This is a genomic window from Paenibacillus sp. B46(2026), assembly GCF_056786355.1.
In genome coordinates, this window is the sequence record NZ_CM165907.1 from 4,037,005 (window position 1) to 4,094,675 (window position 57,671).

Genomic DNA, 57,671 nt, shown 5'->3' on the forward strand with positions numbered 1-57,671 from the left:
AAGCTCCGGCTCAGTCGCCTGTATGATTATTGAACCCATTCTCGGGAATGGCGGCAATATCATCCCTCCTGCCGGATATTTCAAACGCCTGCGAAAACTGTGTGATGAATACAATATTATTCTTATTGCCGATGAAGTACAGACAGGAATCGGTCGTACCGGAACCATGTTCGCCAGCGAACTGTTTGATATCCAGCCTGACATGATTACCCTTGCCAAAGGTCTCGGCGGAATCGGCGTACCTGTTGCTGCGGTATTAATGCAATCCCGGCTGAATGTGCTCGAAAAGCACGAACACTCCTTCACCTCAGGAAGCAATCTGATCTCCGTAACCGCTGCCAAATCCACCTTGGAAGTGGTATCCGAACCAGGATTTCTGGATGCCGTGAAACGCAAAGGTGAAATTCTGGGTGAATTGCTGCAAGAACTGGTTATCAAGTACCCAAGCATCGGTGAAGCTCGTGGTGTCGGCTTAATGTGGGGTTTGGAAATCGTTGGTGACGGTAATGAACCGGATACGCTAAAAACCAATGCCATTATTGATCGCGCTTTTACAGATGAGCATCTGATCTTGAGAAGTTCAAGATATGGCTTCGGCAACGTTGTTAAGGTCCGGCCTTCCCTTACTACAACCGAAGACGAATTGGTTGAGATTGTGGAGCGGTTGGATTCAGTGCTTGCCACCGTTCATTAAAACATTTCAATGCAACTGTTCGAAGTGGTCGTTCCGGTTACGAATCGTTCTTATGATCGCTGTTATCCACGGATTTTCTTGAATTCCCTTTCACGAGGGAAAAATCCGTGGATAGCGTATGCTTCCGAAGCAGCTTTCTTTCAGAAAGCTTTGAGGCGAACGCTTCGCTTCTCCAGAATCGATTTCGTCCCCTTCACTACTTTCGTATCTTGCAAAAACTGTTTTAAGATGAATCGCTATATTTATATTTTATATAATTATAAGGAGGTTATATCATGCTTGCATTGGTATACAAATCGGCTTGGGATGTCGCATTAGAGGAACGGCCTGTCCCGGAAATTACAAGGGATAATCAAGTGTTGGTTCGTATTCGGGCGACAGGTGTATGCGGTACCGATCTCGGTATTGTCAGCGGCAAATATCATGCGGTTCCTTCTGTCATTCTCGGTCATGAGTCTGCCGGGGAAGTCATTGACGTTGGTTCTGCGGTAACGACATTGCAACCGGGCGACCGGGTTGTCATCGATCCTACCTACTACTGCGGAAAATGTGACATGTGCAGAACAGGCAGGCAAAATCATTGCACACATAAGTCTGTTACCGAGACAGGTGTGAGTGCTGACGGAACATTTACGGATTATTATGTGACCGAGGATCGCTTTTTGTACAAATTGAAGGACCATGTGAGCTATGAGGAAGCGACTTTGACAGAACCGCTCAGCTGTATGCTGACGGGGATTAATCAGATTCATCTGCTGCCTAATTTCAGAACGATCATCCTCGGCGCAGGCCCGATTGGCATTCTGTACAGCTACGCGCTGGCTTCCAAAGGGGTTACCGGCTGTCTGGTCGACATCTCTGAAGAACGCTTAGCCATTGCAGGCTCCATAGCACCCGATCGTTGGGAAGTTCATTCATCCTTCGAAAATGCAATAGAATCACTGTCACCTGCAACCCATCAGGTTGATATGATTGTGGATACGACAGGTGTTGTGGGCACACAAGTTCTTTCCCAGCTCGCCAGCGGAGGTTACCTGATGCTGGTTGGTCTGAGAGATGGAAACACATCCTTCAATCCCAAGGAAGTCGTGGACCGCAGTCTGAAAATTATTGGTTCCATCGATTCTCTGGGGACATTTGCTACCGCACATTATATGATTGAACAAGGGATTATTCCTGCAAAAAAAATTATCACCCACTCCTTCCCGTTGGAGGATTACGAAGAGGCATTCCGCACACTTGGCTGCGATATTCAGGGACGCACACTTCAAGCCTCTTCACATGCCATTAAAGTTGTGCTGCAATCCAGCGGTTCCAGTTTCTAAAGTGGAAGGTTAACCATGAATGGATTACATTAGAAATATATGTTTACACAATCCTGGAGGAGGAATACAACATGGCTGCAAACAAAGAATCTGACGGACTGGGAGCGCCCAATGATGACATCATTCAAGCGGTCATTTTTGACATGGATGGCGTACTGATTGACAGCGAACCGATTTATTTCGAAATTGAGCGCAGCTCTTTTGCCCATTTTGGAGCAAGGGTGACTGATGAAGAACATCATACCTATGTTGGAGTTACGCTGGAATCCATGTGGCAGCAAGTATTGGACAAACATCAGCTGACAGCTACGCTGGAAGAAATATTTACTTATCATCAGCATAATGTGATGCAAACGATGCTCGCCCATCCGAATCTGACGGCAATGCCTTCCGTGGAACGCTGGTTAAGCTGGCTGCATGAGCAACACATTCCAATAGCCGTAGCTTCTTCCTCTCCACGTGCACTGATTGATTTGATCATGGACAAAACTGGACTTGGGCAATACTTTGAGGTGCGAATGACAGGTGAGGAAGTTACGAACGGCAAGCCGGCACCAGATATTTTCCTGACCACAGCTGAAATGATTGGTGCATCCCCTTCGAATTGTCTGGTGATTGAGGACTCGCGCAATGGTGTTCAGGCCGCCAAAAGTGCAGGCATGCGCTGCATCGGATATCGCAATCCGGGATCAGGCAACCAGGACTTGTCCAAAGCCGATCTTCAGATTTCAAGTTACGATGAGTTATGGACATTGAAGGATACTCTGCCCTTTGAAGGCAGATTGCCAAGCTTGTCAAAACTGCGCTGAGAAGATCGTAAGTTCGGAATGAATATTTAGAAAAAAACAACCCAAACGGCTTCAATTCATTCGAATTGGAGCTGTTCGGGTTTTGCTTGCTGCAATGGGTGTTACATAAGGACACATGCTGTAATTTCAACTAAACCGAAAGATCGAGACTTCCACCCAGATTGGGATGAGGAGCAGGCACTGACTTCAACATTTCCGCCATCTGCTGGCCTTGCTGCTGTGCCATGTCTTTCGTAATCGACATCACTTGCAAGCTTGCCGACTGCACTACTGAAGCTTGACTCATCGCCATTGATAATGCTGCAATATCCATGTTCTGCACTCCTTTCACTTTCTGATTACATAGATGTACTTATTATATATCGGTCAGTGAGGAGCAAATGTTAAAAGGTCGATCAAAATGTATACGGAAATCCATTCCATTCAAAAGGAGAGTCATCTATATCCTATGAACGGAAAAAAATTCGTGATTCTTTTTGGGCTCCTTGTTGGCCTCTGTGTTGTAACATTTAGTGCTGTTCTTTACTGGATCTTGTCTGTAGTCTAAGTACTAATGCAAATAGACACCTCCATTGAGGAGATGCCTGTTCCATTCTGATCTGATCATTCAAGACTCACGATTTTCCTTATCCTCAGAGAAACGGATTCCTCTTTATTTCATATCTGATTTTTTCGCTCACTTCGTTCTCTGTATCACTCAACATTTGATCTGAAGATGGTACAGTTGAATAATCATCCTGTAATACAATTACATACATCCCCTTACCTGGAACCCTGACTTGGCATACAGAATTCTCTTTGTTCATGGTGATCAGCTGCTCCATTAAGGCTGATGCCGTTATAACTTCTTTCATCCGAATCCCCTCACCTTTCTACGGATTTACACCTACTGCGAACGGACGGGCCCCCACCGGAATGGTAGCAATCACCGTATTCGTTTCGCCATCAATCACAGAAATGGTATTGTCATCTTGATTGCTTATATAAACTCGATTGGTTAACGGATTGGCGCCGGCGCCGTTCGGATTAATCCCGACCGGAACAGTAGCAATCACGGTATTCGTTAATCCACTAATTACTGAAACATTATCCGTATCACGATTTGGAACGTAAATGGCGTTTGTAGAGGTATTAACCGCTACTTCAGCAGGGGTAACGCCGACCGGAATGGTATCAATTACGGTATTCGTCACACCATCAATAACGGAAACCGTATTACTGGTAAAATTCGATACATAAATACGGTTGGTGGCTGGATTGACACCTACACGGAATGGATTGACCTGAACGGGTATCGTAGCAATCACCGTATTGGTTACTCCATCGATCACAGACACCGTATCAAAATTAAAATTAGCTGCATAGATCCGATTGGTTAAGGAATTGACGCCTATACCAGTTAAAAAATTGAGTCCAGGAATAGTGATAGCATCAATCACCGTGTTGGTCAATCCATCAATAACGGTTACATCTTCAGTTGTATCCAATGAATTAAAATTTGCCGTATAAATAGCATTGGTCGCTATATTGACCCCTACGTCACCTGGCTCACTCCCAACCGGAACAGAAGCAATCACTGTGTTGGATACACTATTAATGACGGAAATGGTATTGCTGCCTCTGTTTGCGACATAAATACGACTCGTTAATGGATTGACATCAATCCCTGCAGGATTTGTCCCCACAGGAATGGTAGCAATCACCGTATTCGTTTCGCCATTAATGACGGAAACATCGTTACTGTTGAAATTGGCTACATATATGCGGTTGACTGATGTGTTATCTCCCTCCATTTCAAGTTCAGAAGAGACTAATCGATGTGCGGCGACAAGCTGGCCGGATGCATTTTTGCCCCACACGGAAATCTCCGTTTGCTCTATAGCTACACCTTCAACTGTAAAGACAAATTCAAACGCATCCAGATTAGCAAAATAAGTTCTTGTCACTACCTGATCCGGAGCAATTGAAATCTGCTCGCTGACATATAAAGTCCTTGTAGAGGTCAAATTATACCCTTGTATTAAAACAACGGATCCATCCAGAGAATTCCTGTTATCAATTTTAACTGTAACTTGTTGTGTTGGCCGTACATCACTGACGGCATTATTCTCAATAGGTCCGGTTGACAAAATGGCCATTTCGATTCTCTCCTCCACTTAGATGTTATGGTTTGATTACAACCCTTTGTGAGAAAATAAATTGATCTGTTTAAACCAAAATAAAGACCCTGCAATAATATATGCAGGGTCTAAAATAAGGTTTGGGACAAAGGGTGTACGTATTAACCATTTTTATCTCTCAACTTCGTTATATAGTCAACATCATGTCCTTCCGCCACAAGATTGCCTCAGTTCTATATTAAGTGATCAATCCATACTTCACAAAACTATGGTACAATCCATCTTCCTCTACTGTTCCAGTAATATCATCTGCAATGGCTTTCAGACCTGGCTTGGCATTGCCCATCGCAATCCCTACGGAACAGAATTCCAGCATTTCGGCATCATTCATGCCGTCCCCGATGGCGAATGTGTCTTCCTGGGACATGCCCAGATGCTCCAGCAGATCGGCGATTGCAACGGCTTTGTGAATACCAGGGATCATCAGTTCACCGCTTCCTTCACCAAAGATCGGCACCGTGCACTGAATGACTTCGAATTTTCCTTCAAACTCCTGCTTGATTCGCTCAAACGGGATAACTGAGCTCTCCAAGAAACATACTTTGTTCACGTCATCCTTGTACAGATCGGCCTCTCCATAAGTCAATCCGGCAATAAATGGGTGCGGTTTCAGTTCCTTCTTGTCTCTAGCTACAGGGTCGTTCTCCACATCGCCATAGATACGGCGTTCCAGGTGAGGTTGAAGATTGCTACTTGCATACAGAGCCGAATTGGATTCAAGGTAGAAGTCAATGCCGTGTTCATTGAAGAAATCGACCATATGCCGAACATCTTCCGCGGTCACCCTTTTGTGATAAAGCACGTCCTTGCCAAATTCCACATAGCCCCCACCTGCACCAATCAGACCGTCGAATCCGACATCCCAGATGGAATCATAGATCTCCGCCTTGGAGCGACCTGTACACAAATATAGCAAATGTCCGTTCTCCCTCGCCTGTTTGCAAGCCTTTTGTGCTGACAACGGAATGTTTCCGTCATCGTCAACCAATGTGCCATCAATATCAATAAAAACAATTTTCCGCTTCGTTTCTTGCATCTGCTTATGCCCCCATCTTGTATGTTGTCTATGTTATTGTATAAAAAAGAGCTTTGGCACCCACGCGAATCTCATTCGTTATATTACCATCAGCTCCCTATCCTTCAGTAATGTCAGTGGTCACTTACATGCCAACTTGTCCATATGCACCGTCTGCCAGTCATCTTCCTGCTCAGTAATAATCGTGTAGCCCTGACGTTTCCAGAAATCCACGGCTCCTGGCAAAAAGCGATGTGTATGCAAGTACAACGTTGTATAGTGCATCTTTCTTACCACGTTTTCCAGTTCCTTTACCAGCATCGAACCAATGCCATATCTGCGATATGCAGGATCTACATAACATTTCACAATTTCAGCTGCAGACTGGGCTACATATCGACCTTCCACGGCTTCAATACGTCCATCATATGGTAATATCCCAATAGACCCGACGATGCCCGCATCCCCCATCATTGCAACAAGAAAGATCGAACCATCGGAGTCCAGATAATGTTCTCTAAACTGCTCGAAGTCCACAGGCAATTTCGTATGATCCAGCATCGGAAAGACTTCTCTACGTACACGCATGGCAAAATCAATGGCACCATGAATCTGGTGTGCCTGAACTGGTGTTACTGTCGGTATACTCTGAAGTTGTGTCAATAAATCCACATTCCTTATCCACTGTATTAGGAGCTACCTCTTGGCCCTTCCTTGAATCTTGTTCATTCCAGATCGGCTCTCTTCATCTCATCTTACCGAATTTATCACGTCCTATCAATCTATCTACACTACTAACCAAATTGAAAGAGTGCCCGCGCAATCTGATAGAGTTCGCATACGATAAGGCGTGTCACAATCCATATTGGAGGGAGAAACGCTCATGTTGTTATGGTTAGGTGTTTTTGCTTTCATTTTGCTAGCAATCAGGTTCGTGTATCGTTATCTGGACCAACTTGTCGAGAGCAAGTTTCACCCTCACGCGCCCAAGCAGCTCTTAGTCAAATTCAAGGAAGGTACAACCGAGAATGAGATGCACACCCTTCACAAAAAAGGGAGATGTAGAGTCGCTGAGACCTATGAAGATTTAGGATGGTACCGTGTGGAATCCCGCAAAAAAATGCACCGGATGCTGAAACATTACAAAGATCATGAGCTGATTGAACATGCAGAGCCAAATTACCTCGTTGAGGCATCTTTCACCAATGACCCTTTCTTTCCTTATCAGTATAACCTGTCAAAAATCAATGCACCCGCTGCATGGGACATTAATCAGAGCAACAACTCTGTCAAAATCGCCATTATCGATACCGGTGTACAGCTGAACCACCCAGAACTGGCCTCCAAGCTCCTCCCCGGTTATGATTATGTTGATTATGATAACATCCCTGAGGACAGGAGCGGCCATGGCACCCATGTAGCTGGGATCGCTGCCTCCGTTACCAACAATGGTGTGGGCATCGCAGGCGTTGCACCACTCGCATCCATCATTCCGCTCCGGGTACTGGATAACAACGGGCAGGGAACGATAGGCAATGTTGGTAACGGGCTTGTCTTTGCTGCCAATAACGGTGTACAGGTTGTTAACCTGAGCCTCGGTGGACCGATGGGAAATGCTTTCCTTCAAACTGCCGTACAGTATGCTTGGGATCGTGGAGCTGTGATTATTGCTGCAGCCGGTAACGACAACACTTCATTCCCGATCGTACCCGCATCGTATCCCAACGTAATTGCCGTCGCTTCAACCAATCCTTCCGATCTCAAATCCAATTTCTCCAACCATGGCTCTTGGGTGGATATGGCTGCACCGGGTGATACCATTCTATCCACATACCTGGGTGGTTCCTATGCCTACCTTAGCGGGACGTCCATGGCTGCCCCTCATGTGGCTGGAGTGGCTGCACTTCTCGCTGCACAAGGGAAAACAAATGCTCAGATTCGGGATGCGCTGTGCTTCGCTTCTGATCCGGTATCCGGCTCCGGGATCTATTGGACGTATGGACGACTCAATGCCTATCGGAGCTTGCAGGTGCCATAATACACCTACTCTTGCTCATGATTTCATAGAGCGAGCATACCCTTCTATTTTCCACAAATTAAAAAACCAAGGAACATCTATACGTTAGATGTCCTTGGTTTGGATGAAATGTATTCGATGTTAAACTTTTGCTGCCCAAAGCTCTATTTCAATTTTTATCTCCGGCAGACCCAACTCCGTAATATATCCAATCGTCATTGCAGGATAATCATTACCGAATAATTGTCCCCACTCGGCATAAAAGAAATCCCAATCGATCTTCTCCGTTGCCCATACGTTCACTTTGATAATATGTTCAGCATCAAATTGCTCAGATTCGAGCACTGTTTTAATATTATTGAATGTATTAGTGACTTGCTCATTCAGACTCTCCGGAAAGCGTCCGCTAGGGTCTGCTCCAATCTGACCCGAAGATACAAATAGCTCTGCGTTCCTTGGGATTCTTGTAATATGCGTGTACAGTCCTACAGGAGCTGGCATATTTGCTGGATTTGTTCTAGTGATTTTGTCGTTTTTCATTTTGATTACCTCGTCATTCCTAAGATTTTTCTGCGTTATTTCCTAATTTTCTTCCGATTTTAGGCAGACCTCACCCTTGGAATAAATTCTAGAAAAAGACAGCAGTGGAGTATCCATATCCCGAAGATATAAACGCAAGTGATTTTTTCTTCATGAGTGGATGCTCCTCCCTTCTTAAGTGACAAGATTCTCTTGATTTTGTTATTATATCTAAAAGCCACATCCTGGGTCAAATTCATCCCCTCATAAACAAAGAGCAATCCCGTAATAACGAGACTGCTCTTTGTCTATTCTATAACGTCGAACACCTTGTATCAGAAATATCGTGCGCCATTACTCGCAATGACATCTTTGTACCAGTGAAAACTCTTCTTTTTCACTCTGCGAAGTGTGCCCGTGCCATCATTGTTTTTGTCTACATAGATATAGCCATACCGTTTCTTCATCTCTCCGGTACCCGCACTGACCAAATCGATCGGTCCCCAGCTTGTGTAACCCAGGAGCTCTACCCCGTCTTGAATCGCTTCGGCCATCTCGGCAAAATGACTATTCAAATATTCGATGCGATAGTCATCCTCAACGGAGTCATTGTCCAGCAGTACATCTGTTGCGCCAAGTCCATTTTCTACGATAAACAAAGGTTTGCCATAGCGGTCATGAAGCTGATTACATGTAATCCGAAGACCCTTCGGATCAATGGTCCATCCCCACTCGGATGCTTGAAGATATGGATTCTTCACCGAGCCAAATACATTGCCTTCTGTCGAATCTTTCAAAATCTCAGGGTCTGTACTTGTGCACCGGCTTGCGTAATAGCTAAAACCGATATAATCGACCGTGTTTTGCATCAAGATATCTGCATCTTCCGGTTGCATTTCAATCCGAATGTCATTTTCCCTGAAAAATCGTTTCGTATATCCCGGATATGCTCCCTTCGACTGCACGTCGATGAAGAAAAATGACTCGCGGTCTTTCTCCATGGCCTTCCATACGTCATCCGGGTTAGAGCTGTATGGATAGACCATTCCAGCGGCTAACATACAACCAATCTGTGCACCAGGAATAATCTCATGACAAGCCTTAACAGCAAGTGCACTCGCTACCAATTCATGGTGCGCTGCCTGATACAGGACCTGCTCTTTGTCTTCACCATCCTGAAGAACAATGCCTGCGCCAATGTAAGGAAGATGCAGCAACATATTGATCTCATTAAACGTCATCCAGTATTTCACTTTATCCTTGTAACGATCGAATAACGTCGTCGCATATTTCTCAAAGAAACCGATCATCTTACGATTTTTCCACCCGCCGTAAGTCTCGACCAGATGTACAGGAACATCGAAATGACAGATCGTCACGACAGGTTCAATGTTGTATTTCAATAACTCATCGAAGACATCATCATAAAATTGTAAACCAGCTTCGTTTGGCTCCACTTCATCGCCATTAGGGAAAATCCGTGCCCAGGCTATGGAAAGCCTGAGACACTTGAATCCCATTTCTGCAAATAACGCAATATCTTCCTTATATCGATGATAGAAGTCAATCGCTTCATGTGAAGGATAGAACTCCCCTTCTTTTGGTTCATACGAATCCAGGTTACCCAGAGCAATATTCCATCGATTGGCACCAATCGGAATCAGATCTACGGTTGTTAACCCTTTGCCACCTTCAAGATAAGCGCCTTCCAATTGATTCGCTGCGGTTGCTCCTCCCCAGAGAAAATTCTCCGGGAAGGCTGTCCACTTTTCATTCATTGATGAGTTCCTCCTAACCATCTGTAATTTCGATTAGCTTAATACGGTAATCAATTTATCTTTCTCATGAACAGAAGCATCTTTAGTTCCTACTACGTCCAGATATTTCGAAGTATTGGTCACAATGATCGGTGTAACCGTCTCATACCCTGCGTCTTTAATCGCTTGCAGATCAAACTCAACAATCAGGTCACCTGCGTTAACACGGTCTCCGTCTTTCACATGTGTTGTAAAATGTTGGCCTTTCAGCTTGACCGTATCCTGCCCAATATGGATCAGCATCTCTACACCATCATCACTTACAAGACCGATTGCGTGTTTGGTACGATATACAGTTTGAACGACACCTGTGATTGGAGACACCACTCTACCACTGGTTGGACGAATCGCAATCCCTTTACCCATATGCTCTCCTGCAAACGTTACGTCATTAATTTCGTTCAGTGCAACAACTTCACCAGCCATTGGACTTACAATTTCGTATCTGCTGTTCGGATTTGGATCAAGTACAGGTACTGGTGTAGACGCTTTGTCGACCGGATCTTTGAAACCAACAACATATGTCAAGATGAAACCAAGGATGAATGCAATAATGGTTGCTGCAACCGTCCAGAAGAACACGGAATTCATTCCCTCTGTAGGACTTACATAGCTCGGATAACCGAAGATTCCAAGACCACCAATTATATAACCTTTAGTTCCGACAAAACCAAGGATACCACCACCAATACCACCAGCAATACAGCTCATAATAAATGGTTTTTTCAATGGCAATGTTACACCGTAAATCGCTGGCTCAGTGACACCGAAAATACCGGATATAAACGCAGGTGCACCGAGTGTTTTTATTTTTTGACTTTTCGTTTTCAGAGTAACCGCAAGCACTGCACCAATTTGAGCAAAGGAAGCTGCAAAAGACAATGCCAGAATCGAATCGTAGCCAAGCGTTGCAAGGTTAACGAATACCAATGGAACGAGTCCCCAGTGGAGTCCGAACAATACGAATACTTGCCACAAACCGCCGATTACAAGTCCTGTAAGTAAAGGGCTCAGTCCGTAAATCGAAGATGTGAATGCACCTAACAGTTGACCCGCCCATGTCGCAACCGGCCCAATTACCAGGAACGTAACTGGTACAATAACTAGCAAAGTACAAAATGGAACTAGGAAATTGCTGACTACTTTAGGCATAACCTTTTTGAAGAAACGTTCGATTTTGACCGCGAAGAACGTTGCTACGATAATCGGAATAACGGATGAAGCATAATCCATTAAAATTACCGGTATACCTAGAAACTCGATCCGAATCGGTGATTCGAACAAAGTGCCTGCAAACAAAGTGTATAACGGTTCTCCAGCACGAATTCCCGCAAGTGTTGGGTAGACTAACGATGCACCGATAGCCATACCTAGGAATGGACTTCCACCGAATTTTTTTATAGCTGTGTAGCCAAGGAAGATAGGGAAGAAGTAGAATAAGCAATCCCCTATGGCATTCAATAAGGCGTACGTACCAGCAGTATTGTCGATCCAACCCAGGGACACGAACATAGCTGTGAAACCTTTAATCATCCCCGTCGCTGCAAGCAATCCGAGCACTGGAGTAAAAACACCCGAAATCATATCTACAAAACGGTTAAACAAATTGCCTTTGGGACCTGAATCTGCATCGTTCTCATCTACTTGACCTTCAGCAGACAAATTCCCTGCTTTAACAACTGCTTTATATACATCCGGCACTTCGTTGCCGATAACAACTTGATATTGTCCACCACTTTGCATAACAGTAATAACACCTGGCAGATTTTTAAGTTCTTCCGTTTTGGCTACGCTTTCATTTTTCAGTTTAAACCGCAGTCTTGTTACACAATGGAATACGCTATTCACGTTCTCGCGACCACCCACACGTGACAGAATATCCTTAGCCAATTGATCATAGTTGCTCATTGTCATTCTCCCTCTCTAAGTAGACTCCCCATGCTGTGAAACAAAGAAAACCTGAACTACTGAACATACATAACGTACCCGGATCATCCGGAAATAAGTCATGTTATTCAGCAATTCAGGTTTTGCCCTTAACGGTTGCAACCCTGTAAGGCTGTACACATTGGTATTCAATTATTTCAATAATTAAAGTAAGTTGCAATCAATCTCGAGACCACTAGGGTCGGAGTTGCCTGATTTAACAGTTACAACCCAATCGATGTATGCGCTTACTTCTTGAACTCATCATAGTACATCTGAACTACATTTGCAACACTTATTTTGGCGAAAAATAAAAGAAATGATCGAATACATTCTCAATCCAGAATTAAAAACCTGAACATGCGAATATACGGAACACTATTATCAGTCATGTCCTGTCATTCATTGGTTCAGGTCTCGCCCTTGTGGTTGCAACCTTGCAAACAGATCTATGGAATTATTCAGAAGTTGCATTCACAACCCTTTCAATATGAATTGTTAAGTACATCATTTCTTCGTTAGTAAGTTGATACGTGTAGTTGCTTTCAATAAATTTTTTAATTTTCTCTGAGCACTTATGTGCTACGGGATACTTTTTCTGGATCATCAGGAACAGTTCGTCGTCGTTATTACTCTTGTAATGTTTCCCCTTCACCAATCGTTGAGCAAAAAACTTCAAATGTGTGACAAAACGATAATAGTTCAGTCCGTTCTCATCAAAGTCCATTTTAAAATGATACTTGATAATCGTCAGAATCTCCTGCATTACTTGCGTCATACTTCGAATGTTGGGCATCTCTTCATTCAGTGCCGCATTAACAAAGTGCAAAGCCATAAAACCAGCCTCATCTTCCGGCAAAAGCACCCCAAATTGATCGCAAATCATATTTAACGCTTCAAGTCCTACTTCATATTCATCCTTGTAGAGCTGTTTGGTCTCCCAGTGGAGGCCATTACGAATCGGGAGATTGTTACGGTAACGTTCAATAGCAAAATGGATATGGTCCGTCAGATGAAGATAGATACTTTCGTTCAACTTTTTTCCAAGCTTTAATCTGGCGTACGCAATAATCTCTTCGGACACTTTCATATATTCAAGGGGTATACTTGCGATCAAGGCCTTAAAGTTTTCCTGAATATCTTCATTCTGTAAAGTAAATATCTTGTCAATATGCTGGTCAGAAACCATGTCACCCGCCCGCTTTTGGAAAGCAATGCCCCGACCAATAACGATGACTTCACGTTCATCCTTGATGGCAACTACAGCATTATTGTTTAGCACCTTCTCGATTTTCACTTTATCACTCCAATATACAGAAAAAGGCAAACCGCACCTGCACTTGAGGTTACTGGACATGCCCTTATCTCTTCAATGTTAAGTATATGTGCGTTCATGGTATTACATTTTACTACATTATGCAACAAAAAACTCCTTGTGTCCCATTCACATTTCACTAAACTTACTGGAACAATCGCTGGGGACATCCGTCATCCATCATCTCCAATGATCATTTTAATTGACTCTACGTTTTGTTTTTTCTACTGTCTTTCTCCAGTTCCGCTTCAATTCGCCGGTTAATGACCGCCATTTGATCTGAATCCATACGATCAACTTGAGTATACTCTTGATCCATCTCAAACTCCTGCGCTTCCCCTTTGTTCATGAGTCCCAGATGATTTTTGATCGCTCGAATATCCTCATGCATATTCATCGTTTGCCGATAATTGTCCACAACGCATGCAAATATTATGCCACCAACCAAAATTATGCCAAACGGAAATAAAATACATAAGATTACGCCTACGATCAATAGTAAAAAAAAGTACAACAATCATAGCCTCCTTTTGAAATCAGATTGAATACAACCTTTTTCACAATCTATCAAAACCTCTATACGGTCCTCCAGACCCTTGGCTATAAACCAAATCTTTCCTGGATTAACTGTGCCACTTCATCCGGGCTCTTGTGCGTGTTATCAATTCGGATGTAGTGCTCATGCATAATTTCCCCCGGTTCCGAATTCAGTCGATAATGCTTCATCGTATCAAGCAAATCTTGCTCGGACCAAGCGATGTTACGCTTCGTTGGCTTATGTAACAGGCGATGCGGACTCTTATTACGCTCCAGCCTTTCCGATGGATCAGCCTCCAGTTCCACATAACAGACCTGACCTCCATGAGATGCAAACAACTCGCTGATCTTACGGATGTATTCACCATCTGCCTCCAGGTCGAAAGCCCACACAAATGTGAAAATCAGACCCGGCAGGTCACTCTTCGCCACTTCTTCAAAAATCTCCTGACGGAACAGACTGACCAGTCTTTTGCCTTGCGGTGTACCATAACTGAAATAAGGAGATACCAGTTCAATGGTCATATGGTTATGAAACAATTTCAGATTAGTTATCTTCTCCAGTTCTTGCCCAACCGTCATTTTGCCCACAGCCTGCGGACCAAAAATAATCACAAATTTCATTCGATCACTCCTGACCAAGTTAACATTCATTCCATTAATTGAATTTTATGGACATTAGAATCTATAATACCTTGTTAAGGGCAAATAAAAAAGAGGTTTCAAGGTAATCCTCTCAACGGTAGAGGGCTTGAAATCTCTTTGCTTAACTTGTATAAGTTTATTCTAACTTAACGTCCGATCAGTACCCATCCCCACTTTATCCGGCGCAATCCAATTGCGAACACCCATGAGATCAGGAGCGCCACAACATAAGATAGAATGATACCCAGGCTGAAATGCCGAGCCAGTTCATCTGTGAATTCACGTCTCCAGAAGAGCAACACAAGTGGGTGCATTAAAAATACACCGAACGCAACTGTACCCAGGGAGCCCAGAACACGCGTAGTCTTACGAAGCTCGATATGTTTTCCTGTACCGATTCGTTCACTGAAGATCAGCAGGAGCAGACAGGCTGACAGAGTAAACAGATTTCGGAACAGGAACAGCACCGTATAGACCACAACTGGGTAAGCAGCGAAAGCGGTTTTGATATAAGCATTACCATATATATAAATGGCACCTCCGCTCAACAATGCAGCTATAAGCACATAACGATGGGTGTACAACTTCTGCAATGCCCACTCAAAGTTCAACCCAATCCATGCGCCAAATCCGATCACGATCAGGTAACTGGGTAACAAACTACCTGTTCGTTCAAAGTGAAACTGCAAGTGCAATGCATAGAATATCGCCTGAGCTGCAATAAAGAATAATGGCAAGTACCAATTAAACAAACGATGACGTGTAAGTGACAGAAGCAATGGAAAAACGATGTAGAACTGAAGGATTATCAGAAAAAAGTACAAGTGCGTATGGGCAGTCCCCATCACTAATTGTTTGGCAAACTGAACACCATGTGTCAGAGGTTCTTTGCCAGCAAGCAGCTGTTTGATGGCAAAATAGATAAGAGACCATACGACATAGGGGACAAATACATAGAATAATCGCTTCTTATAAAATGCTTGCATCCAGCCCTTCTCATACTTCTTGGAACTGTAGTTGTAGAACAAGACCAGGGATGACAGGAACAGAAACGCTGGAACGGCAAATTGCAGGAACGTGTTCCAAAAGTAATACACATCATGATCTAACGTGTGTTTGGGGTAATGCGCAACGGCCGTTGAAGTAGCATGAATAGCTACCACTGCCATGATGGCAAAAGCACGATAGAGATCCAGATACTCAATGCGCCGGGGCCGATTAACCGGTTGCTTCATACAGATAACCTCACTTGTGCCTGATATGGGATGATAGTTTCCGGCCGCAATCCAGATTCTATGCTTCATTCTAATCAGCACGCGAGGGTAATACAATCATAATCCATATTATTTTCGTTATATTACATCATTATTCTGCATTATTCGACATTATCTATCCAGAATCGTTCCACAACGTTACCATTGGATTCTACATAGTCTACATCCTGGATGCCACCATTACGAAGAATAACCCTTCTGGAAGGCTCATTCATCGCGTCACATACGACCAATACTTTGGTGATTCCGAGCTCTTTTGTTTTCTCCAAAGAAAGCCTAAGAATTTCCGAACCATAGCCATTGTGCCGCTCCCCCGGACGAATACCATAACCAATATGTCCTCCACTATTGAACAATTTGTCGTTAAGCTCATGCCTTATATTCACGGCACCCACGATTCGATGACTCTCCGTTACCAGCCAGTATGTACTGTCTTTGACCCAGCCTTCCGGGATGTCGATCCCTTGTTCATTGCGCTGCAAAAACGCCAACATCTCATCAAACGCGTAAGGTGCTTTGGAAATGACCCAAGGTACCATCAACTCTCCGCTTTTGACCCAGTCTTCATAAAATGCCAAATAGGCTTCCTTATACGCTAGTGATGGTTTTATTAATCTAACGTGTTCTTTTCCCATGGTCCTTACTTCCTCCCAACAGATATTGATATTGCCACGTTCTCTCCTCCAGGACACGCTGTTCTTGATCTTCTAGTAGACAAGTTCGAAAAAGGATCTGCGTGTGAGCAGACCCTCTTCAAATGTAGATCTTTCTGCTTATTCTATTTATTATACGGACTCTGTCAATCTGGCTTCTTGCGCATCCTCTTCCCCCGCATTAAAGTATTTATACGTGAATTGGTAACTACCAGATCCGAGTGTGACTTCAACAGCGTCTCCAATACTCCGAATATCCTGAACTTCACTCACTTGCTCCAAAGGTTTCCCTTGCTCCAGAATCGATTGAGCGCCAGCTCCAGGCAAACGAACCGTGCCTCTCGTATTAGCGGGAATATTCACCCGTATCTCCATTTCACCCTCCGCCAATCGGTGCCAGCTTGAAGCAACTTGACCATACATCGTCTCCAGACGCGCTTCCACCCAATTCAGTCCTGGTCCAGGTTGCGGCTCGATATGCACCATTCGAAATCCTGGCTGATGTTCATTAGACCGGATTCCCGCAACATAACGATACAACCATTCCCCAATTGCACCGTACGCATAGTGGTTAAATGAGTTCATGTCAGCACTCCAGAGACTGCCATCCTCTTTGATCCCATCCCAATGTTCCCAGACCGTCGTTGCACCTTGAGTCACCTGATACAGCCAGGATGGATAATCCTCTTGAAAAAGTAATGTATAAGCCAGGTCATTAAGACCTGCATCACTCAGTACCGGATTCAGATAAGGTGTGCCCACGAATCCTGTAGTAAGATGATTACCCGCCTCTTTCACGAGTTTTTCCAATTGTTCAACAGCACGAGTTCGAGCAGTGGCGTCCAGCAGATCAAATTGCAGCGCAAGAACATGCGCTGTTTGCGTTGGAACAGCAATTTTTCCGGCTGGAGTCACAAATTCATTTCGAAACGCATGAACAATGTTTGTATGCAACTGCTTGTAATATTCAGCATCGTCTGTCTTTCCAAGTACCTCAGCCGCTTTTTGAGTTAACGAAACTGAATAGGCATAGAATGCAGTTGCCACATAATTCGTGTCCGTTGCGCCGACATAACTATCAGGCTTGGAGTCCAGTCCCAGCCAATCGCCAAAGTGGAATCCCGTGTTCCACAGATACGGGTTGTCACCCTGCATGTGGATGTATTCAATCCACCCTTTCATACTTTCATATTGTTCAGCCAGCAATCTGGCATCCCCATACATCTCATAGATGGTCCATGGACAGATGACTGCTGCATCCCCCCAAGCGGCGGAGGAATGACTCGTGTCTCCCCATCCTTCTGACGTGGAACTTCTCAGATCCGGAACGAAGAATGGAATACCGCCATCTTCTCCCTGGTCCGCTTCCAGATCCCGTAGCCATTTGGTGAAGAAGGGAGCCGTGTTCATCAGGTAGGAAGACGTGCGGACAAACATCTGCGCATCCCCGGTCCACCCGAGCCTTTCATCCCTCTGCGGACAGTCTGTCGGCACATCAAGGAAATTGCCCTTTTGCCCCCACAATATATTGTGATGCAGTTGGTTCACCAGTGGACTGGAACATGAGAACTGACCTGTTTGCTCCATATTCGAGTGCAGCACTATTCCGGTGAATTCATCCAGACGAACGTGTTCCGGGAAGCCAATTAGCTTCACATAGCGAAACCCTTGGAACGTAAAATGCGGTTCAAATGTTTCCACTCCATCCCCCTTGCACGTGTAGCGAATACACTGCTTGGCGGCGCGAAGATTATCGGTGTAGAAGTTCCCCTCATGATCCAACATCTCAGCATGGTGCAGCTCAACCGTCTGACCCGCTTCACCTTGAATGCTGAATCTCACCCATCCCACCATATTCTGCCCCATGTCTATTACACGATCTCCCTGTGGGGTTGTTAGCAACGCGATTGGATGTAGCTGTTCTACTTGGGTGACGGGTACGTTCTCCTGCGCAACGATGATATCTTTTGGATGCTCCAGTACATTTACGGGTGACCAATTCACTTCAGATGAATCCGACCAATCGGACTCCATTCGTGCATCATATGTCTCCCCCATATAAATGTCCGACATGAGAATGGCACTCGGAGTAGCCGTCCAATCCTCATTGGATAAAATCCATTCCTCCGAACCATCTGCGTATTTCATATGCAGTTCCAGCAGCAATGCGGATGTCGATCCAAATATCTCCCGTTCTTTGTTCCAGCCAAGATACCCTCGGTACCAACCATCACCCAGATAAGCGCCCAATATGTTCTGCCCATCCTGAAGTAGGTGTGTTACATCATAGGTTTGATATTGTAATCGCTTACGATAAGAAGTCCAGCCTGGTGTAAAATAATCTTCTCCTACTCTTGTGTTGTTCATATGCAACTCGTATAATCCAAGTGCTGTCACATATATTCTGGCAGACGTAACCGGTTTTTTCACATTAAATTGCTTACGCATACGCGGGCATGACGTATCTCCATCATCTGTTGGTTGAGCTGTAATCCATTCTCCTTTCCATTTGTTATGACTATCCATAAGTCCCTTCTCGAAATAAGCCGTTTTGGACCAGCCCGAATCACTTCCTGCGTCATCCCATGCCCGAATCCGATAGTAGTATCGCGTTCGCGGAGAAGGCTGAAAATGGTTTAATTCCACATGTATGGATTGATCCGTGTTTTGCTCTCCTGAATCCCATGTAATCGCTTTAAAATCTTCTGTCAACGACAGCTGAATCTGGTAAGCAGATTGCATGCAGTTCCGACGATCGGATTGCAGCTGCCAGCTTAAACGCGGTGATTTTACATCGAGGCCAATCGGATTAATTCTATACTCACAGCGAAGGTGACTAACGTTGAACATTAGCAGATCGTCCTTTCCATCTTGGCTTCCCATTCCGGGTTACGATATAATTATATCGATCCTGTTGCCCTAAATACCCGGTAATCAGGACTATTTCATCCGGTGATTCAGCCATCTGTGCGAGGAGGTTGCTTGTGAATTCATCTGTACAACTTATGAAAAGCGAATACTTTCTGCATAATCATCTGCAACTTTTCGTCAATCGTTGCTCTGAAGATTTTGTGCTTCCTTTTCACGCACATGATTTTATTGAGTATAGCTATGTTGCCGAAGGAAAGGGCTTTCATCATATCGGTGAAGATGTCATTCCGGTGACAAAGGGGATGCTGTTTGTTATTCCTGTCGGCGTTCCTCATGTCTTTCGTCCTGTGAGCACAAACGTAACCGAGCATCCGTTAATTCTATATAATTGCCTATTTAATGCTGAATTGATCCACACGCTGACAGCTATCATTCAGGAAAAAGAAATCATTCAACATCTGATGGATCTGGCACAAAACCAGGTTCCTTATATATCCGTTGTGGATCACAACGACCGGATTGAAGAACTAATGGTGAAGCTGTACCGTGAATCCTCCGTTCCGGGAATCGGTTCGTCTACTATGTTATACACCCTGGTAAGCCAGCTAGTATTGATGACCTACAGGCAACTTTATCAAGAGGTTCATGATGAAGCGATTCATTCCACCGATTTTGAGTACATTCTTCACTATCTCAAGCAACACGTGAGCGACCGAATCCGAATATCTGATCTGGTCCGTGTATCGGGCTTTAGCGAAAAACAGATTGGCCGAATGTTTCTGCGACATACCGGACAGACCTTTAGCAGCTACCTGCAACACCTGCGTATACAAAAAAGCTGCGAACTTCTAAAGAGTTCACAGCACAAAGTCAGCCTGATTGCAGAGCTGGTTGGATATCGGGATATCGATTCATTCTATGCTGCATTCAAAAAAATAACAGGCGAAACACCTCTCGCCTATCGCAAAAAATCCAGAGCACAGCACTCTGGACAATAAGATTTACTCTCAGACACCAACAACCTGTAACACTTCATCTATGTATGCCTTGGCCTCTTTCCATGAAGACATCAACGGAAAGTTGTATCGCTCACGCTCCTGTATATTCCACGGATGTGGAATACAGATGACCTTTTTGCCGTCCTTATGCGCTGGAATCAGGTTATGTGCTCCATCATCAATGAGCAAATCAAAAGCGAGCAGATTTTTTCTTTTGCATGTAATAAACTGTTCTGCGGTTATAAATGGCATGTGCTGCTGAAGCCAGTTCCACTTCTCAACGACTGTTCTTGGTTCTGCTGCCGTAACAACAATGACATCATAAGCATCGTTCAGCTTTCGCATCTCATCTACAACATACTCGTCGAATAATTCCAATTCCTCAAACAGACCCGGCCGACCATAAAATACATCATGCGTGCTCTCCGGATGACGCAAATGGGAGGTATCCCAATGAATCATATCCTCATAGCGCAACGGATGGGTCGGGAAGTTGAGGTTGTTGTGATAAATAGCCCGCTTGACCAGATGACATATCGTGTCATCCATATCTACAGCAATAATAGGCTTCTTCATGGTTATCCCTCCCTCAATACGAAGACAGTATATCATCAAGAATGTTATGAAGTCATCTTTTTTACGTTACAGCTCATTACCGTTGACGAAAAATCGATGAGACTATTACTGCTCTAACCGGAATGCCGAGAAACGCAACCGATTCATCGCCAGACAGTAACAAGCCCATAGGGTTCTCTACATCATTGTTGGAACGTCACATTAATCTGTACAATCTCTGAACGACTACTAGTACGAATTGGAGGTCCCCAGAAGCCAAATCCTGAGGTCACGATGGAGTGCATGGAGCCCTTTTGCAGATAACCCCAATCATTCTCATAAATAGCCTGTGTAATAAACTGAGCCGGTGCAATCTGACCACGGTGAGTGTGACCGGATACCACCAGATCTACATTGTTCTGCTCCGCAATATCCAGATCATACGGCTGGTGATCCATCATAAGTACCGGTTGGCTTAAGTCCGTATCTTGCATTAATGCAGCTAATTCTGCCCGATCCTTCTCTGTCCGGTCTTTCCGACCAATGAGGGTGATCTTGTCATCCAGAACGATTTTGTCATCGTACAAAACTTGCATGTTGCTCTTCTCCAGCGCAGCAATCAGATCTTCAATCGGACCATCGAACTTGTCGTGATTCCCGAGAGAAGCATAGACGCCGTACGGAGCCTGAATGTCACTGATAATATCCGCGATTCCGCTATTGAGGTACATATCCAGATTGTCATCAATAATATCTCCAGGGTACAGCACCAGATCCGGCTTCAGAGCATTAATCTCCTCCACCATGCGTTTGGCATGTGCAGGACCAGACAGAAGTCCGAAGTGCATATCGGCAGCCATGACAATGTTGAGTTTGTCTACACCTTCTACTTTCTTATCAATCTGAATGTTATATGCTCTCACTACTGGGCTGTAGGCATTGAAGATTCCATAACCCATTGTGGACACTAACAGCACCAGCGTAACGACTCCCGCCCATTTCTGTGTGTGATGTCTCGGAATACGGGTTAATCTCAGCAGCCACATCGTCAGGTGAATGACTGGCAGGATCAGCAATAATAACGAGAAGATTGCCAACCAGTAGGAACCGATGATACCGAGGAACGAAATGCTTCCAAATACTCGTGCCAAAATGAAGGAAGTGGCCAGGAATACAAGCCCTATAATATACAACCACCGAAATCTGGCGGACACGACAGGTTTCATCCAACTCCAACCGCTCCAGCCTATGTAGAACACTAATAAACCGTATACTACCAAAAACAATATACCAGCTAATACGAACATGCCCGGTCTAACCTCCACGTCAATAAGTTGTATTCTGAATTTTTATCACGGATGCAGGTCCGTCTGAACAAGTATAACGTAATTGAAGGGTCAGATCATCTGTTTGCCAAACCCAGATTCGTACATTTTATTACAATTTGATGATATTCAAATTCGAAACTTTAACGAGAAAAAGCACTCCCGCAGCCACCATGAATTGTTGAAATCATGGACGACTGCAAGAATGCTATATCTTCTGAATTAATATTACTCGTTCGTGTCCATCCATTGGAAGTGGAATGAGCCTTCTTTATCCACACGTTTGAATGTGTGAGCACCGAAGTAGTCACGTTGTGCTTGCAGCAAGTTTGCTGGCAAACGCTCCGTACGGTAGCTGTCATAGTAAGACAGAGCGCTGGAGAATCCAGGTACCGGAATACCTTGTTTTACAGCCGCCGATATAACTTCACGCCATGCGCCTTGATAAGACTCAACGATGTTTTGGAAGTAAGGATCAAGCAGCAGGTTTTTGAGTTCTGCGTCTTTGTCATATGCTTCTTTGATGTTTTGCAAGAACTGAGAACGAATAATGCAACCACCACGGAAAATCATGGCAATGTTGCCGTATTTCAGATCCCAGCCGTACTCATCGGAAGCTGCACGCATTTGTGCAAATCCTTGTGCGTAGGATACGATTTTACTTGCAAACAGTGCTTTACGTACATTTTCGATGAACGCTTTTTTATCTCCAGAGAATGCTTCAGTTGCTGGTCCATTCAGGATTTTGCTAGCTGCTACACGCTCGTCCTTCATCGCAGACAGGAAACGGGAGAATACGGATTCCGTAATCATGGACAACGGTACGCCGAGGTCCAGCGCACTTTGGCTTGTCCATTTGCCTGTTCCTTTTTGTCCAGCAGCGTCCAAAATCACGTCAACCATTGGTTTACCGGTTTCTGGATCGTATTTGGAGAAGATATCTGCTGTGATTTCGATCAGGTAACTGTCCAGCTCCCCTTGATTCCACTCGGTAAAGATCTCATGCAACTCTTCAACGGAAACGTTCAATACAGATTTGAGCAGGTGGTAAGCTTCACCAATCAACTGCATGTCTCCGTACTCGATACCGTTATGCACCATTTTCACATAGTGTCCAGCACCGTCTGGTCCGATATATGTGCTGCAAGCGTCATCGCCAACTTTAGCGGAGATCGCTGTCAGGATCGGTTCTACCAGTTGATAAGCACTTTCCTGACCGCCTGGCATGATTGCCGGGCCTTTCAGTGCGCCTTCTTCACCACCAGATACACCTGCTCCGATGAATCGGAAACCTTTTTCTTCCAGTTCTTTACTGCGACGTTGCGTGTCAGGGAAGTAAGCATTACCTCCATCGATAATAATGTCGCCTTGATCCAGATGAGGAAGCAGCTGCTCGATCGTTGCATCTGTTGCTTTACCTGCTTGCACCATGATCAGAATTTTACGCGGAGACTCCAGGGATTCCACGAATTCTTCAATGGTGAACGCACCTGTCAGGTTTTTACCTTCTGCTTCTTTCAGAAGATCGTTCGTTTTCTCCGGGGAACGGTTAAATACCGATACCGAGAATCCTTTGCTTTCAATATTCAAGGCCAGGTTTTTACCCATTACTGCCAATCCAATAACACCAATCTGTTGTTTACTCATTATGTCCTCCCAATACTCCATTATTTATATAGTAAGTTGAAACGGATAAATGGTTAGAGATTATTGTACTGTTTTTTTCCAGTCCGCTGCAAATTTGTCCATACCTTGATCTGTCAGCGGGTGTTTGGAGATCTGTTCAATGACAGAGAATGGAACCGTAGCAATATGTGCCCCAGCCATCGCTACACGTGTAACGTGATCCGGATGTCTTACGGAAGCCGCAATAATCTGAGCATCCAGGTTATGTGTACGGAACAATTCAGCCACTTTGGCAACCAATTGTACGCCATCTTCAGAGATATCATCGAGACGTCCCAGGAATGGGGATACATATGTTGCACCAGCACGAGCAGCCAGAAGCGCCTGGTTCACCGTGAAGATCAACGTTACGTTGGTTTTTACGCCTTTTTTGGTCAAGTAACGGCAAGCTTCGAGTCCAGCAAGTGTCATTGGCAATTTGATCGTAATATTTTTGTCGCTGTTGTTGATTTTGATCAATTCGTCTGCTTGCGCAATCATTTCTTCAGCAGTGAGGGCATCTGGTGTCACTTCCGCTGAAACGGACTCAACTTCAGGTACCAAACGCAAGATTTCTTCGATACGATCTTCGAATTTCACGCCTTCTTTGGCTACCAAAGACGGGTTTGTTGTTACACCAGACAATACGCCGATTTTGTATGCTTTTTGGATATCTTCCACGTTAGCTGTATCGATAAAAAATTTCATGATTGAATTACCTCCAGATATTTTTTTATTATGGTTTAGAGATTCGCATTAACCGCCAGGGGTATGCTATTTGTAACTACAGACTGCTGATCCGCCGGCTCATCAAACCACCAGTGGTGACCTTCTTCTTCAAGCATAGCATCTGATTCAGCCGGTCCATAGCTACCCGCAGGATACAAGTGAAGTGGTAACAGATTTTCCTGGAATGCATCCAGAATGGGTTGCACCCACGCCCATGACAATTCGACTTCATCCCAGTGGGCAAAGAAAGTTGGATCACCCAGCAAAGCATCACGAATCAGGTTCTCGTAAGCTTCCGCGAGGTCACCTTTATCCGGAGAAAGATCGATATGAACCGGTTTGAATTCACCTTTATTCTCAGGATCACTGGCATTCAGTTGCAATGTCATGCTCTGATCGGGACTCATCTCAATGACGAGCAGGTTTGGCTTGGAACCCTTGTTCTTCAGCACATTCGTCTGTCCTGAAGGTTCTTTGAATTCAATCACGATACGTGTTGATTTCTCCTTCATTCTTTTACCCGTGCGAATGTAAAACGGAACACCGCGCCAGAAGAAATCATCGATTTGCAATTTGGCAGCAATGAATGTGTCATTCATTGTATTCTCTGCTACACCCGGTTCAGCAGCATAAGCATTTACCGGTTGGCCTTGAATGCTGCCTTCTGCATACTGTCCACGGATGATGCTTGCGCCCACAGTTTGCTTCTGTAATGGCTGGATCGATTCCATGATGTGTTTTTTCTTCAATCCAACTTTTTCGGAAGTACTGTTGTATGGAAGCTGAATCGCCATCATCATGAGCAATTGCAACATATGATTCTGGAACATGTCTCGCACTGCACCTACATGATCATAATAGGATGCACGTTCTTCGACACCTACAGTCTCATTCGCCGTAATTTGCACATTGGAGATGTAACGGTTGTTCCATAACGCCTTCATGATTGGGTTACTTTGATGCAACGTCTCCAGACGCTGTACCATCGGTTTGCCCAAGTAGTGGTCAATCCGATAAATCTCTTCCTCCGTGAACGATTCGCTTAATTTGCGATTAAGGTCTCGGGCAGATTGCAGATCGTGACCAAATGGCTTCTCGATCACAAAACGCTTCCAGCCCTCTGTGGAACCCAGTCCACTTTGTTGAATGTTCTCGGCAATCGGTTCGAAGAATTCCGGACCAACCGAGAGGTAGAACAAGCGATTGGACGGAATGCCAAGCTCAGCTTCCCTTTGTTCAACTAATCCCAACAGCTTTATATAATCTTCCTTATGGCTTATATTCAATACACTGTAGCGAAAAGCCTTCACAAATGACTTCACAACTTCAGGATCAGCCTGGCGTCTGGAAAATTCATTTAGTGATTTTTCCACTTGTGCCTGAAAGAATTCATCAGACCACTCTCTACGCCCCAGACCAATCAATGAGAAGGTTTCCGGAAGCTTCTGCTCAAGATATAAGTTATATAAGGCAGGATATATTTTTCTTTTGGCTAAATCGCCAGTAGCACCAAATAAAACAATGGTAGTTGGTTCCATCTCACCGTTCTCCTTCCAAGTAACTCTGGTTTCTTTGTTGTAGTTACACTATAATACGTTTTATAGCCATACAAGTAATTAATATATTTCACAGGAGCTATAGACCATATCTATGACAACAAATTACGAACTATATAAAGTCTTTTATTGGGCCGCCAAAACAGGCAGTTTGACACAAGCTGCCAAAGCACTGTATATCACTCAACCGAGCGTCAGTCATGCCATCAAGCAGTTGGAAGAGAGCTTTGGTCTTACCTTGTTTTATCGAAATTCCAAGGGTGTAGCATTGACACAGGAAGGTGTCAGTCTGTACTCCTATATTGAACAATCCCAGATTTTGATCTCGCTTGCGGAAGAAAAGATGGCGGCACTGAAGAATCTCGACAATGGTGAACTCCGGATCGGTGGCAGTGACTCCCTGTTCAAACATTACATGCTGGCGTATCTGGAGGAATTCCACACCTTGTATCCTAACATCAAGCTACATCTGAGTCATGGAACCACGCCGGAAGTCATTACCTTTCTGAAAGAAGGCAAGATCGATCTTGGTGTTGTTCGGATGCCCATTGTTGATCCACAGCTCGAAGTCAGGGAAAGCATTCAGTTGAAAGACTGTTTTGTAGCGGGGGAACGTTATGCTCAGTTGAAGGGTAAAGTCATGACACTTGAGATGCTTCTTGAGCATCAACTGATTCTCTTTTCTCGGAACAGCCGGGTTCGGATGGCTATAACCGAGTTGTTTAACAGCTATAATTACACGTTGAAACCTGAGATTGAGGTCGGTAGTGTTGATCTGTTGATTGAGTTTGCCCGTCGAGGACTGGGTATTTCCTATGTAACACGAGAATTTATCTCCAAAGAGCTGGAGGAAGGTTCTCTCTTCGAAATTCAGCTTGATGTCCCACTTCCCCCTTCCCATGTAGGAATTATGACCAAACGCAATATGCCGATTTCTCTGGCGGCCAACCGGTTTATGGATCTCATTTTCAAATCCTGAGTGGTCACAATGTCAAAAGGTACAACAAAGAGCCCCGCCATCCAGTTATGGATGATGAGGCTCTTTGGCCTGCATAATGCTTACTTAACGATTAATGACTGACCAGATAGGACGCGTCCAAGATAAGGGCAACCTTACCATTACCGAGGATCGTTGCGCCAGAAAGATGGTTCATCGCACCCAGATACGTACCGAGCGTCTTAATAACGACTTCCTGATTTCCTATAATCTCATCTACTGCGTAAGCTGCAATTTTGTCGACGGAACGCACGATCACGAGTGGAATGGTTTTGGATTTGCGGTCCGTTCGTGGATAGTTGAGTATGTCACACAGTCGTTGAAAGGGTACAATTCGTCCATGATTCAGAATCGCTTGTTGCCCTTGGATCATCTGAATATCTTCAGGTGAAATTCGAACAATCTCGGACACGTTGTACATCGGCAAGATTAGAACACGCCCCGATACTTTGACTAACAGACCTTTAATAATCGCCAAAGTGAGCGGTAGACGAATCGTAAACGTGGTGCCAACACCAACCTCTGTATCAATATCAATGATACCGTTGAGCCGCCCGATCTGACTACGCACGATGTCCATTCCAACGCCGCGACCTGACACTTCACTGACAGAAGAAGCTGTGGAGAAACCCGGCTCAAATATGAGATGTACAGCTTCCTGTGTTGTAAGGCGTGCAGCCTGTTCCTCACTAATGATGCCTTTGCCCAAGGCAGAAGCTTTAATCTTCTCACCATCGATACCTTTGCCATCATCCGAATACCGGATGACGACATGATTTTCTTCATGAAACGAAGTTAAGGTAATACGTCCTTTGGACGGCTTGCCGTTTTCCGCCCGAACCTCTACACTTTCAATGCCATGATCAGCACTGTTGCGGATGAGATGGATCAGCGGGTCACTCAATTCTTCAATGATCATCCGGTCAAGTTCAGTCTCTCCACCTTGAATAACCAGTTCCAGATCTTTACCCAGTTTCTGCGAAAGGTCACGAACCAATCTCGGGAAGCGACTGAATAGTTGATCAATGGGTAACATCCGTGTCTTCATTACACCTTCTTGAAGCTCTTTGATAACCCTGCCCATATGATCGGATACACCACTAATACTCTGGATGAGTGAAGAAGACTCCTTACGTGCACCAGATCCACTAAGATCTGCTAGGGATGTCTGATCAATCAATAGTTCTCCAACCAGATTCATCAAATGATCCAGACGTTCAACATTCACACGAACCGTAGGTTGAGCAGTCTTCACTTTTTCCTCTTGAACAGGTGGGGTTGCGATAGGCATGCCTGGTTTGGTTTGCTCTGTTTCAGAGATCAATTCAAGTTGCGCAGAAGTCGATGCAATCTCATTGGATTCCAGTATATAGGGATTAATCTCCAGCATATGAATATCCGAGTCAGCAAACAACTCTGCCTTAAGCTGCTGTTGGTCCTTTGAAGTAGCCGCGATGATGATGAACTGACCATAATGATCATCTTCATTCTCGGCGCCCGGTTGGCTCTCCATGAGCGAAGTAGCGACAACCGTACCACAGATGTCCTCAATTCGTTGTCGCAAAATATGATATCTGGCTGCTTTCATCATGCACTGCTGCTCCAGCACAATGTGAATGGACAATAACTGCTTGCCTGAAACCACAGCCACCTGTGCCACAATCGATTCTGCTGGTTGCAAATGAGGTGCTTTAAGTTTCTCGACCGCTGCCGGGGTCTGAATTAGATCCTTTATTTCTCGTACCACCGCTCGAAAGTCTGCATAGGCTTCCCCACGGATGTACTGGTCCCGAAGCACTTTCATGGCGTCAAGAGAGCGGAACAACGTATCAATTAGCTCCGAAGTCATCTCCGGTTTTTTCTCCCGGACCCATTCAAGGGCATACTCTACTTCATGAGTAAGGTCGCTTAATTCACGGAAATCCATTGTGGATGCCGATCCCTTGATCGTATGGGCTGCTCGAAACAGTGTCTGAACCAGTTCTACAGAAGGCGAAAGCTCCAATGCCAGCAAAGATTGATCCATACGTTCCAGTTGATCATTCAGTTCTTCGATAAAGATGTCACGGTAGGCAGACAAATCCATCATTCGTGTATTCCTCCCTAACCGCCCAATATTTCGTCCAGTTTCAAAATGCCCACAAGCTTGTCTTCCTGTTGACCCACTCCATGAAAAAACCCTTCACGGTTACGACCGTAACTTGCGGTTGGCGGATGTATTTCCGAATATGTGGTTACCTTGTTCACCCGATCCACAATCAAACCAATATATTCATCCTGATATCGAACTACGATAATACGAGTTGCTCTGGTGTCCGGTTCATCCGGCATACCCAGCAGATTCCGCAGGCTCATCACACATACAACCTTGCCACGCAGATTGACTACCCCTTTGATCTCTGGGCGGCTAAACGGGATATCTGTGATGCTGAGCATTTTAATGATTTCGTGAATTTCTTCGATTCGAATGGCGCAAGTCTCTGCACCTACAGACAGTTCAATATATTGTTCCTTCTGAAGTGAAGACATCGATTCACCCTCAATTCAATTTGGTTTATTGGGTTTTGAAGGCAGCTGCAGAATTCGCCAGCTCTTCCGCCAGATGTGCCAGAGACTGGCATGTTGCCGCTGTCTCTTCCGACGCAGCAGCGGATTCCTCACTGGACGCCGAGATGGATTCAACAGAACTCATCACCTCTGCGGCTTGAGCCGCTTCTTCTTCACATGCAGCTGCAATTTCGTTTACTTTCTGTGAGGAGTTATTGACCATATCAATGATCTGATCAAACGCCTGTCCAGTCATGGAAGACTGCTCAACACTGGCTGCTACGGCCTGTACACTTTGTCTCGTGTTTTCCTGCATCGCTTTGATAATGACTGTGATTTCTTTGGTCGCCTCACCGCTTCGCTCTGCAAGCTTCCGGACTTCATCTGCCACTACAGCGAATCCTCGCCCTTGTTCTCCCGCACGTGCCGCTTCAATTGCAGCATTGAGCGCGAGCAGATTGGTCTGTTCAGCGATATCGTCAATCACTTCAATAATGTCACCGATTTTGCGTGAATCATCTTCAAGCTTGGTCATTTTCGTATTAACAGCTTGCATGCCTTCCAATGAAGTCTGTACCACAAGTCCACCTTCACGAGCAGTCTTCACGGTATCATTGGATAATTCAGCAGCTTCTTCCGCACTTGCAGCGACAGAGTTAATGGCAAGTGAAAGCTCCTTGAACAATTCAGAGATATTTCCCGCCTCGCTGGATTGGCTCGTGCTAGTACTTGCAATTTCTTGTGTGCTGGCTGAGATCTGTTCTGAAGAAGCGGCAACGCTTTGGGAGTTCATCACGATATTGTTGATTAACTCTTTCAGATTGTCGACCATACGATTCAATGATGCGGCCAGTTGACCCACTTCATCTTTGCTGGAGATGTCCGACTTGAGAGTCAGATTTCCGTTAGCGACCTCCGTTGCCAGACCCAACATGGCCAGGAGTGGCTTCGAGATGGAACGAGAGATTATGTAACCGATCAGAATACTGAAGAGTACAGATGCTACCACCATAACAATGGTTACAGTGAAGGCCGTTGTGTAGGCTTCTTCAGCCCTAGTATTTGCCTGTTCAGCCAAAGTTACGTTAAAGTTTATGAGGTCCGTCAACGTCTGTACGACATCATCACCCGGCTGTTTTAGTGTATCTTTCAGGAATGTCTGAAAAGCAGTGGTACCATCCAGTAACGCCAGGTTGATTCCCTGATCATACAATTCCATGTATTTGTTATACTGTGTATCGTACTTACGCAACAATTCTATTTCTTCCGTTGTGGTAGCTAGTGGACGGTAAATAGAAATCCTCTCATCCAAGGATTCACGAATAGCGGCAATCTGATCTGTAATTTTGGTTTTTTCTACTGCTACGGTTTCATTGTTCAGGTCACGCACGTTAACCCGCAATCTTTGGTAATAAATCTGTGCTGCAGATAACTCTTTGACAGACATCAGATTATTGTTGTACATGTCTTGCATTCGTTCATTTGTACTTCTTAATGTTACTACTGAGTAGATTCCAAGGGCCGCAAGGATCATCGACACAATTAAAAATGCTGAGATAATTTTTGTTGCTGTTTTTAAATTTCCGAACCACTTCATGTAAACTCCTCCTAGGCATCTTATTGTCCAGTTATGTATATAACGCTTGGTAAACCCTTCTCTAGGTCGCGCTCCAGACAACTTACGCTTTATTTCGACAGAAGTATATCAAAACTGAATAGGAAATTTTTATTTTTATTAATTTTCACGAATGAGAATTTTTATTTTAGATATTAAGATTCTGTTCTTTTAATATGTAATGAACTAATTACCTGTTTCATAAAATCGATTATTTCATACATACGAAATCAAGATATTCGTCATTGTTGTTATACTTAAGTTATCAGCATAATACTCTCATACGTGCTCACTTCATTTTTTTGTAATGATATAAGAAAAGACCATCTAGTTCTTCCGTCTAACAAAGTTTGCATTTTATATATAATTAATTCTTTGAATTCGCTTTAATATCGTTCAAGCCGTGACTTAAGTCTAGTGATCGAGAGCCTCACTTCATACCATTGTCACACAAAAAAATCAAACCCACGTAAAGTGAATTTGATTTTATGCAAGTCAATGCTACGGTTTAATATGAATAAAGTTATGCGCCATGCCAGTGCTCCAGTTCCATAATTCTATTCTCAATTCGCTGTGGAATAATACCAAATAGCTGGTCCCAAGTCATGAACATCTCTGGTCTCAACAGATATTCTTCGAACTCCATGGCAGGCACGAAAGCCTTGGTCTGCAGATAACTCGTTACTCGGGCATCAATCTGTTCATTCGTTTCAAAATACCCACGGAATAAATCATTCACGAGCAACCCATCACATCCGGCTTTGACACCCGCAGCACTGTACAAGTCTGGTAATAATTCAAACACAACCGGCAGTGGGGAAAAAGCATGCTTTCCTGGCTGTGAATATAGGCACACATGACGTCCAACCACATTGACTCGATCCTTCAGCAAACCCCGCAGCACTTTACCATGGAAGCTGGCTTCACAGTCCACAACCTCACCGTCATGGCCAACATATATCCACACATGCTCCATCTCATACAGATGCCCAATCTCATAATCCCACCAGATGGCATATTCAATTACATATTGGACTGCTTCAGCCGGAAATTGAATATCCCTCCTGAATGAAGGCGAAGGACCTGAACGATCCAGCACAGAAATACCAACAAAATCCGGATAGAAGGGTTCGTTCCGGTCAAACATCAATACAGGTGCATAACTCATAGCCGTTTCAAGCATTTCGGTCTCTGACATTGTCATGGACGGTATCCCCCATTTTCATCGATGTTACAACTATATTAACAGAGATATGTATAGGTGTTAACGTATAGAATAAGCCCGCAACTGGATGAGTTCCAGATACAGGCTTAAATGCTTCTATTTTATCAGAGAGGAATTGCTCCTAATCTCTAGATCCTTTAGTTGGTTTGGGTGCATTGGATGGTTGGGTAGACAGGTCGGAAACAGCAGTATCACACCCTATAGGCGGGCCCAAAATAGCATCGTTTTTAATAGACGCAACGGCTCTGGCATAGGCCTCTTCATCCAGACAATAGGCCCGATGTGCCACTTCTGGTGGCGTTGCGGCCAGAAAATCAGCTCCGAATACAATATCAGGGGTTGGTTGATCAAAAATAGTTAATACGTATACGTCATCAGTTTCGGCCACAAACCAGTGAAACCAGCCTTTGGGGAACACCGAAACCTGCCCCGGTTTCAAACGATACGTCAATCGCTCACGCGTGAATGGATTAAACACTGATGTTGTAATCTCACCACTGATGACGATGACCATCTCTGTAACATTCGTGTGCCAATGGGGCTGTACAATAATGCCTTTGCTCAGATATACATTGAAGAAACCATTTTCAATCGTTGGCAGTTGCGCTCCGAATAGCTGGGTCACATAATTGCGTGGGTCCCTCCGATAATTAACAACCGCATTAGAATCAGCCGCCAGCTGAACGTTCGGGGATTGCAGAATCGGATTAATCATACGATTATTTCTCCTCCTTGGGCAGACATCTCATTGTTGTACTGTATGCCGGAGAATGGAAAGATAATACCGTTGACACATGTTATACACTCTTTTTAATCCTGAACTGCAGATTTCTTGAATCATGCCTTAAGGAACTAGACCTGACCAGGGAATCTGCCTCCGGCTGCAATGCCTTGGGGTGATATGCGATCAATCTGTTTCATCTCATCATCTCTAAGAGAAACCTCTAGCGCTCCTAAGTTTTCGTGAACTCTTTCCAGGTTGCGAGTCCCCGGGATCGGAACGATATGCTCTCCCTTTCCGAGCAACCAGGCCAGAGCAAGTTGAGCGACTGTACATTCTTTTTGCTTAGCCATTTCTTGAATCAGTCCGACAACCTCCAGATTTTTCTGGAAGTTCTCACCTTGAAAACGCGGATAGTGACGACGATAATCATCTTCCGGCAAATCGTTCATAGATCGGATCTGACCTGTCAGGAAGCCACGTCCCAATGGGCTGTATGGAACCAAGCCAATGTTCAATTCATGCAGGACAGGCATAATCTCATCCTCAAGCTCTCGACTCCACAATGAATATTCCGTCTGCAACGCTGTAATCGGGTGAACAGCATGTGCACGCCGAATGATCTCTACTGACGCTTCGGACAAACCAATATATCGAATCTTCCCCTGTTGAACCAGATCGGCAAGCGTGCCTACCGTCTCTTCAATGGGTGTATTCGGATCAGGACGATGTTGATAATACAGATCGATATAATCCATCCCCAGGTTGTAGAGACTTGCATCTACTGACTTTTTGATGTAGGCCGGATCTCCCTTGGGTCCCTGTGTGTGCGTAATACCGAATTTGGTGGCAACGATAGCCTCGGATCTTCGACCTTGAAGCGCGCGTCCAAGCAACTTTTCATTCCCTCCAAATCGCTGTTTATCATACTCTCCGTACAGATCCGCCGTATCAAACATGGTGACTCCTGCATCCAACGCACCTTGAATGGTATGTACCGATTCGTCATTATCCGGCATCATCATCACACCCAGGCCGAGCGCAGATATTTGTAATTTATCATTTCCCAGTGTTCTTGTTTTGAGCATGAGGCTCCCTCTTTCCAAGTTGAAATAGAAACATTAATATAGAAACGTTTGAACTTGAGTTCATTCTATTTCACTCCCGAGATCCCAACCACACTCTGTATATGCTAGTAAAGAAATTACCAGCTTATCAACCTTCGAATCCGGCAACTGGAACGTAAATACAACAATGAATGCCTGATTGGCTGTTCAGATTATTCATGGAAAAGATATCGTACGCATGCACAACACCATCTGCCCGATCTGTCGTTTCAAGCAGGACACGATTGACTTGTTTTAATTCGACTTGGTGCAGGTTCCAGATCTTTTGGAAGTCCACACTTTCTTCACTCAATTGTTTCACTATTCTGGTAAATTCGGGGTCATTCGGATACTTGTCATAGTACGTACGGAAAACGGCTACCGAGTGCCGCGCGAATTCGTCCCAGTTGTGCATACGCTCCCTGAGCGTTGTATCCAGAAATAAAATCCGCATCATTAGACGCTCATTCACATTCATCGACGAGAAGTTGAAGAGGTTCTTATCTGCAGCGTCATTCCAGGCAAGTACCTCAGAACGTTCATTAGTAATAAAGGAGGGATGCGTTAACTGTCCAATAATGCTCTGCCACCCTGGCTCCAGCTGAGAATACGAAGCAAGAAATTCATGTTCCGTATTGGGGTCCCATAAGTCAAACAGATGGCTCTTTTCTTCCAGTGTTAACTGGAGCGCGCTCGCTATGCTCTCCATCACTTCTCGCGAAGCCGCCACCCCCCTCCCCTGTTCAAGCCACGTATAGTACGTTGCACTGACACCAGCCAATACCGCTACTTCTTCCCGTCTTAGACCGGGTGTTCTTCGCTGTCCGTAAGATCCCGACAATCCGACTTGTTCTGGCTGAATGCGGCTTCTCCGTGATTTCAAAAACTCACCCAGTTTTTTGTTGCGGCTCATACTTGTATCCATAGACATCGTTCCTTTTTATAAAAGTGTTCAAGCAAGTCAGACTCTATCCCAAAATGGAAGTCTCTGAATGGCTTTGATATAATTAGTTCTGCAGAATACTTGGTTTACAAGTAGCTTAGCATCGATTAGTGCAGAACGAAAGGAGCATAACATGATCCCCAATGTTGGAGATGTGTACTGCGTGTACGTCGAAAAATCACAACAATACACCGCCTGCCAGGTAACTGGACTGAAAGAAACGGAGGGTAAAACTTCCGACACGCTTGCCTCATTCCTTCAGTTGGATTGGACTGGTGATCAACTGCCTAATGAAATGCAGCTTCATCAGATGAAACCGCTGATCTGTAATTTCTATTTCTGGAATAATCGAGTTGCTCACAGTTTTGTAAAGGCTGATGTTCCTTCACATTACGAGCTTATAGGCAACATCCCTCCTCTCTACACCGAGGAAACAAATACGTATGGCGGAGGCTGGCCTATCGGAGAAAGTCTCTATCGTCAGCGTGAATGGGAAGGTATCGATGCGATCCGAAGAGCGCAGTTCAAACAAGCTGCGGATGATGACGAAGAAGTCATGGTTGGCGATCGTATAATGCGGCGCAGTACAAGTACACTCCGCGATTTCAGCCCTAAATCTTCGGAAGATGTAGCCGAACTCGCAAAGCTACCTTGTCTGACACATATTGAAGTGAATGGGTATACGGAATCGATCTTTCCATTTATAGAGGAGAATCCGTTCATCAATGAACTTCATATCATACATCATGGTCAAACGATGTTTGATATCAGCAAGAGTCACCTGACCAAACTTATTGTGGATGTCAGCGGGTTGAAGGAGTTAATTTTGAACACAAAGATGAAGAGTCTGAATTTCACAGGGGAGCTGTCTCCTGGTCTGCGTATCATGGCTCATGAAGACGGTAAATGCATCACTCTCAATGTTCCATCGGGCCTGCCACAGGTTACGGGTATCTCACGACTTGAAGGTCTGTATATCAGAGATATCACCGAACTCAATCTGGAGCCACTTGTACTGTATTATCCTGAGCTTTCAGAGTTGCGATTGTGGGGTAAACCCGGCAACGTATCCCATATAGAATCGATTCAGCATTTGGCGAATTTGCAAACCTTCACTACATATGACCTGTTCGGTTTCACTGGTGAACAATTCCCTGATCCAGAGCAACTTCCGAAATTGGCTACGCTGTGGCTAACCAGCTTGCCTGCCGATGCAGCCAAATCGATCAAAACAAGATATAAAAAATTTGCCGCTTCCGGACTTGATATGGAGATCACCAAAGCACGCAAACCGGAATGGCTTGCGGAGAATCTGAACAATCCGTTTCGGGATTGGGATGGGCGGGAACAAATCAAGGCAGCACACGCAAAAAAAGCAGCTCAATTGTACAAGCAATGCTTGAAGGAAATTCGTCAATTAAGTCAAGTTTCCATGGATCAGGAGTCTATACACAAACATCTCGTCTCCATGGTTGAGAACTACACACAGACCTTTAACAAGATGGATGCCAAGACCGGCTTTATTGAAACTGTTGAGCGGGAAGAGATTTATGTTGTTCTAACGGAGTTACTGGAACGGTTACAGCAGAATTTGGAACTGCGTCAAGATGATTTGATTAAGGTTAATCACGAGGAATTATATGAGGTATTTGATCGTTTGAGGGATTTCTAGGTTACACAAAAGGGTCCTGTTATGAAAATGGCAGGACCCTCTTTTGCACCGCCGACCTCAAGTGTCGTAACTAACCAGATAATGATGTAGTTCCGTGTTATAACAGCCGGTACTGTGGTCAATTAATCTGCCTTCTCCGTCGAAGGAGTTACGGAGACGCTTGAGCACATGTGTCCCCGGGGGGATCTTCAGTAGCTGGCATACCTCAGGAGCTGCCGACTCCACAAAGAAACGTTCTTTGTGGAGTCGGCAGCAAAATGTCGTTCTCCTCCAGTGAGTCATACAGCGATTGGATGTCTCCATTCATTCTTCCATGCCTCCGCCGGGTAACGCAGCTGCTGCCAAGAAGTGTATCAGATGAATATAAGGTTGTCCGTTAAGAATGTAGAGCTAAAAGGCCCGATGGTCGACAAACGCAAATGGAACGAAGCAGGAAACACTCTGCTTCGTTCCATTTGAACAATCGGTATGGCAAGTTCTCTTCTCCTTCATTGAATGGAAAACACTTCTTTTTTCAATAATTCTTCTGGCGTCTGCCCTATCACATCGCTGTGAAAATAATCGCGGATAACGCCATCTTGAAGATAGTTGGCGATCGACACCATAATCATGCCTTGATCCAGTGCCAGATAAGCTTTTGCAAGTTCTCCCGTTTCAACATTGACTGAGTCATAGAACCCATATTTGCCAAACATTTTGAAGTTCTTTAAAGCTTTAATATTCTTTCGAACTGCTTCAGGGGCATAATCCAGAGCAAGGAATGTTGCGTGTGCTGTTACCGTTGCTCCATCTTTGTAACCCGAGGTACCTAACGGTGTTGCTGCAAACTCACTGTAACCTGTCGGAGTTGCAGAAGGTGAAAAGCCCCATGCGGCATACCCTTTTTCTTTGGCATATTTGATCTGCAATTCGACATGACGCTGGTTGTTCAATCCCAAAGCTTGAGTACCCAGCTCTTTTTCCTTTATGACCATACCGGGCATAAGAGCTTCAAACATACTGCCTCCCCAGCTTGGCACGAACTTTTTATCCTTGTATACATAACTTCCTTCAAACACATCTACTCCATCGTAATTAACGGATTTGCCTTGAGGAATCTGAGCTTGCCAATCCCATTCTTGAGGTAATGTGCGATACATCTTCCACCAATGATCTTGGGGAACGTCACCTTTCCCAATGGCAATATAACTGCCTACACGTGGTTCCGTATAAAACATCCCATAATGGTGGTCCGTCAGCGCGCCTTTAGCCACATCATAGCCTCCGCGGAATTGGCCGACTTCAGGATCATATAGCGGAGTATAATTCATATTTTCAACCAACTTGCTTGTTTCCCCATGAAGTTCTTCATAGGCTTGCCCAACAACAATTAAACCAGCGGATAACCAGCCATTATCGACTTGGGAAATAAATTGTCCCCAATCTTTCTTCACTGAACCGTCATCCGTGTTATACCAGTTATAAAATAGGCCGTTCCACTTTTCTAACTTTTCGAGGGAATGTATAGTCGTTTGCAGGCGTTGTACAGCTTCTTTCTTTGAAATAATGCCCAATTGTTGCGCTGAAACGGTACTCATCATATACATTGCGATGTTCGTGGGCGAGGTACGTTTAGCTTCTTCTGTCCCGTTTTCAGTGAGCCGCACTTCATCGTAAGTCAAGCCGGTATTCTGATCCGTATAGTCCTCAAAAAACGTATAGGTCTTATATGCAATCGCTTTCATTTCTGTTCGAAATCCAATTAAATGGTTTGAGTCACCTGCTGAAGCCATAGGAGTTAAAGCTAGACTAGCTAACAGACAAAAAGTTAAAATAAAGCTGAATTTTTTTGCTTTTTTCATGATTTTCTCCCTTCAAATGGATTCGAAACGTTTCGTGTATATGTTATCATAAATTTCCCATTTTCGTAAACAATAAAATAAAACGCTTACAAATATTGATTTTATTATGGATCATTTATAAATATAAATTCGAAACGTTTCATTAACGGGACCACATCAAGGCGGCTCACGCGGAATTATATGACGTATTTGATCTTTTAAGGGACTTTTAGCTTCTAAATTAAGAAGATAAAAGCCTGACTCCATAGGAATCAGGCTCAATCCTTTCTCATATCCATTCTGAACCGTTCTAAGTTGCTACAACTGTTGTTCCACAATACTCGCAGTCCGTTGATTGCTTAGGAAGCACTTTTGCCTTCGCCCCACATCCCGGGCAACTCACTGAAATAGGCCTTTGTGGCTCTTCAACTTTTTGTTCGGCTTTCTCTTCAACGTGTTCCTTATCTGAAAAATTGATCTCTGTATAGTTAATTGTATTATGACTACTGTAACTCACGTTGTTGCTATTATAACTTGAATAAGTATGCGGATTCGCATTTTCGCGATCAAGATGACCTCCATAGTCTCCTCCATAAAACTTTCGTTCCGGGACACGTTTTTTCCTAAGCAATTTAATACCCAAATATAAAAATAAAAATTCAACGATCATAAATCCAGCCATAGCAATGAGATTTTTAGTACCTCTGAAATTATTTGCATTAAACATGGCAATCGGGATCGCAATGGCATAAAACATAAAAAAGAGTCCAAATAACTTCCTTAACAACACGATTCCTCCTTAAAACATCACACTACACCTAGCTGTGTATATTACAAGTATCCGTAAAAGAAGTCATTGAGTTAGCTATGCAGTTTAAGAGATCCTCATCGTTGTTCCGCAATACTCACAATCCGCAGACAAAGTAGGATATACCCTTACCTTGGCTCCACACCCTGAACAATTCACGGCTATAGCTTCTTGAGGTGCCTCGTCATATTTCTCATTATGCTGATCTTCGTAATATTGATTATCATTAGAATCGTAATGATGGTATTGATCAGTGTTAGAACGAGATTTAGGTCGACCACACATTTTAATGCCCGTAACAAGTACGATAACCCCAGGGATAAAAAGAATTATCGTACTGATAATGGCCGTTTCTGTTCCCTCGGATATTAATATTAAAGATAACAAGATCGTCAGAGACGAAAGGATAATGAATATAATTCCAAAAAATCTTTTCACCGCGTTTCCTCCTGCAATTTATGATTTGCTTGTCATGATCTGTTGATTGCGCTCTTTCAAACGGAACTTTAACTGGGATAGTTGCGAAGCAAGACGTTCACTATTTACTAATTCCCCTGCTTCATACTGATTTGCAAGCTCACTGTTCATCAATTCAATGTCCATCAAGATCTGACGGTCATTTTTCTCAAATGAATCCGGAGTGATTGGGTCACTATACTTTACAAGTTCAATTAATGACTGAACGGTTTTGCGCTCCTCTTCCACAGTTAGGACGGGTTGTTGCACCATAGTATGAAGCAATTGCTGTAAAGCTTTTTCGATTAATTGTAAGTTTGCGATTTTTATATGTTCATCTGCTTCATGACGGCGCGTACTATGAATATAGATCATAATGATTCCGCACAAAATAATTGCGATCGCAATCGTTACCATATGTAACAATACGAACCAACGAAGGGCATGATCTGCTGAACCTGTTAACAACGTGTAGATCATCACACAAATTAGATAAATAACCAATACTACACCTAAAGCTGTGTAACCTGGAACAAACCGTTTAAACCGATCCATATTTTGCATGATGAACCGTGCGTAGATCCAAATAGCCGTAATCGCTACATAAGAAGCGACGAGATTCATCCAAAAAGAAAATGATAGTAGCGCATGATTAAACACCGTAAAAGAAACGATTGACGATACGAACATACATATTAAATAGACGACATCCAGAATCAAGAGATTGCTCCGTTTTACCATCACTAGGCCTGTCCTCCTTCTTGCAGATTATTTCCGCAATCGAGACAGAACTTCTGGCCGGGTTTTACTTCATGTTGGCACCGACTACATCTCAAGCTTAAACTTGTGCCACAGTTGCCACAGAATTTTGTATGACCGGAATTCATATGGTTACAATTTGGGCATGGGCTAGGCATCGGTTGATGACATTGAATACATTCCAATGCGTTCTCCGCATTATCTGCCCCACATGAAGGACATGCATGGTATTTGTCACCACAGTTAGGACAGAATTTGGTTCCCTTTGGCAAGGCATGCCCACAATTGTTACAGTCTGTTGTTGCTACCGATTTTTCGGCTAATGAATTGCCACATTTGCTGCAAAAAGCGCTGTTCTCCTGGTTCGGATGATGACACTGCTTACATATACTTACTGCAGGCGTTTCCTTAGTAGACATCACTTTAGACATCTGGGACATCTCGCTACTGAAAGAACCACCCACACCAACCCCCATGCCCATACCAAGCCCTGCGCCCATGATGTCTGACTGCATGCTTCCTTCATTTTTCGCTGCACCTTCAAGCGTATCAAACGAACGTTCTTGCTGGTATGTGTACCCAATGATATCCATCTCGGCTTTGCGTGCCAACGCTTCTCTTAATCGAATGACTGAAGGGTCTTCTTCGGGCAGATTGACATTGTGAATATACAGGTTGATTAACTCAATACCAAATTCTTCAAAAGTAGAAGCTATCGTATCTGCAAAATGTCGTGATATCTCGGAAATATATGCATTGATCTCCAAAACACTTACTTTTCTATGTATTAGATATGAAGACAACATGGAGTTAATATTCATGATAATCAGCCCGCGGAAGTAATTAATCATATTAACTTGGTTAAACTCAGGCAGTGTTCCCACAAGCTTGACCAAAAATTTTCGTGAATCCGAAATTTTAATTCCCATTTGTCCAAATGTTCTTACAGGAACAATAATATTATACTTGGGATCCTGGATCTGAATCGGATTCGCCGTTCCCCACTTAACGTCCAATGCGCTTACTTGATTGACATACCATACTTCTGCTGCAAAAGGTGACTTTCCTCCGAACGGAAGGTTAACGAGTCGGTTCAAGATCGGGATATTCGCAGTACTCAGCGTATGCCTTCCGGGTCCAAACATATCAAGTGCTCTTCCATCCTTGAAAAGAATTGCTTGTTGAGATTGATTCACAATTAACTGAGTCCATGTTCCCAGTTCAGTCTCGGGATGTTTCCAAGCAAACACATCAGGTGAGCCATCATACTTAATTACGTCAATAATCGCCATGTTCAATTCCTCAATTCAGTATTAGATTACTATAATTTACTAAAAAGTTCTTTTGCTAAAACACTGATTCTACACTATTTCCTATATTTAATTATCTTTCATCTACTTGTTCCATGTTTAGGCATTGATATTTTACCATTTCTAACCTTAATACGCACTAACATAGTTCATTTTTCATATGATATTTTTCCTATATTGGCATTTTCATAATAGTAAAAACCTCTTCCATATGTTAAATAGGAAAGAGGTTAACTATATAACTACAAGTTGTGAAAAACCAAAATATTAGCTTGAGTATCCACTCTCGATCATAATCAACGTCCCAATTTTGAAACCACTCGCAAAAGCCTCTTTAGAATGCATAGAGTGAACTTGATCCATCTTATCAAACAATACCTCGAGTTGTTTAAAATCATCCTCCGAAAGCTTGCTCTGAAATTTTTCGATATAAGCTGTAATCTCCTTATTAATAGAACGATACTCCGAATCTTTAGGAACAATATTCTCCTCTGGTCTCAGATTACCGTAATATAATTCTTCTATTATATTCCCCACATCACATCCCCCTTTCTCTAATAAATGTCTTGTGCTCTTCTCATGACAATTATATAAGTTTGACAGACAATGCTGGGGAATTATGCAATATTCGCATGTGATTCTTATCGCTTTCATAGAATATCGCATTTTGCATGCTTGCTTTGACTTAATAATGTAGTGCTTGTTGAGCCCTACCTCGGGAGTATGCTAAGATAATGGACACCTATTTCCACAAAATCCTATAACAAATCAACCGCACAGAAAGGACACTATGAATCCTTCATCACTGTCATCCAAATTACAACATATCATTCCACCGCTGGATCTGCGAAGCTGCCTCGTCAGCGTACGTGGTGAGATCATGTACGAACACTACCGCAACCGAGAGGCCGCGACTGATATTGCAAAAATCAATTCATGTACCAAGAGTGTGCTGTCCGCACTCATTTGTATAGCGATGGATAAAGGCTTGTTGCCAGAGGCATCAGCCCCAATCTCCACCTTTTTCCCACAGTTGACATCCGATCCTGATCCGCGTAAACCTTCGATCACGCTGGAACAACTGCTTACCATGACAGCTGGATTCAACTGGAACGAGTTCGGCGGGCAGAATTCATTCCCTCGCATGACCCGCACCGATCATTGGGTGGATTTTGCGTTGGAACAACGCCTAAGTCATGAACCGGGTAAATACATGGAATACAATTCAGGAGTATCACAGATTCTATCCGCCATCCTGATGCAAAATGCAGGTATGAACGTAGCCGAGTTCGCAGAACGTTATCTTTTTAATCCTCTGGGAATTAAGGATTATGAATGGGAAAGCGACCCTCAAGGTGTACACACTGGCGGATTCGGTCTTAAGATGTTACCCGTAGATCTGCTGAAATTCGGTCAGCTGTTTCTACAGCAAGGTATGTGGGAGGGTAAGTCTCTCATTTCAAGTGATCTCGTATCCCGTTCGACGCAGCCTTTCATTACAGTCACTCCACCGAATCACGGCAGTTATGCTTGGCATTGGTGGGTGGATGTCTATCCGAACGAAAGGTCTGACTCCGAAAATATTGCTGCTGAAGACGACAAACCCAATCTCCATTATTATTACGCGCGAGGGTTTGGTGGGCAGTATGTATACATTGTCCCTGAGCTAGAACTTGTTACGGTGTTAACCAATGACAAAAGAAAGAAAGAGAAACCTCAGTTGGATGTTTTCCCTCGATTAATCGCCCCTGAGCTATGGAAAATGTTATAAACGCAGGCAGTCCTTCTATCCTGTTCGACCAATGAACCCCCAACCTTATGTAGGCACAACCTGCCCTTAGGCTGAGGGGTTATTAGTCATGCCAAAGCTTCTTCGATGGCAATCGTTATTGGATACGGACCAGACTCTTGATTAGAGAGCACAACCAGTTGTAGATCTCTGTCTGGATACACAGAAGACATGAACGATACCCCTGGATCAAACCCCATGACATGAAACTTGAAAATATTATCCTCCTTGCGGTCAATCCAGATACCCTGCCCATAGTACTCTTCATCCTCTTGATGAGCATGTGGAGTTAATAACTGCTGCGTCGTCTCTGCATTCAACAATTGGTGACCTAGCAAAACATCCCAAAATCGAATCATATCCGGTGCCGTAACATAGGCCCCTCCATCTGATCCACCTTTGACAGGAATGGAGAACATATTAGTGTTCCAGGAGCCATCTTCATGATCGATATACCCTAAGGCTGTGTTACGCGGAAGCTGATCTGTTAAGAAATAACCCGAATCCTTCATGCCACACGGTTTGAAAATGTGCTCTTCCACATAATCTGTAAACGCCAGTCCTGAATGCTGTTCCACGATAAGCCCCAGCACAATGAAACCCGCATTGTTGTAGTGGAAACGTTCACCCGGAGCAGACTTCATCGGCAGATGCTGAAACATGGGCAGAAAATCACTTAATCGCCGCATCGCGTAAACCGGTCTGTCTTTCCACAATTCTGAAAAGTCATCCATCACTTCTTCATCGAAATAATCCGGAATGCCTGACGTGTGTGTTAACAACTGATGGATGGTGATTCCTTTGTCCCACAGTGGAAACTTTACATCTAATACATCCGTAAGCTTGGAATCAGCAGACAACTTGCCTGCTTCAATTAGTTGGCATATACTCACTGCCGTGAAGATCTTACATCCTGATGCAATTCCGAAGCGTGTATCCACCTGATTGGCAAGCTCTTCACTGCGATTGGCATAACCACGTTTCATATTCAAAAGGGTTTTCCCGGCTTGCTGGAGTAATACAACACCCGAAAAATTCACGCGTTCCATGACTTCTTCGACTTTTGTTGTCACCTCTAATGCATTCAACATTTTGTTTTTCACCTGCTTGTCTATGTATTCTTTATTTTCTCATTCTTAATTCTTCGTCATATCCTGCATACCTGCCAAATTTTCATAAAAAGAAGGGTTACCCCCTTATAAAAGGAAATAACCCTTCTTCAGACAACGCAAGATTAAGTTGGACAAAGCATGCTCAAATGCTGTTCAATCACTTGTTCCACTCGTTTTACCGTAAGTCTATCTGGCTGCATGCCTCAAGGCAACATATATTAGCGCAACGCTTGCAGGTCTGCCTCGGGACTTCCTGTGCTCTTCTTCGTTTCACGGGGAGACCTCGTATTGATCAGATAATACAATGTGGCATAGATCGTAATGATAAACGTGCCAAAAAACAGGCAAAATGCAAGAGACGGGCGGCTTACACTTTCGTGCATCAGCTGAATCAGCATCTCTCGATTCGTCAGTGCATCCCAGCTATTCAGTCGATACACGCGTCCAAGTAGAACCCCGTAACTTCCCAAAGCACAGCCAGCCAGTACAAAGATCCAGGATGCCCAGCGTCCAATTCGGTGATAGATCACTTCCTGAAGCTGATACATCGACAGGAATCCAAGCAGGAGTCCAGTCCAGACAAACATTAAGACAACACTCAAGTCGTACCAATACGTGTAGTCCACTCCATTCCCGTCATAATACCGGGAACTTCTCGCTGTCAGATGAACCAAATCCGTAACAATGTAGGAAGAGTTCGGGAAAAATAACAACCACAGCAGACCACTCGCTACTGCAAACCATGCAGCACCTTTCCATTTCACTTCACTTAGAACATAGGCTGCATAGGAGAACAGAAAAGGAATCCAGCCCAAGAACAGATTCCAGATCAGGAAGCGGAAATAACGCTGATCCAGCCAATCTGCGGCTACATAGTACAACCCAAGCGTTACTATTGTGACCACACTAAGGAAAATAAATATGCGAATATAATTCAGTTTTCTCAATGATTCTGACCTCACTTGATAAAATTCAATTAGTTTCGAAAATATCGGATGATTTCTTCCTTATTCTTTTCAACACGTAAATTCAATCCACGTTTATCCTTTAATCCATACTGCTGCAATTCATGACCTGGATCAAGCACCAGCGGTTTAGTCGCCACATCGACCAGCAAATCCATCGTCAATTGGTAAGTTTCCCGTAACTTGTCCATCGGTAGTCGTGATTCGTATCGCTTAATCAGCTCAATTAGACGTTCAGCATACACGAGACGAACCATACTGTCCGCACTCTTCAATTGTCTTGAAGCAAATGCTGTAATTGCCGTAATAATACTGGGTTCTGTCCGATGTTTGGCAATCAACGCAAGCTCATCCACTGCATCCCAATTCATGATGGACAGCTCGGAACTTAATTGTTGAATCCGCTCCCCTATCCATTGTTCTTCTAATTCTTGGGGTACATCCCAGCGCTTATAGTCGGCATACACGCCTTCACGATGCATCTGTATAGCGCTCCCGTAATGTTTGACGAACAAATCCTTTGCCGCACTCCAATCGTTCTCTTCCACTTTAACCATCACCATACCTGTTCCTATTTGTTCTTACGCCTTTATCCACACACATTACATAAATTCACTACTCTCTAAGCATACTAGAATCATACCATTTACCAAAGGAGAATCAAATTAACAATGAATCCAAATTCCATGAACCCTCAGAATTTAGTACAACCCACGTTGAATGCTAATCCAAATGTCACCCCTAACATGAATCATGGCGGCCATGAGATGTTCGATGTGCATGAGATTCTGTCCTCCACCATTAACGTGCTGGATCAATTTATGATCTTTCGTACATTTGTGCAGAGCCAGGAACTGATTGGCATTCTGGACCGGCAGTACAATTTCATTTTATCCCAGTACAATCTGACAGCAGAGTGTTTTGCATCCGGACAGAAGCCTCATGAAGAGACGGCAACCTACATGATCCCCAACATCGTACCACCGGTATATGGCCTTAAGCCATCAGCACCGAAAAAGCCAAACCAGAGCTTGGCTGATGTAAAGGATGCCGGAATTAGCGGTCATATGCTGGGACTGATCAAATCACACGCCAGTCTCCTCGGCATGTCCTGCAGCGAGATCACGAATGGAACGGTTCGCCGAGTCGTTGCTTCGCAGATCCAGCATTTTATCGAGATGGCCTATGAAATTTTCATGTTCCAGAATAAAAACGCCTATTATCAAGTACCTCAGCTCAGTCCAAATGATACACAACAGATGCTTCAGGCATACATTCCAGCAACCGGAGCACCTCAGATGCCTATTAGCAATAAACCACTTCATTAATGAGAAAATAAAGTCCGATTACCCAGAACAGTCTCTTCAACCCATTTGGGTTTTAGGGGCTGTTCTTTGATTATTTACAATCATTTTCCTGCTGAATACCCTTGATTCGGTTACCAGAAACTGGTTTAATCAAAGACAGACCCGTACATAGTCCACTTGTGGATCATACATATAAGATACGATGAAAATCAGTTATACGAGAGTGCAACGACATATGTATTCATTATGGGAGGTTTACGAATGAGATGGAAGCACCCTGCTAAACTTGGTTTACTGGCTATGACTCTCGGCTGTACTGCCATTGGCTCAACTATTACGGCCTCAACAACACTGGCTGCAGCTGTCCCCGCTTCCAAAGCGGTGTATCATCAATTTCAATCCTATCGTACAGCAGCAATGAAATCCACAGACAGTCTGGTTAAGGCACGAAAATACCTGATGAATCATATCGATAAAGTCGGTCCTTGGCAGGCAACACTAATGACGCTGCAACTGGAGAATATGCAGAACGTCAAGCTGGCTGAATGGGCTCACCAAATGTATACGGAACAGTTTCAACAAGCCTTGTCTCAAGCCCATGAACAACTCGGTTACGAACAGAAGCTTACATATAGTCGTCTGCTCAAAGAAATTAAAAACCCGACCGTGAAGCAGCTTCTGCAGGAAGCATCTGATCTCGGGTTCAAACTGGAAACCAGTGAAGGCTTGTATTACCCCATCATCAATTATGAGATATACCAAAAGTTCAAGCCCTTCGTCCAGGCAGACATTGCCGCCTACATTAATATTATGGCTACGGAGTCCAATCAAATGACGACTTCGGATGGCGGCATCATCATCTCTTGGAACGAATTAATTCAGCGCATATTGGAGAAGGAAGCCTTTTTGAACAACTTCCCGAATTCCAATCGCACAACCAAAGTAAAACAATGGTTGTTTGTGGATTATCTGTTTTACGGAAGTGACAACACGCCTGCTTATGACTGGTACACGGACGAAGAAATCCGCACCATGGACCCTGAAGTGAAAAAGGCTTACGAGAAAGCTTTGGCTATGCGAGAGCCCAATACGGAAAGTGTTCTTCTGGACACCATGGAAAAGATTCTGCTGGTTCTCAATCAGAACAATGATGAGCTTACACCTGAAGTCCGAGCAATCATTGAACCTGTTCAACAACAATTTGCCCGTGATTAATGGGATGGTGAATAGCAAAATGTGAATACAAAAAAGCGACAATCCTCGTGACAGAGGTTGCCGCTTTTAAGTTTTCATATCCAATCCTTACGTTTGGATCAAAGAGTTGAAGTGTCTATTGATGTAAGCTTGTTCGGATTGACGACGAGATAAACGCCCTCAATCCGCTCTCCGGAAGCGTCCAACTCTATACAGAGTACCTCGGACAACTGCCCTTCTTTCATCAACGCGAGTTGAAGTTCGCCATTGATCCACATCGGTACCCATTCTCTTTCACGCAATCGCGTAAGGACTCGCCGTGAGGTCAGGAGTGCAAGCACACCTTTGTGAACGTTCATTGTTCTCATAACCGTATGCACAACGCCACCGCCATCTGCTGTAAATACAGGCTGATCTGCCAGTAACTCCAGCATGGCAACGACATCATAACGAAGGAAAGCCGTTGTAAAACGGCTCAGTAATTCACCTTTGGCTATCATATCCGCATCACTCTGCTCGATCGGCGGAAGTCTTTCGGGCAGATTTCGTCTGGCGCGGCTAAAGATTTGACGGCAGTTACTCTCCGTTTTACCCAGCCAATCCGCTATTTCGGAATAATCATATCGGAACGCTTCACGAAGGACAAAAACAGCCCGTTCCATGGGCGAAAGACGCTCCAACATGACCAAGTAGGCGTACGATATCATCTCTTTCTTCTGCATCGTTTCCTCTGGCATGTTATCCACTTCACGATCACCCATCGGCTCTGGCAGCCACTCACCAACATAACTTTCCCGCTGGTTGCGGGCGGAATTTAGCAGATTCAAGCTTCGGTTCACAACCAATCTGGCGATGTAGGACTTGGGATTACGAATATCCCGAGCAGACTTGCTCTGAATACCCGCAAAACAATCCTGCACAATATCTTCAGCTTCTACCACACTGCCCAGCATGCGGTAAGCTATTGAAAATGCATAATTTTTATAACGAATATACAACTCACCAACATCCAGAGAAGACACTTCTGGCTCATTGGCGTGGAGATTGGAATTCATAAGCATGGCCTCCTCTGGCATGGTGCGTATATTTTAGTTAAAACAACCCGGATACATCCCTGTTGTAATCGCAATTCGATTCCAGTTATTAATCGTGTTAATGGCCAGGATCAGATCCACCAGTTCGGATTCACTGAAATGTTCACGAACCTTATCGTACAACGCAAGGGGTACACCCTGTTCCGAGATTCGAGTCACCGCTTCAGCCAGCTCCAGCATAACACGTTCTTGATCCGTGAAGAAAGCCACTTCACGCCACACACTTAACAAGAGAATATGATCCGCATAATCTCCAAGTTTCATCAGATCTTTGGCATGCATATCGAGACAAAAGGCACACCCATTGATCTGGGACACGCGTATTTTCAACAGCTCATACAATACTTTATCTTCGAATTGCCCGGATATATATTGCTCCATCGCCATCATCGCTTTAAAAGCGCCCGGACTCACTGCTCTGTAGTTCGTTCTTAAATTCATTTCTCATTCGCCTCCGTCATTTGGTTTACATACTGTAGACAAGCGACGGCCGGGTTCTGTGACATTCTCTGCGAAAATCTTTGTATCCCCACGAAGATATAAGCGCAACTAACGAATATTCACACTGAGAAACTGAACAGAAAACCTCCATAAAGCCATCTATCCGTAAATAAATAACATCTGACGTAAGATAAATCCGGAATTTTCCGTATCTATGTACGGTTTTTACTGTACTGTTTGTGATTTCAACCAAAAATAAGTTACCTATATTGATATATCAACCAAATGAGGTGTAACATACGGCTAATCAAGTAAACTTTTCTAACATAAATAAGAGAATTGTTTATTCATCTCGGCAAGGAGTGTTCAATATGATAACTTCCAACGCAAACCATACAATAACTTCCGAATTACCTAGAGGGTGTACGTTCACCGCTGAAGACTGGCATGTATTATCCCAATATTGGTATCCGGTAGCCCAAGCAACCGAAGTAACAGACAAACCACTGGCTTCTCAATTACTCGATGTGAAACTGGTTCTTTATCGCAGTAATGATCAGGTTGTGGTAGCCAAGGATCTTTGTTTTCACCGCGGAGCTCCACTTAGCAAAGGCTGGGTAGAAAATGGCGAGATTGTCTGTCCTTATCACGGTTTCCGTTACAATTGTGAAGGAAAATGTACCGCAGTACCTGCGCACCCAAGCTCCAAGATCTCGCCTAAGCTCAAACTTATCGTGTACCCGGCAGTCGAACGTTATGGCTTAATATGGACTACACTGGCGGGAACGGAAGAACAGATTCCCTCCTTCCCTGGATGGGATGATCCGGATTATATCAATATTTTGCCACCCAACTTTGACATTGCTGGTTCCTCTGGACGACAAATGGAGGGATTCCTGGATGTATCCCATTTTGCCTATGTGCATACCGAAACGTTTGGTGACCGAAACAACACGGAAGTTCCCCAATACAAAGTGAAACGCGAGGGTAATGAGTTGCTGGCCGAGTATTGGAGTACGGTGAGCAACTATGGCAAAGGGCAAGATCTTGTTGCACCTGAAGGTTTTCAATGGCTGCGCGAGTTTCGGGTGTTCCCACCCTTTGCGGCTTCTCTGACGGTACATTTCCCAGGAGACGACAAGCTGAATATTCTGAATTGCGCCTCGCCGATCTCTGCCCGTTATACACGTCTATTCTGTCCAATCACACGCAACTTTGACAAAGATGCTCCCATTGAAGACACAATCAAGTTCAACTTGCAGGTATTCGAAGAAGACCGCGAGATGGTCGAGTCACAGAAACCGGAGGATCTGCCCCTTGATCTGCATGCCGAGGCCCATATTCCCGCTGACCGTACTTCGATTGCTTATCGTCAATTATTAACGGAGCTTGGTTTGGGACGAAATTACACATCGTAAATAGATATTATAAATACAAATAAAAGAAGAAGCGTTCCGCTCTGGACGCTTCTTCTTTTGGATAACAAGTTCAAATGAAGTAATAATCATGTATTAGTAAGACCATGTCTAATAAGCCGTCATTCGTTATTTAATCTTGATTGCTCGTATTCACAGGAAGCTCTCTATAATACGGGCAGCCCGGCTCATGTATAATTCGTGGATCAACCCAAGTGCCCCAGTACGGAAGACGGTTTACGTAAGGTTGCATATTGGGTTGCATATTGGGTTGCATGTTTGGCTGTGTATTTGGTTGTGTGTTTGGCTGTACATTGGGTTGTACATTAGGCATTACGTAAGGCTGATGATTCACATGCGGAGCACTGTTAGAGACAGGAGCAGTTGAAGTCACGCAATCTGCCGGCGGGCCAATAATCACTGTTTTTTGGATGGGAGCCAGCGCTTCTTGAACTTTTTTCTCGTCCAGACAGTACGTATGAGCCAGAACATTGGCAGGGGTAAGACGCAAAATGTCTGAGCCAAATATCGCTTCAGGTATAGGTGCATCGAAGATCGCCAGTAAGTGCGTATGATCTACAGTAGCCATTTCATAGTGCCACCAGCCTTGAGGAACGTTAGCCACCTGCCCTGGAGTAATCGGGAAATGAAGCAATTCATTTGTGAACGGATTAATGAGGGACACGACGGCCGAACCGCTGATGCAGTATACCAGTTCAGTTGCATTTTGATGAATATGTGGTTCAACCACATTGCCCGTGCTGAGGAAAATATCCAATAAAGAAGTATTGCCCAGTGTGTTTAACTGTTTGATGGAAAGAGAGTTAATATAGTTGTTCTCATCCTTCTTGAATAACGGGTTATTGCTCAAATCGTAAGTAAATTGGGTGGTTGGTAAAGTGTAATCCATGTATGAGGTTGCCAAAATAAAACGCCTGCCCTTCGCTCTCGGTTTAGGTCATAACCTATATGCCAGCTTATGCCCAGCGCCCAGATGCGTGAGCCCATTTCCGTCAGGCTTCCATCGCATGACAAATATCCCTGACTCGGACATACCGAGCAGGGCTTATTGGCTATTAAAATTTTTCTTCGGCGGAAATGTCCTCCCAACTAATCCCTAATGGACTACTGTTCAAATTTACACTTAGAAGCCAAGTCATTCGCTTCACCATGTCCGGCATTCCCTTAATTAAACCATCAGTTACACTCAAATAACGCAGTTTCTTCAGTTGCTCCAGTTCAGGCGGAAGCTCACGTATGCCCGAGTACCCTATATCCAGAGTTACGAGTTCGCTCAATTCACCAATCTCGGCTGGAATATGTTTCAGACCAAGATCCGACTTCTCCTTCGGCTTCCACCCGGTAGGAACATGATAAGAACTACCGCAATAAATTCTAAGCTCTCGAAGTTGTTTCAGTTTTCCAATGTCTTGGTGAATACCTTCCAAATCCGCCGTCATGATCTCCAATTCTTCCAATGATGTCAGTTCAAAAAGGGCTGGAGGAAGCGTATAAACATCCTGTTCAAAAATCGTCAAACGTTTCAAATGCTTCAATTCCCGAATCCGTTCCGGAATCTCTTTCAAGTAATGTGAACTAATATTCAGCACATCGGTCTGATGCCTGATTGCATCGTCCAGTAAGCAATGAATATCCTGATGTCGCTCTAACCTAAAAAACAACCCTGTGATACGCTCCATTAGCTCAATTGCTTCTTCTTGTGTAATGTGCATGCCATACATATTCTCATGAGCAACAGTGTAGAAGTAATCGCTCCCATCCTCTTTCAAAAAACAAAGATCCTCCGGCAATGACGGATATAACCAGTCATGAAAGCGATTGGCTTCCTCCTTAAGGATCTGCCCTGATTCCGGCTTACAACGATATATATAATAGATGCCTTCTGCATACATGGCACCACTTTTCATCATCATTTCTTCCATCGTGCTGCTTTCAATCAGATACGGATCCAATTTCCGTAACACTGTGGTAACTCTTTCGGGTGTAGCTTCCTCAGCATATTTTCTGTCTACCAGCATAAAACGATCTGTCTTCTCAATCAATTCGTCAATCAACAGTTCATAGGCAGTTCCTCTTGGATCGGTATGAAAAGCTACGGCTACCATATGTTCCCCCTCATTACTCTATATTCATTAATCTTCATCGTTTAGGATTTAATATGTGATCTCATCCATCATCTTCAGATTACGGTTCGACATGGTAAGTAAATCCGTGAAGGTAGGCGTAAGATAATAGACAAAGTCCGGATCGTGCACGTACATAATAATCTGCCCATATCTCCCTTCCTCCGTTGGATCGAAATCAAGCATCAGATACAGTGAACCTCCTGCAATCGTTGCAAAAGGAATCCATGGTTTGTGGAACAGGTACGGCTTGATCTCCGGGTCCAACTGGCTGATTTCCTCTGCAGAATAATACTCTTCCAACTTCTCATCCACTTCACAGGAGTATTGTTTGGTCTCTCGTCTCTTGATCCTGTATTCTCTCATCCAGCAAGCGATTCAGCTCGTCCATTAGCACGCTTAGTGATACATTCGGCTCCAATCTCACCACACCTCCCCTATCTCAGTTCTTCTCTTCTTGTAGATATTGATGATATCCCCAAAACGCTTCTTCCTCTCCGCCGCCTTCAATCAGAATCATGACTGCGTAAGATAACAAATTAAGCCATTGTTCCATCAACGCCACCTGTTCGTCCGAAATGAGGTTGTTGCTGCGGAGCATACCCTCAGGTTCAACGGCCCAAGCACGTGCCATATAAGTAATTCCCCATAGACCTGCCATGACTTCCCGATCCAGTGAAGGCCGTGCAAGTTCTGGTGCCAGAACCCGCAATATCGCCATCAACTCATGAAAATTCTCCTCAATTAAATGTCCACGAAAAGGCCGCAGACTACGAAGAAAACCGTTCTCCATCCTGGGATGACTCAGATCATCATAGGAAAAAGCATGACATTTTAATAACATTACTGCCTCTTCACGTTCCATTCCTTCACCCCTATTCAGGTTGTCATGCTACCTCACCAACGCAGAGGCTCTTCTCCACGCCACAACACATAACGCTCCAGCTCACGAAGGGTGCCTGTGCCGATCCCGTATTCGTCCATCTCTTTCGAAAGAAGATCGAGCACATGCAGCATGCCACCATACGTACCCACTACAAGTTTGGACCGCTCTGGTGATACGGCGAGAGAATAGATGGTACTACCTACAAAATGACGCCATACTTCCTCGCCCTCGCTATTCACGCAGTACAAATAACCATATGCATCCCCAAGCACCATACCCGCATCTATTTCCACCGCTGCATACACACGTGCATTCTCATCCATGACTGGCCAATCTTCCTTTGTTTCGTTACCTGCGATGGATTCCAGCTGGACCTGTATTGTGACCCCGTTATAGAAATGACATGCATTGAACCAGACGTTCTGGTTATCACTCGTGAATGCCGCATAATGAGGATAGCTGGATTCTGGATAGAGGGAGTATATCTTGTTCAGCTGACGGTCCATCACCATATGATTGCTCCCTTGGCTACCATAGGCGATCCATCGACCATCCCGTGATACAGCTGCATGTCCCATATCTATCTGTGTATCCTCTAGCTCATACTCTTCGATCTCTGCCAGATCGGGATGAAGCAAGTTCACCTGAGTTTGCGTTACAAGATATATCCCGTATCGTGAATGTATAAGTAGTGCTCTGCCTTCATCCATAGGTATAAGTCCCTCTAGTGTATGTTCGGGATGCTCACAATCCGCAAGTGATTCAATTCGAGGTAAAGACGACTGTATCCGGGCTTGGATATCCTCCCAACGATATGTCGCTATCTCTTGTCCTTCCAACCTGCGATCAGGATGACGGATAACACGAATACCTTCCGGTCCTGCAAGCGCATAGTCAAGCCCATCTGATGAACAACCTGCAAATGTATATGGAGAGATTGACTGCCACCCCTGCTGATCCATCGTATATATGTGACCATTATCCATGAAAATCCCCGTATGACATACAACCGTTTCCTCGTTCAGATAACCTACAACTTGGACAGCTTGCATAGAAGTCTGAAACGCCTCATTCAGCGGCCACGTCGCTGCTGGCAGCTCACGTCGGAGCACCTCCAAGTCACCGTGGAGATTGGCTTGTCTCACCATATGGAATACTTCAGTGCTCATTCCGCTTCTGGAGTCTCCCTCCAGCCCGGATTCATCTGGTTTCTTTCCCTCCATGCTTCTCCGTACAAATGCATTGACATCCCTTGCATAACGCTTGCCTTCATTGCGCCATTGTTCCGCGATGTCTTCCTTTAACCAACTCATATGTTTTCCCCCACTCTGCCCCTATTCATATGCCGTACAATGATGTGATTGCAAAAACAGACTGATATCGTAATCCGTCGCCTCCTCCGCACCGTTCTTTTCTTCATAGAACAGGGCAACTTCTCTTCCATTCGCATAGTTAAAACGTAAATATCCGCCCATCGAAGCCATAAACAACTTGCACATGTACTCATTCTCCAACACAGCGTCCCACTTAAATTCCGTTTTGCACATATCCGCCAGTGCCTTCATGGAACTCCTGTTCCGTCCCTGTAAAGTGATAAAACGTATGCTTACGCAGCTCATTCCACGGTTCATAGTGTGATGGGGCTATTGGTTTGTCCTGACGGTAATACCCGCAATAGATCCGGTCCAGCGTTTCGCCAAATTCAGTCTCCGAGCATGTCCATAAGGTGATATTCTCATCATGACGTGGTAGCCACAACAGTCCCTCAATCTCTGGATGAACAGCAAGGAAATCACCATCCACAGAACTGCCAATGGTAATGCACTGCTCAAGTTGATGCTGACTTATGGGCGTTTCATCCGTATGTATCCAAAAATCATATTCAACAAAAGGCTTCAGCACTTCCGGGTCCGGTCTCTGCACATTCATCCAGCCCGTGTATGTGCCTTCTCCGTATTGTTCAATCCAGGTTCGGTATGAGGAAGGTAGCGAGATGGCGTGCTGTTGTTCAAAGTGATCCAGTTCCTCTGCAGGAACCGGCTTAAGTGCACGGGATACCATATACATTAGTCGACATCTCCCATTTCTCAGTTTGGTTCATTCGTATTCAAGTTTAAGCCAGTTCTTCCTGTACAATGTCAGTCCATACCCCTTTACGATTCAGAATGCGAATGGCAAAGGCATCATATCCATCACGCTTGACCTGATCAAAATCCATGCGCGCTCCCGTGATCAGTTCATACGTTCCACTTTCATCTACATCTTCGCCGAACTCTTCATCCCAAGGCACATTGTAGTAGGCCGTCAACTCTACCTCAAAGATGTCCTCTCCTTCAACATCCAGATAAGGACGAAGTGGTCTGTCATGTAGTGCTTCTTCCGAATAGGTCTCACATAACATGGCATCATATCCATGCTTGGCGGCATCAATGAGCAGGTAGCGTTCACCCGTGACGGTATGCTCCGCATATACAAGAAGCGGTGTCGAATCATGCCAGGTAATCAGATCATCTTCCGTTAAGTCACCATAATAAAAAATATGGAATTTATCGTGTCCATCCGTCGTTTGAAGTTTGCCTTTCCACTCCACTTCATCGATCTTGGTGTCTTCGTACTTCTTTGTTAAACCTTCCAAATACGCAGGTCCGTGTTGTACACCATACTCATTCATGATCTCGCCTCCGATTTGTTCATTCGAATGGTAACTACTTTGTACTCCTCATCCACCGTCAGTTTCACATCGATGTTCAGCTTGTCACGAAATAGCGCCGTAATATTGATTCTCTAAAATTATATGAAACTCCCTTCCTTAGCACAAGGAACGAAGGTAAGACGATCGGGAATCACTCTAATACGACTTACCCAAGTGTGTGCCCCATCACAGCCATTCCTGCTTCAATAACGTAATCTATTACTAAAT

Annotated in this window: 57 protein-coding genes (1 of these 57 running past the window's edge); 11 read left to right on the top strand and 46 right to left on the bottom strand. The window is 44.3% G+C overall.

What is annotated here, in order from left to right:
• From AC1S8V_RS17965 to AC1S8V_RS17975, 3 genes are all read left to right on the top strand, one after another.
• On the top strand, positions 1 to 694 hold the 3' portion of the coding sequence (locus tag AC1S8V_RS17965; protein WP_482070169.1) for an aspartate aminotransferase family protein. The gene continues 545 nt to the left of window position 1, outside the view; the window shows 694 of its 1,239 coding nt (coding positions 546-1,239); its start codon lies beyond the left edge, outside the window; it ends in the stop codon at positions 692 to 694.
• A gap of 275 nt (positions 695 to 969) precedes the next feature.
• On the top strand, positions 970 to 2,019 hold the full coding sequence (locus tag AC1S8V_RS17970) for a zinc-dependent alcohol dehydrogenase (protein WP_482070170.1): 1,050 nt from the start codon (positions 970 to 972) through the stop codon (positions 2,017 to 2,019).
• A 71-nt stretch (positions 2,020 to 2,090) separates the two neighbouring features.
• Positions 2,091 to 2,828: an HAD family hydrolase gene (locus tag AC1S8V_RS17975; protein ID WP_482070171.1), complete on the top strand. Its 738-nt coding sequence runs from the start codon at positions 2,091 to 2,093 to the stop codon at positions 2,826 to 2,828.
• Positions 2,829 to 2,958: 130 nt separating this feature from the next.
• Here the strand turns inward: AC1S8V_RS17975 and AC1S8V_RS17980 are convergent, their stop codons facing one another.
• The 5 genes from AC1S8V_RS17980 to AC1S8V_RS18000 form a co-directional block, all read right to left on the bottom strand.
• Positions 2,959 to 3,141 (bottom strand): YjfB family protein, encoded by a 183-nt coding sequence (locus AC1S8V_RS17980; protein WP_017687882.1) that lies wholly within the window; start codon positions 3,139 to 3,141, stop codon positions 2,959 to 2,961.
• A gap of 319 nt (positions 3,142 to 3,460) precedes the next feature.
• Positions 3,461 to 3,682, bottom strand: coding sequence for a hypothetical protein (locus tag AC1S8V_RS17985; RefSeq protein WP_482070172.1), 222 nt, complete (start codon positions 3,680 to 3,682; stop codon positions 3,461 to 3,463).
• An 18-nt stretch (positions 3,683 to 3,700) separates the two neighbouring features.
• Positions 3,701 to 4,966 (bottom strand): beta-propeller fold lactonase family protein, encoded by a 1,266-nt coding sequence (locus AC1S8V_RS17990; protein ID WP_482070173.1) that lies wholly within the window; start codon positions 4,964 to 4,966, stop codon positions 3,701 to 3,703.
• 220 nt (positions 4,967 to 5,186) lie between these two features.
• Complete coding sequence (locus AC1S8V_RS17995; RefSeq protein ID WP_482070174.1) at positions 5,187 to 6,044, bottom strand: Cof-type HAD-IIB family hydrolase; 858 nt, start codon at positions 6,042 to 6,044, stop codon at positions 5,187 to 5,189.
• 120 nt (positions 6,045 to 6,164) lie between these two features.
• Positions 6,165 to 6,686 carry a GNAT family N-acetyltransferase gene (locus AC1S8V_RS18000; protein WP_482070175.1) on the bottom strand — a complete coding sequence of 174 codons (522 nt, stop codon included), beginning with the start codon at positions 6,684 to 6,686 and terminating at the stop codon, positions 6,165 to 6,167.
• 220 nt (positions 6,687 to 6,906) lie between these two features.
• Between AC1S8V_RS18000 and AC1S8V_RS18005 the strand changes: the two genes are divergently transcribed.
• Complete coding sequence (locus AC1S8V_RS18005) at positions 6,907 to 8,061, top strand: S8 family peptidase (protein WP_482070176.1); 1,155 nt, start codon at positions 6,907 to 6,909, stop codon at positions 8,059 to 8,061.
• Positions 8,062 to 8,181: 120 nt separating this feature from the next.
• On the opposite strand, the gene AC1S8V_RS18010 is transcribed toward AC1S8V_RS18005, so the two are convergent.
• The 9 genes from AC1S8V_RS18010 to AC1S8V_RS18050 form a co-directional block, all read right to left on the bottom strand.
• Entirely contained in the window at positions 8,182 to 8,580 is a 399-nt protein-coding gene (locus tag AC1S8V_RS18010) for a RidA family protein (RefSeq protein WP_482070177.1), read from the bottom strand.
• Between the two features lie 314 nt (positions 8,581 to 8,894).
• Positions 8,895 to 10,337: a 6-phospho-beta-glucosidase gene (locus AC1S8V_RS18015; protein WP_482070178.1), complete on the bottom strand. Its 1,443-nt coding sequence runs from the start codon at positions 10,335 to 10,337 to the stop codon at positions 8,895 to 8,897.
• A gap of 33 nt (positions 10,338 to 10,370) precedes the next feature.
• Entirely contained in the window at positions 10,371 to 12,284 is a 1,914-nt protein-coding gene (locus AC1S8V_RS18020; protein WP_482070179.1) for a beta-glucoside-specific PTS transporter subunit IIABC, read from the bottom strand.
• A gap of 475 nt (positions 12,285 to 12,759) precedes the next feature.
• A complete protein-coding gene (licT, locus tag AC1S8V_RS18025) occupies positions 12,760 to 13,599 on the bottom strand; it encodes a BglG family transcription antiterminator LicT (RefSeq protein WP_482070180.1) in 840 nt (279 codons plus the stop codon).
• A gap of 226 nt (positions 13,600 to 13,825) precedes the next feature.
• A complete protein-coding gene (locus tag AC1S8V_RS18030) occupies positions 13,826 to 14,035 on the bottom strand; it encodes a hypothetical protein (RefSeq protein ID WP_482070181.1) in 210 nt (69 codons plus the stop codon).
• A 182-nt stretch (positions 14,036 to 14,217) separates the two neighbouring features.
• Positions 14,218 to 14,778 carry a DEAD/DEAH box helicase family protein gene (locus tag AC1S8V_RS18035; protein WP_482070182.1) on the bottom strand — a complete coding sequence of 187 codons (561 nt, stop codon included), beginning with the start codon at positions 14,776 to 14,778 and terminating at the stop codon, positions 14,218 to 14,220.
• A gap of 167 nt (positions 14,779 to 14,945) precedes the next feature.
• The gene (locus AC1S8V_RS18040) at positions 14,946 to 16,103 is read right to left on the bottom strand and encodes an acyltransferase (protein ID WP_482070183.1); all 1,158 of its coding nucleotides are present in this window, start codon (positions 16,101 to 16,103) and stop codon (positions 14,946 to 14,948) included.
• Between the two features lie 71 nt (positions 16,104 to 16,174).
• Complete coding sequence (locus AC1S8V_RS18045; RefSeq protein WP_482070184.1) at positions 16,175 to 16,708, bottom strand: GNAT family N-acetyltransferase; 534 nt, start codon at positions 16,706 to 16,708, stop codon at positions 16,175 to 16,177.
• A 150-nt stretch (positions 16,709 to 16,858) separates the two neighbouring features.
• Positions 16,859 to 19,609 (bottom strand): family 78 glycoside hydrolase catalytic domain, encoded by a 2,751-nt coding sequence (locus AC1S8V_RS18050; protein WP_482070185.1) that lies wholly within the window; start codon positions 19,607 to 19,609, stop codon positions 16,859 to 16,861.
• A 101-nt stretch (positions 19,610 to 19,710) separates the two neighbouring features.
• Between AC1S8V_RS18050 and AC1S8V_RS18055 the strand changes: the two genes are divergently transcribed.
• Positions 19,711 to 20,595, top strand: a complete 885-nt coding sequence (locus AC1S8V_RS18055; protein WP_482070186.1) for an AraC family transcriptional regulator — start codon at positions 19,711 to 19,713, stop codon at positions 20,593 to 20,595.
• A gap of 9 nt (positions 20,596 to 20,604) precedes the next feature.
• Here AC1S8V_RS18055 and AC1S8V_RS18060 read toward each other — a convergent pair whose 3' ends face one another.
• From AC1S8V_RS18060 to zwf, 5 genes are all read right to left on the bottom strand, one after another.
• The gene (locus tag AC1S8V_RS18060) at positions 20,605 to 21,171 is read right to left on the bottom strand and encodes a 5' nucleotidase, NT5C type (RefSeq protein ID WP_482070187.1); all 567 of its coding nucleotides are present in this window, start codon (positions 21,169 to 21,171) and stop codon (positions 20,605 to 20,607) included.
• 182 nt (positions 21,172 to 21,353) lie between these two features.
• A complete protein-coding gene (locus tag AC1S8V_RS18065; protein ID WP_482070188.1) occupies positions 21,354 to 22,457 on the bottom strand; it encodes a metallophosphoesterase in 1,104 nt (367 codons plus the stop codon).
• A gap of 246 nt (positions 22,458 to 22,703) precedes the next feature.
• Positions 22,704 to 24,122 (bottom strand): NADP-dependent phosphogluconate dehydrogenase, encoded by a 1,419-nt coding sequence (gndA, locus tag AC1S8V_RS18070; protein WP_482070189.1) that lies wholly within the window; start codon positions 24,120 to 24,122, stop codon positions 22,704 to 22,706.
• Between the two features lie 60 nt (positions 24,123 to 24,182).
• Positions 24,183 to 24,848, bottom strand: a complete 666-nt coding sequence (gene fsa / locus AC1S8V_RS18075; protein ID WP_076210039.1) for a fructose-6-phosphate aldolase — start codon at positions 24,846 to 24,848, stop codon at positions 24,183 to 24,185.
• A gap of 35 nt (positions 24,849 to 24,883) precedes the next feature.
• Positions 24,884 to 26,407, bottom strand: coding sequence for a glucose-6-phosphate dehydrogenase (zwf, locus tag AC1S8V_RS18080; RefSeq protein ID WP_482070190.1), 1,524 nt, complete (start codon positions 26,405 to 26,407; stop codon positions 24,884 to 24,886).
• Positions 26,408 to 26,519: 112 nt separating this feature from the next.
• Here zwf and AC1S8V_RS18085 point away from each other — a divergent pair, with 112 nt between their 5' ends.
• Positions 26,520 to 27,404 carry a LysR family transcriptional regulator gene (locus AC1S8V_RS18085; protein ID WP_145322232.1) on the top strand — a complete coding sequence of 295 codons (885 nt, stop codon included), beginning with the start codon at positions 26,520 to 26,522 and terminating at the stop codon, positions 27,402 to 27,404.
• Between the two features lie 91 nt (positions 27,405 to 27,495).
• On the opposite strand, the gene AC1S8V_RS18090 is transcribed toward AC1S8V_RS18085, so the two are convergent.
• The 7 genes from AC1S8V_RS18090 to AC1S8V_RS18120 form a co-directional block, all read right to left on the bottom strand.
• Positions 27,496 to 29,511 (bottom strand): chemotaxis protein CheW, encoded by a 2,016-nt coding sequence (locus AC1S8V_RS18090; protein ID WP_482070191.1) that lies wholly within the window; start codon positions 29,509 to 29,511, stop codon positions 27,496 to 27,498.
• A 14-nt stretch (positions 29,512 to 29,525) separates the two neighbouring features.
• Positions 29,526 to 29,951, bottom strand: a complete 426-nt coding sequence (locus tag AC1S8V_RS18095) for a chemotaxis protein CheW (RefSeq protein WP_482070192.1) — start codon at positions 29,949 to 29,951, stop codon at positions 29,526 to 29,528.
• A 25-nt stretch (positions 29,952 to 29,976) separates the two neighbouring features.
• The gene (locus AC1S8V_RS18100; RefSeq protein ID WP_482070193.1) at positions 29,977 to 31,566 is read right to left on the bottom strand and encodes a methyl-accepting chemotaxis protein; all 1,590 of its coding nucleotides are present in this window, start codon (positions 31,564 to 31,566) and stop codon (positions 29,977 to 29,979) included.
• A 541-nt stretch (positions 31,567 to 32,107) separates the two neighbouring features.
• The gene (locus tag AC1S8V_RS18105) at positions 32,108 to 32,788 is read right to left on the bottom strand and encodes a hypothetical protein (RefSeq protein ID WP_482070194.1); all 681 of its coding nucleotides are present in this window, start codon (positions 32,786 to 32,788) and stop codon (positions 32,108 to 32,110) included.
• Positions 32,789 to 32,930: 142 nt separating this feature from the next.
• The gene (locus AC1S8V_RS18110; RefSeq protein WP_482070195.1) at positions 32,931 to 33,524 is read right to left on the bottom strand and encodes a cupin domain-containing protein; all 594 of its coding nucleotides are present in this window, start codon (positions 33,522 to 33,524) and stop codon (positions 32,931 to 32,933) included.
• Between the two features lie 137 nt (positions 33,525 to 33,661).
• Positions 33,662 to 34,618: an aldo/keto reductase gene (locus AC1S8V_RS18115; protein WP_482070196.1), complete on the bottom strand. Its 957-nt coding sequence runs from the start codon at positions 34,616 to 34,618 to the stop codon at positions 33,662 to 33,664.
• Between the two features lie 127 nt (positions 34,619 to 34,745).
• The gene (locus AC1S8V_RS18120) at positions 34,746 to 35,561 is read right to left on the bottom strand and encodes a helix-turn-helix transcriptional regulator (protein ID WP_482070197.1); all 816 of its coding nucleotides are present in this window, start codon (positions 35,559 to 35,561) and stop codon (positions 34,746 to 34,748) included.
• Between the two features lie 151 nt (positions 35,562 to 35,712).
• Here AC1S8V_RS18120 and AC1S8V_RS18125 point away from each other — a divergent pair, with 151 nt between their 5' ends.
• Positions 35,713 to 37,251 (top strand): hypothetical protein, encoded by a 1,539-nt coding sequence (locus tag AC1S8V_RS18125; RefSeq protein WP_482070198.1) that lies wholly within the window; start codon positions 35,713 to 35,715, stop codon positions 37,249 to 37,251.
• Positions 37,252 to 37,308: 57 nt separating this feature from the next.
• Here AC1S8V_RS18125 and AC1S8V_RS18130 read toward each other — a convergent pair whose 3' ends face one another.
• From AC1S8V_RS18130 to AC1S8V_RS18160, 7 genes are all read right to left on the bottom strand, one after another.
• On the bottom strand, positions 37,309 to 37,476 hold the full coding sequence (locus AC1S8V_RS18130; RefSeq protein WP_482074521.1) for a UTRA domain-containing protein: 168 nt from the start codon (positions 37,474 to 37,476) through the stop codon (positions 37,309 to 37,311).
• 263 nt (positions 37,477 to 37,739) lie between these two features.
• Positions 37,740 to 39,092, bottom strand: a complete 1,353-nt coding sequence (locus AC1S8V_RS18135; RefSeq protein WP_482070199.1) for a glucoamylase family protein — start codon at positions 39,090 to 39,092, stop codon at positions 37,740 to 37,742.
• 289 nt (positions 39,093 to 39,381) lie between these two features.
• Entirely contained in the window at positions 39,382 to 39,858 is a 477-nt protein-coding gene (locus AC1S8V_RS18140) for a hypothetical protein (RefSeq protein ID WP_482070200.1), read from the bottom strand.
• An 87-nt stretch (positions 39,859 to 39,945) separates the two neighbouring features.
• The gene (locus AC1S8V_RS18145; RefSeq protein WP_482070201.1) at positions 39,946 to 40,317 is read right to left on the bottom strand and encodes a hypothetical protein; all 372 of its coding nucleotides are present in this window, start codon (positions 40,315 to 40,317) and stop codon (positions 39,946 to 39,948) included.
• Positions 40,318 to 40,335: 18 nt separating this feature from the next.
• Positions 40,336 to 41,079, bottom strand: coding sequence for a hypothetical protein (locus tag AC1S8V_RS18150; protein ID WP_482070202.1), 744 nt, complete (start codon positions 41,077 to 41,079; stop codon positions 40,336 to 40,338).
• Entirely contained in the window at positions 41,079 to 42,386 is a 1,308-nt protein-coding gene (locus AC1S8V_RS18155; RefSeq protein ID WP_482070203.1) for an SPFH domain-containing protein, read from the bottom strand. Before AC1S8V_RS18155 ends, AC1S8V_RS18150 begins: the two co-directional genes overlap by 1 nt.
• A gap of 285 nt (positions 42,387 to 42,671) precedes the next feature.
• The gene (locus AC1S8V_RS18160; protein WP_482070204.1) at positions 42,672 to 42,941 is read right to left on the bottom strand and encodes a DUF6809 family protein; all 270 of its coding nucleotides are present in this window, start codon (positions 42,939 to 42,941) and stop codon (positions 42,672 to 42,674) included.
• Positions 42,942 to 43,194: 253 nt separating this feature from the next.
• Between AC1S8V_RS18160 and AC1S8V_RS18165 the strand changes: the two genes are divergently transcribed.
• The gene (locus AC1S8V_RS18165; RefSeq protein WP_482070205.1) at positions 43,195 to 44,175 is read left to right on the top strand and encodes a serine hydrolase domain-containing protein; all 981 of its coding nucleotides are present in this window, start codon (positions 43,195 to 43,197) and stop codon (positions 44,173 to 44,175) included.
• Positions 44,176 to 44,261: 86 nt separating this feature from the next.
• Here AC1S8V_RS18165 and AC1S8V_RS18170 read toward each other — a convergent pair whose 3' ends face one another.
• The 3 genes from AC1S8V_RS18170 to AC1S8V_RS18180 form a co-directional block, all read right to left on the bottom strand.
• Positions 44,262 to 45,284, bottom strand: a complete 1,023-nt coding sequence (locus AC1S8V_RS18170) for a serine hydrolase domain-containing protein (RefSeq protein WP_482070206.1) — start codon at positions 45,282 to 45,284, stop codon at positions 44,262 to 44,264.
• Positions 45,285 to 45,523: 239 nt separating this feature from the next.
• On the bottom strand, positions 45,524 to 46,252 hold the full coding sequence (locus AC1S8V_RS18175; RefSeq protein WP_482070207.1) for a DUF1361 domain-containing protein: 729 nt from the start codon (positions 46,250 to 46,252) through the stop codon (positions 45,524 to 45,526).
• Positions 46,253 to 46,281: 29 nt separating this feature from the next.
• Positions 46,282 to 46,833 (bottom strand): hypothetical protein, encoded by a 552-nt coding sequence (locus AC1S8V_RS18180; RefSeq protein ID WP_482070208.1) that lies wholly within the window; start codon positions 46,831 to 46,833, stop codon positions 46,282 to 46,284.
• A 123-nt stretch (positions 46,834 to 46,956) separates the two neighbouring features.
• Here AC1S8V_RS18180 and AC1S8V_RS18185 point away from each other — a divergent pair, with 123 nt between their 5' ends.
• Positions 46,957 to 47,598: a spore coat protein gene (locus tag AC1S8V_RS18185; protein ID WP_482074522.1), complete on the top strand. Its 642-nt coding sequence runs from the start codon at positions 46,957 to 46,959 to the stop codon at positions 47,596 to 47,598.
• A gap of 240 nt (positions 47,599 to 47,838) precedes the next feature.
• Positions 47,839 to 48,792, top strand: coding sequence for a hypothetical protein (locus AC1S8V_RS18190; RefSeq protein ID WP_482070209.1), 954 nt, complete (start codon positions 47,839 to 47,841; stop codon positions 48,790 to 48,792).
• Positions 48,793 to 48,890: 98 nt separating this feature from the next.
• Here the strand turns inward: AC1S8V_RS18190 and AC1S8V_RS18195 are convergent, their stop codons facing one another.
• Complete coding sequence (locus AC1S8V_RS18195) at positions 48,891 to 49,826, bottom strand: sigma-70 family RNA polymerase sigma factor (protein WP_482070210.1); 936 nt, start codon at positions 49,824 to 49,826, stop codon at positions 48,891 to 48,893.
• A gap of 33 nt (positions 49,827 to 49,859) precedes the next feature.
• Positions 49,860 to 50,306 carry a carboxymuconolactone decarboxylase family protein gene (locus AC1S8V_RS18200; protein ID WP_482070211.1) on the bottom strand — a complete coding sequence of 149 codons (447 nt, stop codon included), beginning with the start codon at positions 50,304 to 50,306 and terminating at the stop codon, positions 49,860 to 49,862.
• A 371-nt stretch (positions 50,307 to 50,677) separates the two neighbouring features.
• Between AC1S8V_RS18200 and AC1S8V_RS18205 the strand changes: the two genes are divergently transcribed.
• Positions 50,678 to 51,724 carry a Rieske 2Fe-2S domain-containing protein gene (locus AC1S8V_RS18205; protein ID WP_482070212.1) on the top strand — a complete coding sequence of 349 codons (1,047 nt, stop codon included), beginning with the start codon at positions 50,678 to 50,680 and terminating at the stop codon, positions 51,722 to 51,724.
• A 130-nt stretch (positions 51,725 to 51,854) separates the two neighbouring features.
• Here AC1S8V_RS18205 and AC1S8V_RS18210 read toward each other — a convergent pair whose 3' ends face one another.
• The 8 genes from AC1S8V_RS18210 to AC1S8V_RS18245 form a co-directional block, all read right to left on the bottom strand.
• Positions 51,855 to 52,646, bottom strand: a complete 792-nt coding sequence (locus AC1S8V_RS18210) for a cupin domain-containing protein (protein ID WP_482070213.1) — start codon at positions 52,644 to 52,646, stop codon at positions 51,855 to 51,857.
• Between the two features lie 151 nt (positions 52,647 to 52,797).
• Positions 52,798 to 53,847, bottom strand: a complete 1,050-nt coding sequence (locus AC1S8V_RS18215; RefSeq protein ID WP_482070214.1) for a leucine-rich repeat domain-containing protein — start codon at positions 53,845 to 53,847, stop codon at positions 52,798 to 52,800.
• A 48-nt stretch (positions 53,848 to 53,895) separates the two neighbouring features.
• Positions 53,896 to 54,231, bottom strand: coding sequence for an SMI1/KNR4 family protein (locus tag AC1S8V_RS18220; protein ID WP_482070215.1), 336 nt, complete (start codon positions 54,229 to 54,231; stop codon positions 53,896 to 53,898).
• Positions 54,232 to 54,307: 76 nt separating this feature from the next.
• Entirely contained in the window at positions 54,308 to 54,730 is a 423-nt protein-coding gene (locus AC1S8V_RS18225) for a hypothetical protein (protein ID WP_482070216.1), read from the bottom strand.
• Positions 54,731 to 54,762: 32 nt separating this feature from the next.
• Positions 54,763 to 56,064 carry a YncE family protein gene (locus tag AC1S8V_RS18230; protein WP_482070217.1) on the bottom strand — a complete coding sequence of 434 codons (1,302 nt, stop codon included), beginning with the start codon at positions 56,062 to 56,064 and terminating at the stop codon, positions 54,763 to 54,765.
• Between the two features lie 21 nt (positions 56,065 to 56,085).
• Complete coding sequence (locus AC1S8V_RS18235) at positions 56,086 to 56,250, bottom strand: hypothetical protein (protein ID WP_482070218.1); 165 nt, start codon at positions 56,248 to 56,250, stop codon at positions 56,086 to 56,088.
• Positions 56,251 to 56,278: 28 nt separating this feature from the next.
• A complete protein-coding gene (locus AC1S8V_RS18240; protein WP_482070219.1) occupies positions 56,279 to 56,818 on the bottom strand; it encodes an SMI1/KNR4 family protein in 540 nt (179 codons plus the stop codon).
• Positions 56,819 to 56,864: 46 nt separating this feature from the next.
• Positions 56,865 to 57,422: a hypothetical protein gene (locus AC1S8V_RS18245; RefSeq protein ID WP_482070220.1), complete on the bottom strand. Its 558-nt coding sequence runs from the start codon at positions 57,420 to 57,422 to the stop codon at positions 56,865 to 56,867.
• Positions 57,423 to 57,671 lie beyond the last annotated feature (249 nt).

Coding starts and splice junctions, on each gene's coding strand:
- AC1S8V_RS18085 (WP_145322232.1), top strand. CDS start 26,520: ATGACAACAAATTACGAACTATATAAAGTCTTTTATTGGGCCGCCAAA.
- AC1S8V_RS18245 (WP_482070220.1), bottom strand. CDS start 57,422: ATGAATGAGTATGGTGTACAACACGGACCTGCGTATTTGGAAGGTTTA.
- AC1S8V_RS18035 (WP_482070182.1), bottom strand. CDS start 14,778: ATGAAATTTGTGATTATTTTTGGTCCGCAGGCTGTGGGCAAAATGACG.
- AC1S8V_RS18170 (WP_482070206.1), bottom strand. CDS start 45,284: ATGTTGAATGCATTAGAGGTGACAACAAAAGTCGAAGAAGTCATGGAA.
- AC1S8V_RS18195 (WP_482070210.1), bottom strand. CDS start 49,826: ATGAATTCCAATCTCCACGCCAATGAGCCAGAAGTGTCTTCTCTGGAT.
- AC1S8V_RS18125 (WP_482070198.1), top strand. CDS start 35,713: ATGATCCCCAATGTTGGAGATGTGTACTGCGTGTACGTCGAAAAATCA.
- AC1S8V_RS17975 (WP_482070171.1), top strand. CDS start 2,091: ATGGCTGCAAACAAAGAATCTGACGGACTGGGAGCGCCCAATGATGAC.
- AC1S8V_RS17995 (WP_482070174.1), bottom strand. CDS start 6,044: ATGCAAGAAACGAAGCGGAAAATTGTTTTTATTGATATTGATGGCACA.
- AC1S8V_RS18040 (WP_482070183.1), bottom strand. CDS start 16,103: ATGAAGCATAGAATCTGGATTGCGGCCGGAAACTATCATCCCATATCA.
- gndA (WP_482070189.1), bottom strand. CDS start 24,122: ATGAGTAAACAACAGATTGGTGTTATTGGATTGGCAGTAATGGGTAAA.
- AC1S8V_RS18065 (WP_482070188.1), bottom strand. CDS start 22,457: ATGTTCGTATTAGCTGGTATATTGTTTTTGGTAGTATACGGTTTATTA.
- AC1S8V_RS17990 (WP_482070173.1), bottom strand. CDS start 4,966: ATGGCCATTTTGTCAACCGGACCTATTGAGAATAATGCCGTCAGTGAT.
- AC1S8V_RS18155 (WP_482070203.1), bottom strand. CDS start 42,386: ATGGCGATTATTGACGTAATTAAGTATGATGGCTCACCTGATGTGTTT.
- AC1S8V_RS18045 (WP_482070184.1), bottom strand. CDS start 16,708: ATGGGAAAAGAACACGTTAGATTAATAAAACCATCACTAGCGTATAAG.
- AC1S8V_RS18010 (WP_482070177.1), bottom strand. CDS start 8,580: ATGAAAAACGACAAAATCACTAGAACAAATCCAGCAAATATGCCAGCT.
- AC1S8V_RS18180 (WP_482070208.1), bottom strand. CDS start 46,833: ATGGTGATGGTTAAAGTGGAAGAGAACGATTGGAGTGCGGCAAAGGAT.
- AC1S8V_RS17970 (WP_482070170.1), top strand. CDS start 970: ATGCTTGCATTGGTATACAAATCGGCTTGGGATGTCGCATTAGAGGAA.
- AC1S8V_RS18005 (WP_482070176.1), top strand. CDS start 6,907: ATGTTGTTATGGTTAGGTGTTTTTGCTTTCATTTTGCTAGCAATCAGG.
- AC1S8V_RS18215 (WP_482070214.1), bottom strand. CDS start 53,847: ATGGTAGCCGTAGCTTTTCATACCGATCCAAGAGGAACTGCCTATGAA.
- AC1S8V_RS18240 (WP_482070219.1), bottom strand. CDS start 56,818: ATGTATATGGTATCCCGTGCACTTAAGCCGGTTCCTGCAGAGGAACTG.
- AC1S8V_RS17985 (WP_482070172.1), bottom strand. CDS start 3,682: ATGAAAGAAGTTATAACGGCATCAGCCTTAATGGAGCAGCTGATCACC.
- fsa (WP_076210039.1), bottom strand. CDS start 24,848: ATGAAATTTTTTATCGATACAGCTAACGTGGAAGATATCCAAAAAGCA.
- AC1S8V_RS17980 (WP_017687882.1), bottom strand. CDS start 3,141: ATGGATATTGCAGCATTATCAATGGCGATGAGTCAAGCTTCAGTAGTG.
- zwf (WP_482070190.1), bottom strand. CDS start 26,407: ATGGAACCAACTACCATTGTTTTATTTGGTGCTACTGGCGATTTAGCC.
- AC1S8V_RS18165 (WP_482070205.1), top strand. CDS start 43,195: ATGAATCCTTCATCACTGTCATCCAAATTACAACATATCATTCCACCG.
- AC1S8V_RS18190 (WP_482070209.1), top strand. CDS start 47,839: ATGAGATGGAAGCACCCTGCTAAACTTGGTTTACTGGCTATGACTCTC.
- AC1S8V_RS18100 (WP_482070193.1), bottom strand. CDS start 31,566: ATGAAGTGGTTCGGAAATTTAAAAACAGCAACAAAAATTATCTCAGCA.
- AC1S8V_RS18205 (WP_482070212.1), top strand. CDS start 50,678: ATGATAACTTCCAACGCAAACCATACAATAACTTCCGAATTACCTAGA.
- AC1S8V_RS18050 (WP_482070185.1), bottom strand. CDS start 19,609: ATGGGAAGCCAAGATGGAAAGGACGATCTGCTAATGTTCAACGTTAGT.
- AC1S8V_RS18095 (WP_482070192.1), bottom strand. CDS start 29,951: ATGTCTTCACTTCAGAAGGAACAATATATTGAACTGTCTGTAGGTGCA.
- AC1S8V_RS18115 (WP_482070196.1), bottom strand. CDS start 34,618: ATGCTCAAAACAAGAACACTGGGAAATGATAAATTACAAATATCTGCG.
- AC1S8V_RS18230 (WP_482070217.1), bottom strand. CDS start 56,064: ATGAGTTGGTTAAAGGAAGACATCGCGGAACAATGGCGCAATGAAGGC.
- AC1S8V_RS18220 (WP_482070215.1), bottom strand. CDS start 54,231: ATGAGAGAATACAGGATCAAGAGACGAGAGACCAAACAATACTCCTGT.
- AC1S8V_RS18185 (WP_482074522.1), top strand. CDS start 46,957: ATGAACCCTCAGAATTTAGTACAACCCACGTTGAATGCTAATCCAAAT.
- AC1S8V_RS18235 (WP_482070218.1), bottom strand. CDS start 56,250: ATGTGCAAGTTGTTTATGGCTTCGATGGGCGGATATTTACGTTTTAAC.
- AC1S8V_RS18020 (WP_482070179.1), bottom strand. CDS start 12,284: ATGAGCAACTATGATCAATTGGCTAAGGATATTCTGTCACGTGTGGGT.
- AC1S8V_RS18060 (WP_482070187.1), bottom strand. CDS start 21,171: ATGAAGAAGCCTATTATTGCTGTAGATATGGATGACACGATATGTCAT.
- AC1S8V_RS18120 (WP_482070197.1), bottom strand. CDS start 35,561: ATGGATACAAGTATGAGCCGCAACAAAAAACTGGGTGAGTTTTTGAAA.
- AC1S8V_RS18110 (WP_482070195.1), bottom strand. CDS start 33,524: ATGATTAATCCGATTCTGCAATCCCCGAACGTTCAGCTGGCGGCTGAT.
- AC1S8V_RS18225 (WP_482070216.1), bottom strand. CDS start 54,730: ATGGAACGTGAAGAGGCAGTAATGTTATTAAAATGTCATGCTTTTTCC.
- AC1S8V_RS18090 (WP_482070191.1), bottom strand. CDS start 29,511: ATGATGGATTTGTCTGCCTACCGTGACATCTTTATCGAAGAACTGAAT.
- AC1S8V_RS18105 (WP_482070194.1), bottom strand. CDS start 32,788: ATGACAATGTCAGAGACCGAAATGCTTGAAACGGCTATGAGTTATGCA.
- AC1S8V_RS18200 (WP_482070211.1), bottom strand. CDS start 50,306: ATGAATTTAAGAACGAACTACAGAGCAGTGAGTCCGGGCGCTTTTAAA.
- AC1S8V_RS18015 (WP_482070178.1), bottom strand. CDS start 10,337: ATGAATGAAAAGTGGACAGCCTTCCCGGAGAATTTTCTCTGGGGAGGA.
- AC1S8V_RS18135 (WP_482070199.1), bottom strand. CDS start 39,092: ATGAAAAAAGCAAAAAAATTCAGCTTTATTTTAACTTTTTGTCTGTTA.